Here is a 55,956-nt window from a genome sequence, read left to right as displayed (position 1 = left end):
TGTGATGCGTGACGAACGGCTTCGCGGCCGCGCCGCCCGGGATCGGGTGCAGCATCGGCGTCTCGACTTCCATGAACTCGGCGTTGTCCATGAACTTGCGGATCGACGCGATCGTCTTGGTGCGGGCGCGGAACGTGTCGCGCGTTTCCGGCGTGACGATCAGGTCGACGTAGCGCTGGCGGTAGCGCATTTCCTGGTCGGACAGGCCGTGGAACTTGTCCGGCAGCGGGCGCAGTGCCTTCGACAGCAGGCGCAGTTCCTTGCACTGGACCGACAGCTCGCCCTTGTTGGTGCGGAACAGTACGCCGCGCGCAGCGACGATGTCGCCGAGATCCCACTTCTTGAATGCGTCGTAGGTTTCCGCGCCGACGTCGTTCGGCGTCACGAAGAACTGGATCTGGCCCGAACCGTCCTGCACCGTCGCGAAGCTTGCCTTGCCCATCACGCGCTTGAGCATCATGCGGCCGGCCACCGACACCTCGACCGGGTTCGCTTCGAGCGCGGCCTTGTCCGAGTCGGCGAATTTCGCCTGCAGGTCGGCTGCGTGGTGCTCGGGCCGGAAATCGTTCGGGTAGGCGACGCCTTGCTCGCGCAGGGCGCGCAGCTTCTCGCGGCGCTCGGCGATGATCTGGTTTTCGTCCGCCGTGACGGCGGGCTGCGTTTGGGTCGGTTCGGTCATGATGGTCGGAATTCGGAGTGGGTGCGGCAACGCAAACGGGAAGGGCAAGGGTGGCGCGACCTGGCCAGGCCGCGCCGCGGCGCTTACACGCCCTGTTTGAGGCTCGCGCTGATGAAGTCGTCGAGGTCGCCGTCGAGGACAGCCCTCGTGTTGCTCATTTCGACGTTCGTGCGCAGGTCCTTCACGCGGCTCTGGTCGAGCACGTACGAACGGATCTGGTGGCCCCAGCCCACATCGGTCTTGCTCGATTCGAGCTTGTCCTGTTCGGCCTGGCGCTTGCGCATCTCGACTTCGTACAGGCGCGACTTCAGCATTGCCATCGCTTCGGCGCGGTTGCGGTGCTGCGAGCGGTCGTTCTGGCACTGCACGACGATACCGGTCGGCATGTGCGTGATCCGCACCGCGGAGTCGGTCTTGTTGATGTGCTGACCGCCCGCGCCCGATGCGCGGTACGTGTCGATGCGCAGGTCGGCCGGGTTGATCTCGACTTCGATCGAGTCGTCGATTTCCGGATAGACGAACACCGACGAGAACGACGTGTGGCGGCCGCCCGACGAGTCGAACGGCGACTTGCGCACGAGGCGGTGGATGCCCGTTTCGGTGCGCAGGAAGCCGTATGCGTATTCGCCCGAGACCTTGACCGTCGCGTTCTTGATGCCGGCGACGTCGCCGTCGGACTCTTCGAGCACCTCGGCCTTGAAGCCCTTGCGTTCGCAGTAGCGCAGGTACTGGCGCAGCAGCATCGATGCCCAGTCGCACGCTTCGGTGCCGCCGGCGCCGGCCTGGATGTCGATGAAGCAGTTGTTCGGGTCGGCCGGGTTCGAGAACATCCGGCGGAACTCGATGTCGCCGACGCGCGCTTCGAGCTTCGCGGCGTCTTTCTCCGACGCGACGAGGGTGTCCTCGTCGCCTTCCTCGCGGGCCAGCTCGAACAGGTCGAGCGCGTCGCGCAGGTCGCCATCAAGCGCGGTGAGGGTCGTGACGACGCCCTCGAGCAGCTTCTTCTCGCGACCGAGCGCCTGGGCGTTCTTCGAATCGTTCCAGACGTTCGGGTCTTCGAGTTCCTTGTTGACTTCGGTCAGACGCGCAGCTTTGGCGTCGTAGTCAAAGATACCCCCGAAGCTCGCCCGCGCGGTTGCGCAGGTCAAGCAGGGAGCTTTCGATCGCGTTGAGACGTTCCGCTTCCATGATCGTTCGCTATTCTTGCTTCGTAAAAAAGCGGAATTATAGCCGATCGGCGGGGTTGCCCGGTGACGCAAACGGTGCTGGCATGTGCGCCGCGGCCCCATCCGGCGCGGCGTGCATGCGGGGGCGGGCGCGGTAGCGGGCCGGGTGGCCCGCGTTCAGCCGGCTGCGTGCTCGACGATCAGTTGGACGCGCGTGACGCCGTTCCACGTGTCGGCGACGAGGCGGTACGCGACCAGCGCGCTTGCCGGCAGCGGCTCCGTGTGGTTGAACCAGATCGCATTGAAGCGCTGGCGGCCGCGCGCAAGCTGTAGCTTCAGGTGCTTTTCCTTCACGAGCGACTGCGACACGACGTCGAATTCACCCGAGAAAAGCGGGGCCGGAAAACCTTGCCCCCACACGGCCTCGTCGAGCAGCCCGACGAACTGCGGCGTGAAGTAGGCGTCCTCGAGTTCGCCGTCGGTCTCGATCACGCGGGCGAGCGCGTCGTCGGACAGCCATTCGCGTGCGACGGCCTCGAATGCGGCGGCGAAGCGCGGCACGTTCTCGGTGTCGAGCGTGAGGCCAGCTGCCATCGCGTGGCCGCCGAATGCGACGATCAGGTCCGGTTCGCGTTTCGACACGAGGTCGAGCGCGTCGCGCAGGTGGAAGCCGGGAATCGAGCGTCCCGACCCCTTGACCCGCTTGCCTTCGTCGTCCGCGTGCGCGAACGTGAACGACGGGCGGTGGAATTTTTCCTTGAGCCGGCCGGCAACGATGCCGATCACGCCCTGATGCCACTCGGGATTGAAGAGGGTGATCGTGCACGCGTCGGCCGGATCGACGTCGGCGAGATCGGCCAGCGCCTGCTGCTGCATGCCGGCTTCGATCTCGCGGCGTTCGCGGTTCATCACGTCGAGCTGCTGCGCGAGGTCCCATGCGCGGCCGATGTCGTCGGTGATCAGGCACTCGATGCCGAGCGACATGTCGGAGAGCCGCCCGGCGGCGTTCAGGCGCGGGCCGAGGCCGAAGCCGAGGTCGAAGCCCGATGCCGTGCGCGCCTCGCGCGCGGCGGCGCGGAACAGCGCGGCGATGCCTGGCTGCATGCGGCCGTTGCGGATGCGCTGCAGCCCCTGCGCGACGAGCACGCGGTTGTTGCCGTCGAGCCGCACGACGTCGGCGACGGTGCCGAGCGCGACGAGGTCGAGCAGGCCGTCGAGGCGCGGCTCGGCTTCCTTGCTCGCAAAGGCGCCGCGGCGGCGCAGCTCGGCGCGCAACGCGAGCAGCACATAGAACATCACGCCGACGCCGGCGAGGTGCTTGCTCGGGAACGCGCAGCCGGGCTGGTTCGGGTTGACGATCGCACGGGCGGCGGGCAGCGCGTCGCCGGGCAGGTGGTGGTCGGTCACGAGCACGTCGATGCCGCGCGTGTTCGCGGCTTCGACGCCCGCGACGCTGGCGATCCCGTTGTCGACGGTGATCAGCAGGTCGGGCTTGCGCGCGGCGGCGAGTTCGACGATCTCGGGCGTGAGGCCGTAGCCGTATTCGAAGCGGTTCGGCACCAGGTAGTCGATCTGCGCGCCGAACATCCGCAGGCCGCGCACCGCGACCGCGCACGCGGTCGCGCCGTCGCAGTCGTAGTCTGCGACGACGAGCAGGCGCCGCTTGTCGGCGATCGCGTCGGCAAGCAGCGACGCCGCGCCGGCGCAGCCTTTCAGCTCGGTGGGCGGGACGAGACGCGCAAGCGCAGTCTCGATATCGACGGGGGACTGCACGCCGCGCGACGCATACAGGCGCGCGAGGACGGGGTGCAGGCCGTGGCGCGCGAGCACTTCTGCGTCGGCGGGCGCGACGGGGCGGGTAACGATCCGGGTCATTCGGGGTCTGCTGGTTATTCGAACAGGGAGGCAAGCGCACGGCGGCGCCAGAACTTGCGCAGGTCGCCGCGCGTCGCGTGCAGCGTCACGGAGCTCGTATCGCCGCACAGCGTGAAATCGACGCTCGCGAGCTCGCCGGACTGCAGCGCGGCGAGGGTCGGCGCGAACCAGTCGCGCTCGAGCACGGCGAGTCCGTCGTGCCAGCGCGCCCAGTCCTGCTCGATGAACGGGGTGGTCAGTGCCGGCAGTTCGACGAGCGTCGCACCGTCGGCGGCTGGCAGTGCGCCGAATGCAGAGGGCGGGGCTGCGGCGTCGATCTGTGCGGCGCGCGCAAGGCCGAGCGCTGCCGGCGACGCGGACAGCACGCGCGCGAACGGCTTGCCGACCGGCTTCAGCGTGCCCTGCGCATGAAACCAGATCGAATTGACGGCCGGCAGGCCGCGCGCCTCGCGAGCCTCGTTGACCGGATGCTGGAACCATGCCATCTGCACTTCGTTCTGCAGCTTCATCCACATCCGCGAGCGTTCGCCCGTATGCGCCTCGTGCGGCAGCCAGATTTCGATGTTGCGGCCGCTCGCGCGCAGCGGCGCGGCGCCCGCGAGCCGGGAGAGCTGATCGCTCGACAGGTACCAGCGGGCGGGATTCGGCGCGTCGAGCCGCACGCCGAGTTCTTCGATCAGCGGCCGTGCCACCGCGAGCAGCGCCGCCGCGTCGCCGTCGTCGAGCGCGAGCGCGGCTGGATCGACCAGCACCAGGTGATCGTGCGCGATTTCGACGTGGACGGGCTCGACGCAGGCCCACGCGTGCGCGCCGGGGTCGCCGCCGTCCGCCAGCAGCATGTAGGGCGCGAGCGGCGCCTCGTCCGCGGCGTTGCCCTGGGTTGCGCCGAACTGGCGGGCCAGCCAGCGCTCGTGCGGCAGCGTGCGCTGGAAGTCCTCGCCGGCCACGCGCTCGACGAGGCTCGCGCGGGCGAGCAACTTTTCGAGCGCGGGGCTGTCCAGCGTGTGCAGGGACGAGGCCGCATCGGCCGCCGACGGCAGCGCGAACGGAACGAGAAAATGGAGGCGTCGGTCGTGCATGATGGTGCGCATTGTATGGCAAACTGCGCGCGTGATCGGGCCGGCTGACGGCCCGTTCGCGTCCGGCGGCCGTTTTTCGACCGTGCCCGGGCCGGTGGCCGCCACCGGGCGGCGGTCCGGCCGCGGGGCGCCTCCCCGCCGTAACCAGCAGAAAGGATTCGCTTGAAACTTCCGTATGAATGGCAGATCGGCTGGCGCTACACGCGCGCCGGCAAACGCACGACCGGCAACGGCTTCATTTCCTTCATCGCGCTCGTGTCGATGCTCGGGATCGCGCTCGGCGTCGCGGCGCTGATCGTCGTGCTGTCGGTGATGAACGGCTTCCAGAAGGAAGTGCGCGATCGCATGCTGTCGGTGCTCGCGCACGTCGAAGTGTTCTCGCCGACGGGCTCGATGCCCGACTGGCAACTGACCGCGCAGGAAGCGCGCCGCAATCCGTCGGTGATCGGCGCCGCGCCGTATGTCGACGCGCAGGCGCTGCTTACCCGTCAGGACGCGGTGAGCGGTGTGATGCTGCGCGGCGTCGAGCCGACGCTCGAGCCGCAGGTGTCCGACATCGGCAAGGACATGAAGGCGGGCCAGCTCGCCGCGCTCGTGCCGGGCCAGTTCGGCATCGTGCTCGGCGATGCGCTCGCCGGCAACCTCGGCGTGACGGTCGGCGACAAGGTCACGCTGGTCGCGCCGGAAGGTTCGATCACGCCGGCCGGCATGATGCCGCGGCTGAAGCAGTTCACGGTCGTCGGCGTGTTCGAATCGGGCCACTACGAATACGACAGCACGCTCGCAATGATCAACATCCGCGATGCCGAGGCGCTGTTCCGGATGAGCGCGCCGACCGGCGTGCGGCTGCGGCTGAAGGACATGCAGAAGGCGCCGGACGTGGCGGTCGAGCTGTCGCATACGCTGTCGGGCAGCCTGTACATCCGCGACTGGACCCAGCAGAACAAGACGTGGTTCTCGGCCGTGCAGATCGAGAAGCGGATGATGTTCATCATCCTCACGCTGATCATCGCGGTGGCCGCGTTCAACCTCGTGTCGTCGCTCGTGATGACGGTGACCAACAAGCAGGCCGACATCGCGATCCTGCGCACGCTCGGCGCGCAGCCGGGGTCGATCATGAAGATCTTCGTCGTGCAGGGCGTGACGATCGGCTTCGTCGGCACGGCGTCGGGCGTCGCGCTCGGCTGCCTGATCGCGTGGAGCATCCCGTGGCTGATCCCGATGATCGAGCACCTGTTCGGCGTGCAGTTCCTGCCGCCGTCCGTGTACTTCATCAGCGAGCTGCCGTCAGAACTCGTCGCGAGCGACGTGATCCGGATCGGCCTGATCGCGTTCGCGCTGTCGGCTGTCGCGACGCTCTATCCGAGCTGGCGCGGGGCGAAGGTGAAGCCGGCGGAGGCGCTCCGCTATGAATGATCGCGCGACCGCATTCGCGGATTCACGACAACACAACAGACAGGATTCGGCAGGTATGCAGGAATACGTGCTTCAGGCGCGCGGGATCACGAAGGCGTTCGTGCAGGGCGGCTTCAACGTTCAGGTGCTCAACAACACCGAGCTGACGGTGCGGCGCGGCGAGAAGCTTGCGGTCGTCGGCGCGTCGGGATCGGGCAAGAGCACGCTGCTGCACGTGCTGGGCGGGCTCGACGAGCCGAGCGCGGGCGAGGTGTCGCTGCTCGGCAAGCCGTTCACGCAACTCGCCGAGCGCGAGCGCAACGAATTGCGCAACCGTGCGCTCGGCTTCGTCTACCAGTTCCATCACCTGCTGCCCGAGTTCACCGCGCTCGACAACGTCGCGATGCCGCTGCGCATCCGCCGGATGACGACCGAGGCCGCGCGTGCCGAGGCGCAGACGATGCTCGAGCGCGTCGGTCTCGGCCCGCGGGCGAAACACCGGCCGGGCGAGCTGTCGGGGGGCGAGCGGCAGCGCGTCGCGATCGCGCGCGCGCTGGTCACGAAGCCCGCGTGCGTGCTCGCCGACGAGCCAACCGGCAACCTCGACGGCACGACGGCCGATACGGTGTTCAACCTGATGCTCGAACTGTCCGCGACGCTCGAAACGAGCTTCGTGATCGTCACGCACGATCCCGATCTCGCCGCGCGCTGCGACCGCATCATGCGGCTGCGCGACGGCGTGCTGCACGAGGAGCCGGCGCTGCCGGTGTGAACGAACGCCTTTCGCGGCGTGCCGGAATCAGCCTGACCGGCGCGGCGCAAGGGCGCAGGAATGCAGCCATGTGGATCGATACGCACTGCCATCTCGATGCCGCCGAGTTCGACGCCGACCGCGACGCGGTCGTTCAGGCGGCGCGCGCGGCCGGCGTGTCGCGCATCGTGATCCCGAGCGTCGGGCGCGACAACTTCACGACGGTGCGCGAGCTTGCGCAACGCACGCCGGGCGCGGCCTATGCGCTCGGCATCCATCCGATGTACACGCCGCGCGCACGCGACGAGGATCTCGACCTGCTGCGGATGGAAATCGAGGCGAGCCTCGACGATCCGCGCTTTGTCGCGATTGGCGAGATCGGCCTCGATTATTTCGTGCCGGGGCTCGATGAAGCGCGGCAGCAGTTCTTCTACCAGGGGCAGCTCAAGCTGGCGCGCGAATTCGACCTGCCCGTGCTGTGCCACGTGCGCAAATCGCAGGACCGCGTACTGGCCGGGCTGCGCCGATTCGACGTGCGGCGCGGCATCGCGCATGCGTTCAACGGCAGTTTCCAGCAGGCCGAAGCGTATCTCGCGCATGGGCTGCATCTCGGCTTCGGCGGCAACGTGACGTTCACGCGCGCGCTGCAGATCCGCCGGCTAGCGGCACAGTTGCCGCTCGATGCGATCGTCGTCGAAACGGACGCGCCCGACATCGCGCCCGAATGGGCATACAAATCCCGCAACACGCCCGACCAGGTGCCGCGCATCGGCGAAGTGCTCGCCGAACTGCGCGGGATCGACGCCGGCGCGCTCTCCCTATGCACTTCGGCTAACGCGCTCGCCGCGCTGCCGCGACTCGCTCTTTCGTCCGCATAATCGTTGCCGGAAGGCGCCGCATTCGCAATGGCGGCGCCGGGTCGACGAGGAGGGGCGATGCGCGTGTGGTGGATCGCGTTCGCGCTCGGCGTGGTCGTACTGCAGCGGCAGGCGGCGCTGCCGGATGCGTTCGCATGGATGATCGGTGCGGCCGTGTTCGCGGGCTGCGTGGTGCCGGGCGCGTGGTGCATGCGCCGCCGGCGTACGCGCATGACCGTCGCGTTCGGATGGATGCTTTGCGCGCTCGCGGCCGGCGTCGCCGGATTCGGCTATGCGGCCGCGCGGGCCGAATGGCGGCTGGGCGACAGCCTGCCCGTCGAGTGGGAAGGGCGCGACATCGTCGTCACCGGCGTGATTCGGGGGCTGCCCGTGGTCGACGAGACAGGCGCGCGGCTGCTGTTCGCGGTCGAGTCGAACGATGCGGGGCTGGCCCGCTTTCCACCGTTGATCCGGTTGTCGTGGCGGGTGTATGGCGCAGCCGCGACACGCGACGCGCTGCCCGATCTGCACGCCGCACAGCGCTGGCGTTTCGTCGTGCGCCTGAAGCGCCCGCATGCCGAGGCCAATCCCGGCGTGCGCGACAGCGAGGCGGCGTGGCTTGCCGCAGGCATTCGCGCCATCGGTTATGTCAGCGCGCCCCGGCGGGCGGTATTGCTCGATGCGCGTGCATCGGGATGGCGTGCATCGATCGATCGGCTGCGCGACACGCTGCGCTCGCGTATCGGCGAGACGCTTGGCGGCGACGCCGGCCATCGCGGCATCGTCGCCGCGCTTGCGATCGGCGACCAGTCGGGCATTGGCGACGACGACTGGCGCGTGCTGCGCAGCACGGGCACGAGCCACCTGGTCGCGATCTCCGGTCTGCATGTCGGGCTCGTCGGCGCGATCGCGGGCGGCCTCGTGTCGATGGTCTGGCGCCGCCTGCGCTGGCGCGCCCGGGCCATGACGCTCGTGTTGCCGGCGCCGTACGCGGCTGCGCTCGCCGCGCTGGCGGCCGCGGCCGGCTATGCGGCACTCGCCGGCTTCAACGTGCCGGCGCAGCGCGCGTGGTGGATGATCGCGGCTGGCGGCGTTGCGTATCTGGCCGGGCGCAGCGTGCCGACTTCCGCGGTGCTGTGCTTGGCGCTCGGCGGTGTGCTGCTTGCCGATCCGTGGGCCGTGCTGTCGGCCGGGTTCTGGCTGTCGTTCGGGGCGGTCGCCGTGATCCTGCTGGCCGTTGCCGGCTGGCGTGCCGTGCGCGAGGCCGATGCGCAAGGTGAGGAGGGCAACGGCACGACCGGCTTGTCGAACCGGATGCGTGCGTGGGGGGCACGCGCCGGGCGCCGTATCGCCGAGGCCACGCGCGTGCAGTACGCGGTGACGATCGGTCTCGCGCCGCTGACGGCCGCATGGTTCGCGCAGATATCCCTGTCGGGCCCGTTCGGCAATGCGTTCGCGATTCCCTGGGTCAGCTCCGTCGTGACGCCGGTCGTGCTGGCCGGCATCGCGCTGCCCGCGCCGTTCGATGCTTATGCGTTCCGGCTTGCGCACGCGGCGCTCGAACCGATGATGATGTTGCTCGGACACCTCGCCGACTGGCCGGCCGGCGTGTTCTGGCTGCGCATGCCCGACTGGCCGGTCCTGGTGCTGGCCTGCGTGGGCGTCGCATGGGTGTTGATGCCGCGCGGCTGGCCGCTGCGCTGGGCGGCGCCGCTCACGTGGCTGCCGCTGGTCGTACCGGCAGCCGATGCGCCGCCGCCGGGCGGTTTCCGGCTGACCGTGCTCGACGTCGGGCAGGGCGCGTCGGTGCTGGTGGAGACCGCGCGCCGGACCTTGCTGTTCGACGCGGGGCCGGGAGCGGAGTCGACGCATGCCGGGGCGCGGATCGTCGCGCCGGCATTGCGGGCTCGCGGCATCGCGGTGATCGATTCGCTCGTGCTCAGTCACGCGCATGCCGATCACGCGGGCGGCGCATCGGCCGTCTATGCGGCAGTCGACGTGCGCCAGCTGCTGGCGGGCATTCCGCCGAAGAGCGGGCTATGGCGCGATGCGACGGCCGCTGGCGTCGCCGACCGGCTGCCGTGTACGGCAGGGCAGCGCTGGACCTGGGATGGGGTCGTGTTCACGATGCTCTGGCCATCGGGCGGCCCGGGCACGGGTTCGTCGAACGGGCAATCGTGCGTGCTGCGCATCGACGCGGGCGGCACGTCCGCGTTGCTGACGGGCGATATCGAAGCGCCCGCCGAGCGCCAGCTCGTGGGCACCGCGCGCGACGCGCTGGCCGCGCAGATCCTGGTCGTTCCGCACCATGGCAGTCGTACGTCGTCGGTCGAGCCTTTCCTCGATTCGGTCGGGCCGCGCGTCGCGGTATTTCCTGTAGGCTATCGCAATCGTTTCGGGCATCCGCACCGGGCGGTTCTCGCGCGTTACGAGGCGCGCGGAATTCCGCTGCCACGCACCGATCGCGACGGCGCCGTGCGGTTCGACGTCGCGCCGGCCGACGGCGGGTTTGCCTTCGAGCGTCATCGCGATGTTCAGCGACGGTACTGGATGGACCGGTGATCGCGGCGAGGGCTGGCGTAGCAAGAAAGAAGGCCCGGAACCCGCGCACAATGCGCAAGCATGGGCGCGGAGCAAGTGCAGCAGCACTCGCTCCGGTCGACCGCGAAGCATGAGACCGGACTAGCCGCTAATGCGCCAACTCCGGGTCGACCGCGAAGCATGGGACCGGACTAAGCGCTAAAGCGCCAAGTCCGGTCGACAAAGGAGACATCGGCATTTGAAGGACATCCTCCATTTCTCGCATGCGAACGGCTTTCCGGCATCGACGTATCGCACGATCTTCGCCGAACTGGCCGACGACTACGAGCTGCGCTACATCGAACGAATCGGTCACGACCGTCGCTACCCGGTGACGCGCGACTGGCCGCACCTCGTCGAGCAGTTGCTCGACGACATCGGCAGCCGCTACGAGCGTCCCGTCTGGCTCGTCGGCCATTCGCTCGGCGGCTACCTGTCGCTGATGGCTGCACTGAAGAAGCCTCAATGGGTGCGCGGCGTCGTGATGATCGATTCGCCGATCATCGCGGGCTGGCGCGCCGGCGCATTGCGAGCGAGCCAGTGGGCGGGGCTCGACGAGCGGCTGTCGCCGGCCGCCGCGACGCGCAACCGGCGCACGCGCTGGGTGAGCCGCGACGACGTCTGGCGGCACTTCCGTGAGAAACCGGCGTTCGCCCGCTGGGACGAACGGATGCTGGCCGATTACATCGACTACGGGATCCCGCAGGCCGGTGCCGACGGCGAGCGAGCGCTTGCGTTCGACCGGCAGGTCGAATACCTGATCTACCGGACATTGCCGCACACGCTCGGCCCCAGGCTCGCGCACGGCGCGCCGGTGCCGCTTGGTTTTCTCGCCGGCACGCGTTCGCGCGAAGTGCGCCAGGTCGGGCTCGATGCGACGCGCCGCGCGGCGCGCGGCCGTGTCGAATGGCTGGAAGGCAGTCACCTGTTCCCGATGGAGCGGCCGCTCGAGACTGCCCGCGCATTGCAGCGGATGCTGAATTCGCTGAAAGCGGCCGAGGGCGATGCGTCGCAGGGCGGTGCCCCGCTCGCGAAGCGCGCCTGACGCCTGGTTGGGTGGCCGGGACGCACCGCCGGCACGCCCGGCTGGCCGACCGGCGGGTGGCGCAGCCCCGGCGCACACGACTGGTGCGGGGCGGCGCGAAAGGGCACGATCATCGCGTCAGTTGCTGAGAAAAGGGCGGCCTTTACGGTATAATCCGTTTTTCCCGCGAGCATCCAGCGATGACCAAATATGTTTTCGTCACCGGCGGCGTAGTTTCTTCCCTTGGCAAGGGTATTGCCGCCGCTTCCCTCGCCGCGATCCTCGAATCGCGCGGTCTGAAAGTCACCCTCCTCAAACTCGATCCCTACATCAACGTCGACCCCGGCACGATGAGCCCGTTCCAGCACGGCGAAGTGTTCGTGACGGAAGATGGAGCGGAGACGGACCTCGACCTCGGCCACTATGAGCGCTTCATCAGCACGAAGATGCGCAAGGCCAACAACTTCACGACCGGCCAGATCTACGAATCGGTGATCCGCAAGGAACGCCGCGGCGACTATCTCGGCAAGACCGTGCAGGTCATTCCGCACATCACGAACGAAATCCAGGCGTTCATCGAGCGCGGGGCCGCGTCGGCCACCTGCGGCGAACCGGATGTCGCGATCGTCGAGATCGGCGGCACGGTGGGCGACATCGAATCGCTGCCGTTCCTCGAAGCCGCGCGCCAGATGAGCCTGCGCCTCGGCCGCAACAGTGCGTGCTTCGTGCACCTGACGCTGGTGCCGTACGTCGCGACGGCCGGTGAGCTGAAGACGAAGCCGACCCAGCATAGCGTGCAGAAGCTGCGCGAGATCGGCATCCTGCCGCACGTGCTGCTGTGCCGTGCGGACCGCCGCATCCCGGACGACGAATCGAAGAAGATCTCGATGTTCTCGAACGTGCCGGAAGATGCCGTGATCTCGGTGTGGGATGCCGACAGCATCTACAAGATTCCGCAGATGCTGCACGACCAGGGCCTCGACCGCATCATCTGCGAGGAACTGAAGCTGTCGCCGAAGGACGCCGACCTGAGCATGTGGTCGGCGCTCGTCGAGAAGCTCGAGAACCCGAAGCACGAAGTGACGATCGGCATGGTCGGCAAGTACGTCGACCTGACCGAGTCGTACAAGTCGCTGATCGAGGCGCTGCGCCACGCATCGCTGCACACGTCGACCAAGGTCAACATCGAGTACATCGACTCGGAAGAGATCGAGGCGAACGGTGTCGACAGCCTGAAGCATCTCGACGCCGTGCTGGTGCCGGGTGGTTTCGGCCGTCGCGGCACGGAAGGCAAGATCGCGGCGATCCGCTATGCGCGCGAAGCCAAGGTGCCGTATCTCGGCATCTGCCTCGGCATGCAGCTCGCGGTGATCGAATTCGCGCGCGACGTCGTCGGCCTGAAGCAGGCGAACAGCACGGAATTCGAGCCGGACACGCCGGAACGCGTGGTCGCGCTGATCACCGAGTGGTATGACCGCGACGGCAAGGTCGAGACGCGCACCGAGGAATCCGACCTCGGCGGCACGATGCGCCTCGGCTCGCAACGCTGCCCGATCAAGCCCGGCACGATGGCGGAAGAAATCTATGGCAAGGACGTGAACGAACGCCATCGCCACCGTTATGAAGTCAATAACCGCTTCGTGCCCCAGCTCGAAGCCGGCGGCCTTATCATCAGCGCCCGTACCCCGAGCGAAGATCTGCCGGAAATGATGGAACTGCCGCGTTCGATGCACCCATGGTTCGTCGGCGTCCAGTTCCACCCGGAATTCACGTCCACGCCGCGTGACGGTCATCCCCTCTTCAAGTCGTTCGTCGAAGCCGCGCTCGCCAACAAGCAAGCGCGCGGAGTGTAAAGCATGAAGCTGTGCGATTTCGAGGTCGGTCTCGACAAGCCTTTCTTCCTGATCGCGGGTACCTGCGTCGTCGAATCGGAGCAAATGACGATCGACACGGCGGGCCGCCTGAAGGAGATCTGCGAGAAGCTGAACGTTCCGTTCATCTACAAGTCGTCCTACGACAAGGCGAACCGCAGCTCGGGCAAGTCGTTCCGTGGCCTCGGAATGGACGAAGGCCTGCGGATCCTGTCCGAGGTGAAGCGCCAGCTCGGCCTGCCGGTGCTGACCGACGTGCATTCGATCGACGAGATCGAGCAGGTCGCGTCGGTCGTCGACGTGCTGCAGACGCCGGCGTTCCTGTGCCGCCAGACCGATTTCATCCATGCGTGCGCGCGCTCGGGCAAGCCCGTCAATATCAAGAAGGGCCAGTTCCTCGCGCCGCACGACATGAAGAACGTGATCGACAAGGCGCGCGACGCGGCACGTGAAGCGGGGTTGTCGGAAGACCGCTTCATGGCGTGCGAGCGCGGCGTCTCGTTCGGCTACAACAATCTCGTGTCGGACATGCGTTCGCTCGCGATCATGCGCGAGACGAACGCGCCGGTCGTGTTCGACGCGACCCACTCGGTGCAGTTGCCGGGCGGGCAGGGCACGAGCTCGGGCGGCCAGCGCGAATTCGTGCCGGTGCTCGCGCGTGCGGCGGTCGCGACGGGTGTTGCCGGCCTCTTCATGGAAACGCACCCGAATCCGGCGGAAGCGAAGTCGGATGGCCCGAACGCGGTGCCGCTGAACCGGATGGGTGCGCTGCTGGAGACGCTGGTCACGCTCGACCAGGCGGTGAAGCGCAATCCGTTCCTGGAAAACGATTTCAATTAAAGATCGAATGAACCTTGCGATGGCTTCGCGCGTCAGTAGCGAAAGCAGTTCAGGCGCGCGCGCCATCGCAGTTTGAAGAATCCATCGTCATTCTCAGAGGAAACCCATGAGTGCCATCGTAGATATCATCGGCCGCGAGATTCTGGATTCGCGCGGCAACCCCACCGTCGAATGCGACGTGCTGCTCGAATCGGGCACGATGGGCCGCGCGGCGGTGCCGTCGGGCGCGTCCACCGGCTCGCGTGAAGCGATCGAACTGCGCGACGGCGAAGCCGGCCGCTACAACGGCAAGGGCGTGCTGAAGGCAGTCGAGCACATCAACACCGAAATCTCCGAAGCCATCATGGGCCTCGACGCGTCGGAACAGGCGTTCCTCGACAAGACGCTGCTCGAGCTGGACGGCACCGACAACAAGTCGCGCCTCGGCGCGAACGCGATGCTGGCCGTGTCGATGGCCGTCGCGAAGGCTGCCGCCGAAGAGGCCGGCCTGCCGCTGTACCGCTACTTCGGCGGCTCGGGCGCGATGCAACTGCCGGTGCCGATGATGAACATCGTCAACGGCGGCGCGCACGCGAACAACAGCCTCGACATCCAGGAATTCATGATCGTCCCGGTGAGCCAGCCGACGTTCCGTGAAGCCCTGCGTTGCGGCGCGGAAGTGTTCCACGCACTGAAGAAGATCCTGAGCGACCGCGGCATGAGCACGGCAGTCGGCGACGAAGGCGGCTTCGCGCCGAACTTCGGCAGCAACGACGAGTGCCTGTCGACGATCCTGCAGGCGATCGAGAAGGCCGGCTACCGTGCGGGCGAAGACGTGCTGCTCGCGCTCGACTGCGCGGCATCCGAGTTCTATCACGACGGCAAGTACCAGCTCGCGGGTGAAGGCCTGCAACTGTCGTCGGCCGAATTCACCGACTACCTCGCGACGCTCGCCGACAAGTTCCCGATCGTGTCGATCGAGGACGGCATGCACGAAAGCGACTGGGAAGGCTGGAAGCTGCTGACCGAGCGCCTTGGCAAGAAGGTGCAGCTGGTCGGCGACGACCTGTTCGTCACGAACACGCGCATCCTGAAGGAAGGCATCGAGAAGGGCATCGCGAACTCGATCCTCATCAAGATCAACCAGATCGGTACGCTGACCGAAACGTTCGCGGCAATCGAAATGGCGAAGCGTGCAGGCTACACGGCCGTGATCTCGCACCGCTCGGGCGAAACGGAAGATTCGACGATCGCGGATATCGCGGTTGGCCTGAATGCCGGTCAGATCAAGACGGGTTCACTGTCGCGCAGCGACCGTATCTCGAAGTACAACCAGCTGCTGCGTATCGAGGAAGATCTCGGCGACATCGCGAGCTACCCGGGTAAATCGGCTTTCTATAACCTGCGCTAACGCGCTACTATCGGGTTCGTCATATCGACGCCGCTCTGTGCATGTGCGCGGAGCGGCGCTTCTTATATCTGCGGTTCTTACATGCGGCTTGTCACTGTCGTCCTGATTGCCTTGCTGGCGCTCATTCAGTACCCCCTATGGTGGGGACACGGCGGCTGGCTGCGGGTGCATGAATTGCGTCAGCAGCTCGACGACCAGCTCCAGAAGAACGCGGACGAGAAGCTGCGCAACGAGCGCACCGCAGGCGAAGTGCAGGATCTGCAGGGCGGCACCGCGGCCATCGAGGAGCGCGCGCGCTACGAGATGGGCATGGTGAAGGACGGCGAGGTATTCGTGCAGTTCGTGTCGCCGAATGCGCCGGCCGTGCCGCTGAACAACACGCCGTCGAATACGTCGACGCGCGGCGCCGTGTCCGCGGCGCCGGTGCGCGTCGTGCCGAATCCGCAGTCGATCGCGAAACCATCGCGGCATCATGGCGGTGACAAGGGCAAGGTCGCGCATCACTGACCACGGCCGCTCGAATCCATTGAAAAAGCGCGGGAAATACCGCGCTTTTTTATTTCATGCCAGTCGTCAATCGATCGATTGACCGCTCACCACCACCATCCCGGGTAGCCGTAGCTGACACCCGTTCCCCAGCGATTTCCCCATCCGCCGTAGTACCCGCCGTAGACGGTCACGGGCGGTGGCGAGTAGTACGCCCACGCGCGTGCGGCTGCCTCGGCTGCGATGGCGCTGTTCTGTTCGCGCAGGACCTGCTGGTCGATCTCGTCGTAGCGCTTGCGTTCGGCGCTCGACAGCGCGGGCGGCTGGCCGCCCGATGCGCCCGGCTCGGGCAGGCGGCTCAGGATCGTGGACGTCGGCGGCGGCATTGCGCAGCCGGCGAGCGCGAGCGTGCCGGCGGCGACGCTCGTCAGGATGAGGGTGCGAAACGGGCGGAGGCGATTCATGTGTTTCTCCTGCAGCGCGCCGACGGCGGGAAGTGGCGTGCACCGAAGGCCGAGCCTCCGGTGCCTGAGCCGTGCGTGCGACGCTCGTGCGTCATTATGCGCCCGTGCCCGGATGGCGGGCACGAGCACGCCGCTCAGTGACGCTGGTCGGTCGCGGGCGCGATACCGGTCTCGACACCGGGTGCCGCGAACAGCTGCGCAACGTCGACGGGATCGAACTCGTAGCGCTGGTTGCAGAACTCGCAGTGGATTTCGACGTGGCCACGCTCGACGATCACGCTGTCGACTTCGTCGTGACCCAGCATGCGCAGCATCGCGCCGACCTTCTCGCGCGAGCACGAGCACTGGAAGCGCGTGCCGGCCGGTTCGAAGTGCTGCACGTTTTCCTGCCAGAACAGCCGGCGGAACACGACTTCCGGTTCGACCTCGAGCAGTTCCTTGGCCGACAGCGTGCCGCCGAGCGTGCAGACGCGCTCCCACGTATCGATATCGGTTTCGGCGTTGCGCGGCACGATGCCGCCGTCGCCCGGCAGCTTCTGCAGCAGCATGCCGACCGCACGGTCGCGATCGGCCGCGAGCCACAGCCGCGTATCGAGCTGCTCCGAGTGATGCATGTAGTGCTCGAGTACCTGCGATACGGACTCGAGCGGACCGTCGACGCCGTTCAGCGGCACGATGCCCTGGTACGGCTGCTGGCCCGGCAGCTTGTCGGTCGGGTCTAGCGTGATAACACAACGGCCGTGGCCGCTCGCATTGACGAGCGACGCGAAGCTCGTGTCGTCGCCGATCGTCTGGGCGGCGTCGCCGGCGAACTTCGCGGTGGCCCGCATCGACAGATCCGAACTGCACTGGACGACCAGCATCTGGACCGGCCCGTCGCCGAAGATCTGCATGATCAGGGTGCCGTTGAATTTCAGGTTCGCGGACAGCAGCGCGCACGCGGCCATCATCTCGCCGAGCACCGTGCGCACGGGGGCAGGGTAGTCGCGGCGGGCGAGCACTTCCTGCCACGTATTGCGCAGCGAAACGATCTCGCCGCGCACGGGCGCCGCATTGAACATGAATTTCTGTAACTGGTCGCTCACTCTTCTTCCTTGAAATCCGTGCGAATCACCCGATCCGCACGAGTTGCTCCTTGAAATGCGCACGCCGCTCGACGTACGTCTTCGCGTTTGCGCGCAGCCGCGCGATGTCTTCAGCCGACAGCTCGCGCACGACTTTCGCCGGTGCGCCGAGAATCAGCGAATTGTCCGGGAACGTCTTGCCTTCCGTCACGACCGCGCCGGCACCGACCAGACAGTTGCGGCCGATCACCGCTCCATTCAAGACCACCGCCTGAATACCGACCAGCGAACCTTCGCCGATCGTGCAGCCGTGGAGCATGGCCTGGTGCCCGATCGTCACGTTTTCGGCAATCGTCAGCGGAAAGCCGGGGTCCGTATGCAATACCGCACCCTCCTGGACGTTGCTGCCAGCGCCGACGGTAATCGGCTCGTTGTCGCCGCGAATCGTCGCGCCGAACCAGACGCTCGCGTTCTCCTCGAGCACGACCTTGCCGATGATGGCCGCCGTGTCGGCGACGAATACGCTTTCGTGGATCGTCGGGGCCGTATCGCCCAGCTTGTAGATCGTCACGGAGTCTCCTTGTCTCTTCGATGATGGGCGCCGGTAGAATGGCGCGTCTGGTTTGCCCGGTGCATTCGCGTTGCGCCGCGGAACAATCGCATATTGTAAACCGTCGCGTGCGTGCGCTCCCGCGATGCGCACGCAGGGTGCCCCCGTTTATGAACATGGAGTCTTCTTCTTTCGGCAATGCGCCTGCGTGCGCGCGCCGCGCCGCGCTTGCCGCGCTGCGTGATGCCGAACCCGCGGCCAAGGCCGCCCAGGTGCGCTCGCTCTACGATGCGCTGCGGGCCGGGCAGGCGGCGATCACCCCGTTGCTCGAATTGCCCGAGCCGGCCGATCTGCCCGGGCGCCCGGCGCGCCCGCCGCTCGTCGAGCCGCGCCAGCTCGAGCGACGCAGCATGCGTTCGCCCGAAGGGCGCGCCGTGCTGCTGCACGCGCTTGCGCATATCGAGTTCAATGCGATCAACCTGGCGCTCGACGCGGTCTGGCGCTTCGCGGGCCTGCCGGACGCGTTCTACTCGGACTGGCTGAAGGTGGCGGCCGAGGAGGCCTATCACTTCACGCTGCTGTCCGACCGCCTGGCGGCATTCGGGCATGCGTACGGCGATTTTCCCGCGCACAACGGCCTGTGGGAGATGTGCGAGCGCACCAAGGGCGACGTGCTTGCACGCATGGCGCTCGTGCCGCGCACGCTCGAGGCCCGCGGGCTCGACGCATCGCCGCCGATCCGCGCGCGGCTCGTACAGGCGGGCGACGATGCGTCGGCCGCGATCCTCGACGTGATCCTGCGCGACGAAATCGGCCATGTCGCGATCGGCAACCGCTGGTTCCGGTACCTGTGCGACGAAGCCGGCCGCGATCCCGTGCCGACCTACCGGCAGCTCGCCGAGCAATACCATGCGCCGCGGCTGCGTGGCCCGTTCAATTTCGATGCACGCCGCGATGCCGGATTCGAACAGGCCGAACTCGACGAACTGGCCGCGCAGGATGGGGCGGACGGCAACGCGCCACGCTAGCCGGCTCGCGTTCGGCTGCGTTTCGACGGCGGCCCGCCGTCCCCGGCACCCGGCAGATGGCGCTTCCCGGCGGGCCCTTGCGCACGGGTGCTGCTAGAGCGTCGCCTCGACTGCCGGACACCGGAAAGAAGGCGTCGCCGCTATAATCGAACGACCATTCTTTTTTGGCGGCTGCAATGAGTGCCTCGAGTTCTGATTCCGATTTCGTCACGGTGCGCGGCGTCCAGCTGCATGTCCGGCGCTGGGGCCGGCCCGATGCGCCGACGCTGTTCATGCTGCACGGCTGGATGGATGTCGCGGCGTCATTCCAGTTCGTCGTCGATGCACTCGCGGGCGACTGGCAGGTGATCGCGCCCGATGCGCGCGGTTTCGGGCTGTCCGACTGGCCGGTCGCGCGGCAGGGCGGCGGCCACTACTGGTTCCACGAATACCTGGGCGACCTCGATGCGCTCGTCGACCACTATGCGCCGACCGGCGAAGTCAACCTGGTCGGGCACAGCATGGGCGCGAACGTCGTGTGCCTGTATGCCGGCGCCCGGCCGGAGCGCGTGCGGCGCGTGGTCGATCTCGAGGGTTTCGGGCTCGCGCCCGCGCGCTCCGAGCAGGCACCGCGCCGGCTGCGCGGCTGGCTGGACGAGTTGCGCGAACCGCCCGCGCTGCGCCCTTATGCGTCGCTCGACGACGTGGCGGCGCGCCTGACCAGGACCAATCCGCGGCTGGATCCGCGCCGTGCCGCGTTCCTCGCCGCGCACTGGTCGAAGCGTGGCGACGACGGCCTCTACCACCTGCTGGCCGACCCCGCGCACAAGATGCCTGGCCCGCTGCTGTACCGGCTCGACGAAGTGATGGCCACCTGGGCGCAGGTGCGCGCGAAGGTGCTGCACGTCGAAGCCGTCAATTCGCCGACGCTGGCACACATCGCCGGCGACATCCCGCTGCCGGAATTCAAGGCGCGTTTCAACGCGTTCCCTGACTGGCGCGAGAAGCTCGTCGAGGATGCCGGCCACATGGTGCATCACGACCAGCCCGAGCAGATCGCGGCGCTGATCGAGGCGTTCTGCGCGTAAGCCGCGCGGCGGCAGCAGCGGCAGCGGCGGGGCAGGCGGGCGGCGCATTGCCGCGTTGCAGTAGAATGAAGCCTTACCTGCCATGCCGACAATGAACGCCGATCTCCACTGCCATTCGAATGTTTCCGACGGGTTGCTGTCGCCTGCCGACGTCGCGCGCCGCGCCCATGCCGGCGGCGTGACCCTGTGGGCCTTGACCGACCACGACGAGATCGGCGGCCAGGCGGCGGCGCGCGGCGAGGCGGAAGCGCTCGGCATGCGCTACCTGAGCGGCGTCGAGATTTCGGTCACGTGGGCGTCGCGCACCGTGCACATCGTCGGCCTGAATGTCGATCCCGCGAATCCGGCGCTCGTCGACGGCCTGTACCGCACGCGCCACGGCCGCGCGGCGCGCGCAGTGGCGATCGGCGAGCAGCTCGCCACGCTCGGCATTCCGGATGCGTACGAAGGCGCGCTGAAGTATGTATCGAATCCCGACCTGATCTCGCGTACGCATTTCGCCCGGTTTCTCGTCGAGAACGGCCACGCCGCCTCGACGTCCGACGTGTTCGATCGCATGCTCGGCGACGGCAAGCCCGGGTTCGTCCCGCACCGCTGGGCGACGCTGCCCGACGCCGTCGCGTGGATTCGGGCGGCCGGCGGCGAAGCCGTGGTCGCACATCCGGGCCGTTACCGCTATACGCCCGTCGAATTCGACGCGTTCTTCGGCGAGTTCATCGATCTCGGCGGCCGCGCGATCGAGGTCGTGACGGGCAGCCACACGCCCGATCAGTACCGCGAATACGCGGACGTCGCGCGACGCTTCGGCTTCGAAGCGTCGCGCGGTTCGGATTTCCATGCGCCAGGCGAGGGCCGTGTCGAGCTCGGCAGCCTGCCGCCGTTGCCGCCCGACCTGACACCGGTCTGGGAGCGCTGGCTCTGACACCTGGCGGCGGCCAGCCGCCCGCGTTGCCGCCGGCGCGCACATCCGACTTCTCCCCTTTACGTATCCCCACGTACCCCCATGTCCCAGTTCTTCAGGATTCATCCGGATAATCCGCAGCCGCGCCTGATCAAGCAGGCCGTGGAGATCGTCAGCAAGGGCGGCGTGATCGCGATGCCGACCGATTCGAGCTATGCGCTCGCGTGCCATCTCGACGACAAGGACGCGGTCGAGCGGGTGCGCCGGATTCGCGGCCTCGACGAGAAGCAGCACCTGTCGCTGCTCGTGCGCGACCTGTCGGAGCTCGCCAACTTCGCGATGGTCGACAACCGCCAGTACCGCCAGATCAAGTCGGTGACGCCCGGCCCGTACGTCTTCATCCTGCAGGCGACGAAGGAAGTGCCGCGCCGGCTGTCGCACCCGTCGCGCAAGACGATCGGGTTGCGCGTGCCCGATCACGCGATCACGCTCGCGTTGCTGGAATCGCTCGGCCAGCCGCTGCTCGGCACGACGCTGATCCTTCCGCCGGACGACGAGCCGCTCAACGATCCCGAAGACATTCGTGAGCGGCTCGAGAAACAGGTCGACCTCGTGATCGACGGTGGCGCGTGCCCCCGCGAGCCGTCGACGGTGATCGACCTGACCGGCGACGAGCCCGAGCTCGTGCGCGCGGGGCGCGGCGCGCTCGAGCCGTTCGGACTCTCGGCGGCGTAAGCGCGCCGTTCCATTTTTTGCGCGAGTGCGCTTGTTACAATAACGCCATATGGATGCTTCCCTGATACAGACCATCGCCGTCTACGCGCTGCCCGTGATCTTCGCGATCACGTTGCACGAGGCCGCGCACGGCTACGCCGCCCGCCTGCTCGGCGACAACACCGCCTACATGATGGGGCGCGTGTCGTTCAACCCGATGCGTCACATCGATCCGCTCGGCACGATCGCGATTCCGCTCGCGATGTATTTCCTGACGGGCGGCGCGTTCCTGTTCGGCTATGCGAAGCCGGTGCCGGTATCGTTCGGCAACCTGCGCAATCCGCGCTGGGGCAGCCTGTGGGTATCGCTCGCGGGGCCGGCCTGCAACTTCGTGCAGGCGCTGATCTGGGGCGTGCTGACCCTCGTGCTGCCTGCCGTCGGCATCGACGAGCCGTTCTTCACGCGGATGGCGTTTGCCGGCGTCAGCGCGAACCTCGTGCTCGGCGTGCTGAACCTGTTTCCGCTGCCGCCGCTTGACGGCGGCCGCATCCTGGCGGCGCTGCTGCCGACGAAGCAATCGATCGCGCTGTCGCGCATCGAGCCGTACGGTTTCATCATCGTCCTCGTGCTGGTCTCGACGGGCGTGCTGACGAACTTCTGGTTGCGCCCGCTCGTCAACGTCGGCTACGCCGTCCTGAGCGCCATCCTGTCCCCATTCGCCTCGCTTTTCTAACGACAATCATGTTCCCTGAACGTATTTTCTCCGGCATGCGACCCACCGGGTCGCTGCACCTCGGTCATTACCACGGCGTGCTGAAAAACTGGGTGAAGCTGCAGTCCGAGTACCCGTGCTTCTTCTGTGTCGTCGACTGGCATGCGCTGACGACGCACTACGAGACTCCCGAGGTCATCGAGAAGAACGTGTGGGACGTGCTGATCGACTGGCTTGCGTCCGGCATCGATCCGGCGCAGGCGACGCTGTTCATCCAGAGCAAGGTGCCCGAGCATGCCGAACTCGCGCTGCTGCTCGGCATGAGCACGCCGCTCGGCTGGCTCGAACGCGTGCCGACCTACAAGGAGCAGATGGAGAAGCTGAAGGACAAGGATCTGTCGACCTACGGCTTCCTCGGTTACCCGGTGCTGATGGCGGCCGACATCCTGCTGTATCGCGGCTCGCTCGTGCCGGTCGGCGAAGACCAGGTGCCGCACGTCGAGATGACGCGCGAGATTGCGCGCCGCTTCAACTACCTGTACGGCCGCGAGCCGGGCTTCGAGGAGAAGGCGCTCGATGCCGCGAAGAAACTCGGCGGCAAGCGCGCGAAGCTCTATCACGAGCTGCGCAATGCATACCAGCAGGAGGGCGACGACGAGGCGCTCGAACAGGCGCGCGCGATGCTGCAGGAATCGCAGAGCCTGTCGATGAGCGACCGCGAGCGCCTGTTCGGCTATCTCGAAGGCGCGCGCAAGATCATCCTCGTCGAGCCGCAGGCGCTTCTCACCGAAGCATCGCGGATGCCGGGTCTCGACGGGCAGAAGATGTCCAAGTCGTACGGCAACACGATCGGCCTGCGTGAAGACGCCGAGACGATCACGAAGAAGGTCCGCACGATGCCGACCGATCCCGCGCGCGTGCGCCGCACCGATCCGGGCGATCCGGACAAGTGCCCGGTGTGGCAGCTGCACCAGGTCTATACGGACGAAGCGACGCACGACTGGGTGCAGAAGGGCTGTCGTTCGGCAGGCATCGGCTGCCTCGATTGCAAGCAGCCGGTCGTCGAAGGCATCCTGCGCGAACAGCAGCCGATGCTCGAGCGCGCGCAGAAGTACATGGACGATCCGTCGCTGCTGCGTGCGATCGTCGCGGACGGTTGCGACAAGGCGCGCAAGTACGCGACGGAAACGATGCGCGACGTGCGCGACGCGATGGGCCTGTCGTACAACTGATCGACCGCATGAGCACATCCGTCATCGCCGCCGCGGGCGGCCACGTCGCCCAGGCCGAGCCGTCGCGCTGGGTCGCGCAATGGTCGCGGCTCGTGCCGGCAGGCAGCGCGGTGCTGGATGTCGCCGCGGGCGGCGGCCGTCATGCGCGCTGGTTCGCGTTGCACGGGCATCCGGTCGTCGCACTCGACCGCGACCCGGTCGCGCTGGCCGCGTTGCGTGCGATTCCGGGCGTCGACGCCCGTGACGCCGATCTTGAAGGTGCACCGTGGCCATTGCCGGCCGGCGAGCAGTTTTCGGCGGTGATCGTCACCCATTATCTGCATCGTCCGCTCTGGCCCCATCTGCTCGATGCGGTGGCGCCGGGCGGCTTGCTCATCTACGAAACCTTCGCGCAAGGAAACGAAACGGTCGGTAAACCGTCCAACCCCGCGTTCCTGCTCGCCCCGGGCGAGCTGCTGGACGCCGTACACGGCCGCCTGCGGGTGGTCGCATACGAGGACGGGTTCATCGCCGCGCCGCGCGAGGCATTCGTCCAGCGTCTCTGCGCAGTGCGCGAGGGCGCGACCCCGAAGGCGGGGGCGGGAATTCCACGTTACGAACTGCCCGGCTAATCCGCTACAATCTCAACGTTTACCGGTACATAATCTCAATCGCGTTTCATGGCTAACGGCACCCAAGACGGCATTCAAATCCGCGGCAGCATCCCCGCGATCGTCACCCCGATGCTCGAAGACGGCAGTCTCGACCTGCCGGCGTTTCGCAAACTGATCGACTGGCACATCGCGGAAGGCACCGATGCGCTCGTCGTGGTCGGTACGAGCGGCGAGTCGGCAACGCTCAACGTCGAAGAGCACATCCTGATGATCCGCACGGCGGTCGAGCATGCGGCGAAACGCATCCCGATCATCGCGGGCGCGGGCGGCAACTCGACCGCCGAGGCGATCGAGCTGACGAAACACGCGAAGGCTGTCGGTGCGGACGCGACGCTGCAGGTCGTGCCGTACTACAACAAGCCGACGCAGGAAGGCATGTACCGTCACTTCAAGACGATCGCCGAAGCGGTCGACCTGCCGGTGATCCTGTACAACGTGCCGGGCCGCACGGTCGCGGACATGGCGAACGAAACGACGCTGCGCCTCGCGGAAGTGCCGGGCATCATCGGCGTGAAGGAAGCGACCGGCAACATCGATCGCGCTGCGCACCTGATCAAGGCCGCACCGAAGCATTTTGCGATCTACAGCGGCGACGATCCGACCGCGATTGCGCTGATGCTGCTCGGCGGCCACGGCAACATCTCGGTGACGGCGAACGTCGCACCTCGCGCGATGAGCGAACTGTGCCGCGCGGCGCTGGCCGGCGACGTACAGACTGCTCGCGAGCTGCACATGAAGCTGCTGTCGCTGCACAAGAACCTGTTCATCGAAGCGAACCCGATTCCGGTGAAGTGGGCGCTGCAGGCGATGGGCAAGATGCAGGGCGGCATCCGGCTGCCGCTCACGGCGCTCGACGAGCGCTGCCACGATGCCGTGCGTTCGGCCCTCGTCGAGGCCGGCGTTCTCGCCTGATGCCGAGGCGGCCGCGTCCTGCGGCCGCCGGCTCGAACCCTGATTAACCCGCACCGGCCGGCTCCGTCCGGCGCCGCTCCTGACGAGCGTTCTAGCAAGACGAAGGATTTCATGAAACGTTTCGCCATTTCCTCTCGCGCCATCCAGCTGTCGGTGGTGGCGCTGGCGCTGGGCGCGCTCGCTGGCTGCGATACGCTGAACGACTACCTGGCCCCCGACCGGGTCAACTACAAGAACACCGGTTCGGCGCCGCCGCTCGCGGTGCCGAGCGACCTGAAGCCCGTGCCGACGACGCAGCAGTTCGTCGCACCGCCGACCAACGCCGGGCTCGGCACGCTGCCGCCGCGGGTCACGACGCAGGCTGGCAACGCGACCGACGGCATCCCGAGCGCGCAGGATCCGCTCGGCATGCACATCGAGCGCGACGGCGACCGCCGCTGGCTCGTCGTCGATGGCCGGACGCCCGAGCAGCTGTGGCCGATCCTGAAGGAGTTCTGGCAGGAGAACGGTTTCTCGCTGAAGACCGATGCGCCGTCGACGGGCATCATGGCCACCGACTGGGCCGAAAACCGCGCGAACATTCCCGACGACTGGTTCCGCCGCACGATCGGCAAGGTCATCGATTTCGCGTACTCGTCCGGCACACGCGATCGCTTCCGTACGCTCGTGAACCGCACGTCGGACGGCAACACCGACATCTCGATCACGCACAGCGCGATGGAAGAAATGATGGTCGGCCCGCAGGGCGGCACGTCGTCGCGCTGGGAGGAGCGTCCGCGCAACCCGGTGCTCGAAGCAGTATTCCTGTCGAAGCTGATGCAGAAGTTCGGTCTGACCGATGCGCAGGCGAAGCAGCTGCTGACCGATGCGCACCCCGCGACGGCGCCGGCGCAGGTCAGCGACACGAGCAGCGGCGCGGCAACGCTGCAGCTGGCCGAGTCGTTCGACCGCGCGTGGCTGCGAGTGGGCCTGGCGCTCGACCGGACCAACTTCACGGTCGACAATCGCGACCGCGAGAAGGGCGTGTACACCGTGCGCTATGCGAATTCGATGGAAGAGCTGAAGCGTGACGGCCTGTTCGGCAAGCTGTTCTACGGCGGCCCGGTGGCCGCGAAGCCGGGCAGGGAATTCCTGGTCAACGTGCGCGCGCAAGGCAGCGGCGGCACGCAAGTCGCGGTAATCGGCGCAAACGGCCAGGTCGACAACTCGTCGGACGCGCAGCGGATCATTTCGCTGCTCCACGCGCAGCTGAACTGAGCGCGTGCGATTCGCCAGCCTCGGAAGCGGCAGCGAAGGCAACGCGCTGGTCGTCGAGGCCTCGAGCGGCACGACGACCACCCGCGTGCTGCTCGACTGCGGCTTTTCCGCCAAGGAGGTCGAGCGTCGTCTCGGCCGTCTGAATCTCTGCATCGGCGATCTCGATGCGATCCTCATTACCCACGAACACAGCGACCACGTCGGCAGTGCGCTGACGCTCGCCCGCCGGGCATCGCTGCCGCTCTACATGAGCTGGGGCACCGCACGTGCGGTCGGCGCGGATGAGGCCGATGTCGATCTCCACGTGCTGTGGGGCGACGAGACGGCCGCGATACGCGATCTGGCCGTGATGCCCTATACGGTCCCTCACGACGCGCGCGAACCGCTCCAGTTCGTCTTTATGAACGGCTGTAGCCGGCTCGGCGTACTGACGGACGTCGGAATGGCCACGCCGCACATCACGGCCGTCCTGAGTGGCTGCGACGCGCTGGTGCTCGAATCCAACCACGACACCGCGATGCTGGCCGGGAGCCGCTATCCGCAGTCGCTGAAGGCGCGCATCGGCGGCAACCATGGCCACCTGAGCAACGACGCGGCGGCGGCCATCCTCGCGTCGCTTGAACGCAGCCGCCTCAAGCACCTGGTCGGGGCGCACCTGAGCCAGCAGAACAACCTGCCGGAACTGGTCCGCCAGGCGTTTGGCGGCGTACTGGGGACGAACGGGGAAGACGTGATCGTCGCCACGCAGGACGCGGGCTTCGACTGGCTGGCGCTCGGATGAGCGGGGCAAGGCCGCGGTGGCGGCCCGGTGCGACTGCCGGGCGACAGGCGCAGAAACGGCAGACGTAAAAAAACCGGCCCTCGGGCCGGTTTTTTTTCAGCTGACGCTGAGGCTTACTGGCTTGCGCCCGAAGCCGGAGCAGCCGTCGCTGCCGAAGCAGCCGACGCCACTGCAGCAGCAGCGTCGCTCGCAGCAGCCGTTGCCGACGAAGCAGCAGCCGAAGCGTCGCTCGCTGCACCAGCAACTGCCGAAGCAGCCGTCGAAGCAGCAGCAGCCGCGTCGCTTGCAGCCGACGAAGCAGCTTGATCAGCGCTCTTGTTGCAAGCAGCCAGTGCAACAGCAGCCAACAGGGAAGCTACGAGGAGGGATTTCTTCATGATCACGTCCTTTTATGGTTAAAGGTAAGCAACAGCGCGAAACAATACCGGTAATGTGCTCCAACACCGACCTGGGCCGCTGGTGGAGATGCACTTCTAGAGCGTGAATCTTCCCTACGGCTTGGGCGGAAATTATATGCACTTTCCTATCGACCGTCGACAAATGCGGGGTCAATACGTTGTCTTTCCCATACAGAATTTGATCCGTACGGGCATACGGGGCGACTCACACTAATTCCGGCCACCGACCCGTATCCAGCCCGCACGATACCACTCGTGCAACAAAGCTGTCATCGAGGGAGCCCGGGATAGTGTTACAAACCGTTTCGCCTCCATCAGGCGTTGATCGGCCAGTTCGGGCAGCCATTCGCTGGCCTGCTCGAGCGGTCCTTCCTCGCCATTAATGAAGTACGAGCGCGCGTTATACATCAATGCGGCCCTTCTGTCGAGACACACGCCACGACGTGACGCTTGCGTGACGAACGCGGCCTCGGACAGCGGGCGCGCGGGCGGGTCGAAAACGACGTTCGGCTTGGGCTCGCTCAGGTAGCAGCCGAGGAACTCGGCGACGTCGCGCTTGCGCCAGCGAATCGCGTCGACGATCTCGGCAACGCGCTCGACCATCGCCGGAGGCAGTTGCGCGGGCGTATCGACGGCCGGCTGCTTCGGATCGCGGTAGAGGTCGTCGCCGCACCCTTCACGCAGGCCGCCACGCTCCGCGAGATAGTACAGGAACTGGGCGCCCAGCTCGCCTGCGGACGGAGCCCGGAAACCGATCGAGCAGGTCATGCATTCGCCTTCGGCCACGCCGTCGTGCGCGATGTGCGGCGGCAGGTACAGCATGTCGCCGGGTTCCAGCACCCATTCGTCGCTCGGCTCGAAGTTTTCGAGGATCTTCAGCGGCACGTCCGGCTGCAGCGACAGGTCCTTCTGCGCACCGACGCGCCAGCGGCGCCGGCCTTCGACCTGTAGCAGGAATACGTCATATGAGTCGAAATGCGGGCCGACGCCGCCGCCGTCCGTCGCATACGAGATCATCAGGTCGTCCAGGCGCGCGTCGGGGATGAAGCGGAAGCGGTCGAGCAGCGCGCGTGCCGCATCGACATGCAGGTCGAGTCCCTGTACGAGCAGGGTCCAGGCCTTGCGCGTGACGGCAGGCAGCGAGCCGGGCTCGAACGGGCCATGAGCCAGTTGCCACTTGTTACGAAAATGGGTGATCAACCGCGATTCCGCGTCATAGTCCGCGGCGAGCTCGAACAGCGCGTCGCGCGAGACCGGCGACGCGACGCCGGGGATCGCCTGTCGGATCAGGAGCGGCTTCTTCTGCCAGTAGCCGCGCATGAATTGCGCCGGCGTAAGACCGCCGAGCAGCTGTGTGGGAAGATCGGAAGGCGGCGCGCCGAGCGGGGCGGCAGCGGCATCCCGCGGTACGGCTTGAGACCGGTTGCGCATCGTATAATGAGACTTGTATTTGGGAGAATTGGATGAAAATCGCAAAAAACACCGTCGTGTCGGTCACTTACAAGCTGTCGGATGCACAGGGCAATCTGATCGAGGAAAGCGACGAGCCGATGGTCTATCTGCACGGCGGCTATGATGGCACGTTCCCCAAGATCGAGGAACAGCTCGACGGCCACGAGCCGGGCTACCAGGCGCAGGTTCAGCTCGAGCCGCAGGACGCGTTCGGCGACTACGATCCCGAACTCGTGAAGATCGAGCCGCGCGATCGCTTTCCCGAGCCGCTCGAAGTGGGCATGCAGTTCGAAGGCACGCCGGAAGACGGTGACGAGGAAGTCGATTCGCTGATCTATACGGTCACCGACGTTGCCGAAGACAAGGTCGTGCTCGACGGCAACCACCCGCTGGCAGGCATGGCGCTGCGTTTCGCGCTCACCGTGAAGGACGTTCGCGAAGCAACCGAAGACGAAATCGAGCATGAGCATGCGCATGGCGCGGAAGGGCTCGAGATCGTCGACGAGGACGAAGATGAAGACGGCGAAGCGCCGTCAGGGCGCACCTTGCACTGAGCTCGCAGGCAGGCCGGACGCCGGCCCCGATGCAGGGGCCGGCGCCGGCCACGACGCGCCGCCCGGTGCGGCGCCGTCGCCCTGCAGTGGCGGTGCGACCGACGACGAGTCGGGCAGCGCCGGCAATGCAGGGATTTCCGGCATCTGCGGCAACGGCACGTCGTCACGCGGCACGAGCGGCAGCGCGGGCGGCACGGGCAGGTTCTTCGGCACCTCCTGCAGGCTCACGTTGAAGATTGTCTGCCGTGACGGCGACACGCTCACCTTGACCCACTGATTCGCCGGATGGCGCGGTCCGATCGCGACGCGCGTCACGTTACCTACCAGTTCACCGTCGTCTGTACGCAGCGGGCGGTCGATCAGAAAGCCGTTCGCAAGCGGTTCGCCGCTCGCGTGCATCACGAGTATCGGGCCGCGGAACGTCGCCGCTGCCTTCACCAGCGTTCGTTTCAACTCACGGAAGCCGTCGCGCACGCGCGGCCGGTTGAAACGCAGCCACGCGAAGCGTTCCGCGCGTTCATAGCGTTCGAACTGCGGATCGCCTTCGAACATCACCACCATCGCGCGCGCCTCGCGCCGCTTAGCGTATTCGGCCGCGTGGTCGATCCAGAAACCGTTCGCGATGATGCGATCCTCGAATTCGCCGTTGCGGCCGCCGGCCGTCAGGTAGTGGTTGTTCGGCGCCGGCGCGTTGAGCGCGACGTAGACGATGTCGTCGCGCATCCAGCGTGCGTTCTCCCGATACGGCCGGAACCGTGCGACTTCGCTTTCCCGCGTGATTTGCAGCGCGCCGGGGTCGGGCAGTGCGGAATCGGCGAGCAGCGTCTGCCGCAGGAAGTCGAGCCGCTCGACCGGATCGTAGCCGCCGCCGGCCGCGGTGTTGCAGGTTGCCCAGTCGTCGTGACCGGGAATGAACACGAGCGGCACGCGTGCCGCATCCAGGATCGCGCCGCGCTGCGAATACAGTGCATCGCGGCACGCCTCCTTCGAACCCTTGAGATCGCCCGCATAGACGACGAACGCGAGATTGCGCTCGCGCGCGATCGCATCGAGCAGCCGCTGGGCGGCCGGCTCGTCCGCGGGGGCGTTGATCACGCCCGACACGACCGCGAACGAGTAGGGCGCGGTGCTGCGCTTCGGCGGTGCGGCCAGCGCGGCGGCCTGTGCGAGCGCGAGCACGGCCGCGACGAGCGCGGCGGCGGTGCGAGCCGGCAGGCCGCGCGGGATGCGCTTACGCGTGCCCGTCGGCATCGTGCGACCGGACCAGCGTGCGCAGTTCGTACAGCAGGTCGAGCGCTTCACGCGGCTTGAGATCGTCGGGATCGATGTCGCGCAGTTTTTCGAGCGCTGGGTGCGGCGTGTCGGGCAGCGCCGGCGCGTCCGCGCATTCGAGATCGTCGACGGCCACCGGCGGCGCGCTGAACAGGTCGAGTTGCGGGGTGTGCTGCGACGCCGACTGCTGTTCGAGATAAGCAAGGTGCTTGCGCGCGGCGCGGATCACGGGCGCGGGAACACCTGCGAGTTGTGCGACCTGCAGGCCGTAGCTCTGGTTGGCCGGGCCTTCGTTGACCGCGTGCAGGAACACGATGCCGTGGCCGTGCTCGACGGCCGACAGGTGGACGTTGGCCGCCTGCGGAAATTCGGCCGGCAGTTGCGTCAGCTCGAAGTAGTGCGTCGCGAACAGTGTGTAGCACGCGTTGTGCGCCAGCAGGTGGCGCGCGATGGCCCACGCGAGCGCGAGGCCGTCGAACGTCGACGTGCCGCGGCCGATCTCGTCCATCAGCACGAGGCTTTGCGGCGTCGCGTCGTTGAGGATCGCCGCGGCTTCGGTCATCTCGACCATGAAGGTCGAGCGGCCGCCCGCGAGATCGTCCGCCGCGCCGATGCGCGTGAAGATCCGGTCGATCGGGCCGAAGCAGGCCGACTTGGCCGGCACGTAGCTGCCGACATAAGCCATCAGCGCGATCAACGCAGTCTGCCGCATGAACGTCGATTTACCGCCCATGTTCGGGCCGGTGATCAGCAGCAGCTTGCGCTCGGTGCCGAAGCGGCAGTCGTTCGCGATGAACTGTTCGACCTGCGCTTCGACGACCGGGTGGCGGCCCTGCTCGATTTCGATGCCGATTTCGTCGGTGAAGGCCGGCGCGACCCAGTCGAGCGCGCGGGCGCGTTCGGCGAATGCGGCGAGCAGGTCGAGTTCGGCGAGTGCCGATGCGACACGCTGGCACTCGGGGATGAACGGCAGCAGTGCCTGCAGCACCGTGTCGTACAGCGCGCGTTCGCGCGCCAGTGCGCGTTCCTGTGCGGAAAGCGCCTTGTCCTCGAAAGTCTTCAGTTCGGGCGTGATGTAGCGCTCGGCGTTCTTCAACGTCTGGCGCCGGCGGTAGTCGTCGGGCACCTTGTCGGTCTGGCCGCGCGTGACCTCGATGTAGAAGCCGTGCACCTTGTTGTATTCGACGCGCAGGTTCGCGATGCCGGTGCGCGCGCGCTCGCGCGCTTCGAGATCGATCAGGAACTGCCCGCAGTTCTCCGAGATGTCGCGCAGCTCGTCGAGCTCGGCGTCGTAGCCGCGCGCGATCACGCCGCCGTCGCGGACCATCGCGGCCGGCTCGGGTGCAATCGCACTCGTCAGCAGGTCGAGGCATTCGGCGGGCGGCGCGAGTGCTGAGTCGACGCGGGTGAGTGCGTCCGCGTTCGCGACGATCGCGCTGATGCGATCACGCAGTGCCGGAAGGGCGGCGAACGTGTCGCGCAGGCTCGACAGGTCGCGCGGGCGCGCGGACAACAGTGCGAGGCGCCCGGTGATCCGTTCGACGTCGGCGATCTGGCGCAGCGCGCTGCGCAGCGCATCGAGGCTGGCGTCTGCCGGCGCATCGAGCAGCGCGCCGATCGCCTGCTGGCGCGACTGTGCGGCGACCGACGCACGCGGCGGGTGATGCAGCCAGTGGCGCAGCAGGCGGCTGCCCATCGTCGTGCAGCAGGTGTCGAGCAGCGAATACAGCGTCGGCGACTCGGTGCCGCGCAACGTCTCGGTCAGTTCGAGGTTGCGGCGCGTGGCCGGATCCAGGCCGATGTACTCGGTTTCGTTCTCGACCTTCAGGCTGCGCACGTGCCGCAGCTGCTGGCCCTGCGTGGCTGCTGCGTAGAGCAGCAGCGCGCCGGCCGCGCCGCACGCGCTCGTCAGCGAATGCGCGCCGAACCCGTCGAGGCTCGCGACATCGAGCTGGTCGCACAGGCGCTGCGTGCCCGACGCGATGTCGAAGTGCCATGCCGGCACGCGTTTGCTTGCGCCCGCGCCTGCCGGCAGGGCATCGGTTGCGCCGTCCGGCGTCAGGATCTCTGCCGGCCGGATGCGCTCGAGCGCGGCAGCGAGCTGCTCGGGTTCGATTTCGGCGAGCCGCAGCGCGCCGCTTGCGAGGTTCAGCCACGCGAGGCCGATATTGACCGCGACGCCACGCTTGTTGTGGCCCGTGCACATGGCGAGCAGGTAAACGTCGTTCTTGTCGGACAGCAGCGCTGCATCGGTCAGCGTGCCGGGCGTGACGACGCGCACGACCTTGCGCTCGACGGGGCCCTTCGATGTAGCCGGATCGCCGATCTGCTCGCAGATCGCGACCGATTCGCCCATCTTCACGAGCTTGGCCAGATACTGCTCGACCGCGTGATGCGGTACGCCGGCCATCTTGATCGGCGTACCGGCCGATGCGCCGCGTTGCGTGAGGGTCAGGTCGAGCAGGCGTGCGGCCTTTTCCGCGTCTTCGAAGAACAGCTCGTAGAAGTCGCCCATCCGGTAGAAGACAAGCGTGTCGGGATGGTCGGCCTTGATGCGCAGGTACTGCTGCATCATCGGGGTGTGGCCGGCAAAGGCGTCGGGCGACAGCGTGGTCATAGGTCAGGCATGAAGTTGTTGCTTGGGTTGCACGAGTTTACCAGTGGCCCGACCGGGACTGCTCGAAGTTCACCATCCGGCCAGTTGTCGGAGATCGCGACCGACCGCTGGTGGCCTCGATCCGACACTTGACCTGGCTGCTTGGATTGTCGGCAACCCGAAGCAGGGCGAGCGCGTGCTTGACGTTTATTGACGACAGCAATCGGCATGTCCAGCGCGTCGGCTGCAATCGGCGCGGCCTTCATCTGGTCAACAAGTCGCGTCGTAAGCATCTCGGTGAACGAGGGCTCGACGGCATACGGTGTGCAGCAGGCACGGTGCTGCGAGACAATTCGTCAACGGCCTCGTCGCGGTCGAAATAAGATGGGCGCCCGATCGACGATGCGCGTATGATGGTTTCGTTCGAGCACCCGTTTGCTGTTTGACCGCTCGCCCTCCACCTGCCACCGTGTTGCGTCGCGCATTTCCTCGCTCGCAACGTTTTTGCCCCTTTCACCCCGCCCGTCGCGCCATGCATCAGGTGATGCTGGCGGTATACGCTCGTCCTGCGAGTCGCCGCATTCGAACGCCAGGAGTTCATTATGAGCATGCACATCTACTGTGGATTCGAGATCTATCCACTGATTTACCCGCACGTGCCCGCGTTGGATGGCTGCCCGCACAACTACGATGCCGGCTTCGACGCAGCAGTCAAGATTTGTCTTCGCGGCACCGCCGACACGCTGACGCAGAGCCAGACTTTCAGGCTTCTCGACGACAGCCCGTTCGATTCCGCCGGTGACGCACGTCGTGCGTCACTGCGCTATGCCGAGAGCGTCATTGACGATAATCGCGAAAAACAGGGCTTCTTTTCAAACGTCCTCTAACGCGACTCGCGATGGCAACGTGACTTACCAGCAATTGGGAGGACGAAATGATCGTCGACGAGCTTCTTGATCTGATCCGGCGGTGCAGGATCACTCGGAGCGACGCTGTCCTGCCCGCTGGAATGACCGATTCTGCGCTATGCCATCAACAAGAGCTGCAAATGTTCGCAGCCGTGAGAGCACTTTCAATCGGAGCCGGGTATTCGGAGTTCGAATCCGACGAGATAGCGAGCACCGTCATGACACGGCTCGGCTAGTTTTCCCGTCAAACGTTTTCAAACAGGAGTTACATGACAACCGTCACACTGAAGATCAACGAACCAATCGATGTCGCGCTGCGGCGATTCCGGCGCAGTATTGAGAAGACCGGGTTGATTCGGGAGTTGCGCAGTCGCACCAGCTACGAAAAGCCCACGACGGAGCGCAAGCGGAAAAAGGCCAGTGCCGTTGCAAGGCAGCGCTTACGGGCGAAGCGCATGTTGCCTCCCCGCAAAATGTACTAGATGAACATCGCGCACAACGTGCTGGCCGAGGGGCCCCCTGGCGTCGCCATCTAGATCCCCGGCACGAGGTAGGGCGGCCGGACGACGCAGGCAGCATGCTGGCCGCCGCCTCGCAGCGGCAAGAAGGATGATTGGTCCACCCGTCGCGCCGTGCAGCAAGTCAGGATGAAAATCATAATCAGAAGGCGACAAGCATGAGCTGGTACTGCGATGTGGAACGCGAGTTAGCCCAAATCAGACGATCAATCGGGCTGCTTGAGCAAGCGCAACACGCCTTCATCAACAGATCGACTGTGAACGATCCCGCGTATTGGAGAGTCAAGCTCGACAAGCTTCGCACACAATCCAGGCGAGACAAGGTCCTGGGGCTCCAGGTGGACGAGCTTTGGGCCCGCCTCGAACGCATTCAGGATTCGCGCTGCCGAAAGTAGGAACCTGCTCCTTCACCCGCGTCTTTTTCAGGGTGCACGCGCATTGCAGGGACAGTCCAAGGGGGCATTCGAACTTCGCAGCAACATCGTGATTGGCGCTAACCCAAGCAACACGTTTCGACACCTTCCACTCTCGCCCGAGCAAGACGCGGAAATCCGGCGCTATATAAAGAAGAGGGAGCAGAAGGGCGAACAAAGGGACACCCCTGAGTTGGCGATGATGCTCGGAGACATGCTTTCCCCTCCGCCAAGCGACGATGAAAAGCGAGAGGCTTCCGTTGAAGAAGCGAAACTGGCCTGCGAACATGCTTTGGCTTCGATCGACGAAGCCATGGAATCTGTATCCGCAAGTGAAGAACGACTGCCGCGATGGAGGCCGAGGAAATGAAGCACCCCACGCGGTAACGCATCCATGATGCCCGAAGCTCGAGCCACAGTTGCGCCACCTCCCTTTTGCCTTCAGCCAGATTGAGCGGCCAGCCATCCCTGCGCCCATTGCGTCGCGTACGCAATCGCATCATCGCGCGCATCGAAACCAGCCAGATCGCCGCTGGAATGCACCTCTCTGTCGCGTCCGTCCAGCAGCGTCGTGGTAAGTCTCACATGTGCGATGTACTCTCCATCAGCTTTGCGGGGTGTCGGATCGATTCGGAATCCTGCCGTATCGAAGAGCACTTGCTCCTCCCTGTTCGGTTGTCGCGAGCGGGGCTGCCGCGGAGGCCCCGCGAGCAGAAGCGTCCGCCATCGAGAAGTGCCACGCTCCGACCCGCTTCACCATTCCGCCGTGGTCGCGCGCCACTCGAGTCAATAACGTCATCGGCAAGGCGAACTGTTGGACCTCGTAGCGATGACAATGGAAGAAACAGCTCTGCTCATGAAAATTGACCACCGTTCGATACCCTATTACCTGATCCTTCGCGGTGGCTGGTCGACTTATGTACTAAATGCGGACCGTGTCGTTCTTCGTCGAGAAGCAAGTCCGCTGTTGCGTGCCTTTGCGCGAACTCACGGCGAATTTGCAAGTATTGACGGCGTCGTATGGAACACCTTCTCCGATGCAGAAGGCCTTTCGGTGATCGAGCGACGGGAGACACGGTGCTATGCGCTGGTCAAGGGAACTGAAACCGAGCACCAGTTGCGATTGTTGACGACCCTCTGACGTCAATGCGCGGGCGAGTCTTGTACGGTTTGACGAACGGGCAAGCTGAAGTTCAGTGCGCCCAGCGCTGACCACGCCGCTCAATCGCCGCCACGACAACATTGAGTACGTGACGGGCAACACCCTCATCAGCCATGCCGGCATCAAAATACTGGCGAACGTTCATGATTTTTGACTGATGGGAACCGTCATCGTTATCCACGACGAAAATACTGGCCGTTCCAGCATCAGCCATCAAGACAACGTGGACAGTCTTGCCGCACACGATCGCTTGCATGTTTGAGGAAGCCATCGTGGTGTCCGGGAGAGTCATTGGGGTTTCAAGTATGCTCGCCGACAGTCAGGCAAATTCGCCTATATCCACCACGTTTTCAGGCGATTCATGGGCAATTCGTACTCCGTGAGTGTCTTTGACTTATGCGACTGCCATCTCCGAAGCATTGAATTGACCGGATCGCGATTTCGATGAGCCCTGTGCCATTTCGAGAACTTGTGAACGCTTCGACATTGAAGCGAATGTTTGGCGCATGGTATGCGAGGAAGTGGCCTTCGACTCATGGAGCTATCCATGACGACCGTGTTCCGTGCGGGACAGTGTCGTTGCAGCATGCCGTGACGGGATGGAAGGCTGCGTTCGCGTTGCTCCGAGGGCAGTCCGATTCGATCACGTCGCGCTGCTTCAGTCGGAGTACACGCACTGGATTCCCCTCCCGTCCGCGCCGAAGGATTAGCTGCAGCGTCGCAATGCGAGGTTGCCGGCTACCGCGTAGCTTGCAGCATGGTTTTTACTGTAAAGCCCTGTCTGGCTCGGCGCAGGTACTGCTGCATCATCGGGGTGTGACCGGCAAAGGCGTTGGGCGACAGCATGGTCTATAGGTCACGCATGAAGTTGTTGCTTTGGTTGCCCGAGTTTGCCGGTCGCTTCCATGTGCACGCGCGAAGTTCGCCGTTTGGCCAGGTGCGGACGACGCCCCGCATGTCAGAGCGTGTGTTTGGATCTCGGACGGAGCGCTGCGGCTTCGAACTTCGCTGCGCAGTGCCATCGTGCGATTTCGATCATGGCCACCAGGTCCGCGGCTATCATTCGGCCCTTTTTTCGCCAGGGATACAAGCCGCCCACTACCGCAGACGATTTCGTCCGCCTGGACAGCGCCACGAACGGTGAAACGTTTGGCAGGCCGCGTAATCCAGTTACTCGGCCTTTATATTTACCCAGGCTCTCGGGACTTATACCAATCAACCTCGAAAAACTGAAACTTAGGCAAGTTTCAATCGAGGGAGCGTGCTAGTCTGAACCGGCAATATAAATAAAAACGCAATAAGCTACGGGGCACAAACATGAAGCAGGCCATACAGGATGCGGGGGGCGCGTGCGCGCAAAGTACCCTGGTGCCGCACGTTACAGCGGTTGCGGATGAGTCGGAGCGGATCAACCTGATCGAGCTTTTCGCTCGCGTGTCTTCAGTGACCGTGTTGGGCGTATTTGCTTGTCTGATTTATACGCCGTGGCGATTGGACCCGAGCCGGATCACGTTGATCCTGCTGCTGGTTTCCGCGGTACTGACCGTCGGCATGTCGGCTTTTGCGAAATTGCCGAAACGGCGTGACTGGCATCCCGTCGCGGTGTGCTTTTCTCTGGGCGGTTCGTTCTACTGCCTGACCTATCAGCTGACCGCCAGTACACAACTGATTCCGGAGTGGGCAGGGGGCGCCTGGCAAATTTGCGGGATTGCGTGGCAACTGTTCGCGAAACTGTCGCTCGGGCGCTCGTTCGGTTTGCTGCCAGCCAATCGCGGGGTCGTCTCGACCGGTGCGTACCGGTTCATGCGTCACCCGATCTATGCCGGTTATCTGTTGTCCGAAATCGGTTTCCTGCTTGCAAACTTCAGTACGCGAAACTTGCTCATGATCGGTATCTGGATGCTGTTGCAGATCGGGCGAATCAGCATGGAAGAGCGGGTGCTGTCGGAAGACGCCGATTATCGTGCGTACAAAGCGAAGGTTCGGTACCGGCTAATTCCCGGCGTGTGTTGACGGGAATGCCGAAAGCGCGCCATGGCTGAGCGTCGATGAAGCACATTGGGCGGCGGACATGCAAAGGTCGGCGTACTCAGGTCACGGACCTTCGCACGCCGACTTTGTCCGGCTGGTCAGGACGTGCGTCCCGACGTCATGCTGAGTGCGACCGCTTGCGCGACTTCGATACCGTCGATCGCCGCCGAATAGATGCCGCCCGCATACCCGGCGCCTTCGCCGGCCGGATACAGGCCATCCACATTCATGCTCTGGTAGTCGTCCTTGCGTCGAATCCGGATCGGTGACGAAGTGCGCGTCTCGACACCGGTCAGCACCGCATCGTGCATCGCGAAGCCGGCGATCTTCTTGTCGATCTCGGGCAGGGCTTCGCGGATGGCTTCGATCACGTAATCCGGCAGCGCGGTGCTGAGGTCGGTCGGATTCACGCCAGGCTTGTACGACGGCTCGACGGAACCCAGCGACGTCGACGGCCGGCCTGCGATGAAATCGCCGACCAGCTGGCCCGGCGCGCGGTAATCGCCGCCGCCGAGTTCGAACGCGCGCTCTTCCCATTTGCGCTGGAACGCGATGCCCGCCAGCGGGCCGCCGGGATAGTCGTCCGGCGTGATGCCGACGACGATGCCCGCATTCGCGTTGCGCTCGGCGCGCGAGTACTGGCTCATGCCGTTGGTGACGACGCGGCCCGGCTCGGAGGTCGCTGCGACCACCGTGCCGCCCGGGCACATGCAGAAGCTGTAGACGGCCCGGCCGTTATTGGCGTGGTGAACCACCTTGTAGTCGGCCGCACCGAGCTGCTTGTGGCCCGCGAACTTGCCGAAGCGGCTGCGATCGATCAGCCCCTGCGGATGTTCGATGCGAAAACCCAGCGAGAACGGCTTGGCTTCGACATAGACGCCGCGATCGTGCAGCATCTGGAAGGTGTCGCGCGCGCTGTGGCCCACGGCCAGCACCACGTGGTCGCACCGCAGCGTCTCCCCGTTCGAGAGCGTCAGCGAGCGCACCTTGCCCTGATCGATCTCGATGTCGTCGACCCGCGTTTCGAAACGCACTTCACCACCCAGTTCGTGGATGGACGCACGCATTTTTTCCACCATGCTGACGAGGCGGAACGTGCCGATGTGCGGCCGGCTCAGATACAGGATGTCTTCCGGTGCACCGGCCTTGACGAATTCGTCCAGCACCTTGCGGCCATAGTGGTTGGGATCCTTGATCTGGCTGTACAGCTTGCCGTCGGAAAACGTCCCGGCCCCGCCTTCGCCGAACTGCACGTTGGATTCGGGGTTGAGCACGCTCTTGCGCCACAGGCCGAAGGTGTCCTTGGTGCGCTCGCGCACGGCCTTGCCGCGTTCGAGGATGATGGGGCGAAAACCCATTTGCGCGAGGATCAGCCCCGCGAACAGGCCGCACGGCCCCATGCCGATCACGACCGGGCGCAGGAAATCGGTGTGCTCGGGCGCCTTCGTGACGAAGTGGTACGCCATGTCGGGCGTCACGCCGCAATGCGGTTTGCCGGCCATGCGCTCGAGCGCGGCCGCTTCGTCCTTGACCTCGAGATCGACGATATACGTGAGCTTGATGTCCGAACGCTTGCGCGCATCGTGCGCGCGGCGGAACACGGTGTAACGGAGGAGCTCGTCCGCCGCCACGCCAAGCTCGGCGAGGCGCGCGCGAATGGCGGCCTCGAGTGCGCTTTCGGGGTGGTCGAGGGGGAGTTTAATTTCGCTTAGCCGTAACATGGGGACTCGGATGCGATTGCCACGGCGTCGTGGCGATGTTGATACAGGTGGGGCCGGTATGTCGGCGGCGGCGTTGTTCGTCGCGCGGGCCTGCCGGACGCAAACCATTCATTGTCATTGCGGGAAAAGCAGGGCGAGCAGCAGTACGCCGACCCGCCCGGACAACTCAGGCAACTTCAGGATAGGCGCACGAAGCGCCCCTTGTGCACGGAAGATTGTCGCGCCTCCCGGGTAATCGGGAGGCGAACGGCGCGCGATCGTGACGATGCCCGCGAGCGGTTTGCGCAAAAGCCGCGCCATGCGGGCGCGGCTCGGGCTTTTACTCCGCTGCCGGGTGGACTCGGCTGTAACGATTCAGGATCGGGATCATCTGCGCGTAGATCTTCGGGTTCGCAGCGACGATTTCATGGCGATGCAGGAAATCGGCGTCGCCCGTGTAGTTGCCGACGAGGCCGCCGGCCTCGGTGATCAGCAGGCTGCCCGCTGCCATGTCCCACACGTTGATGCCTTGCTCGAAGAACGCGTCGAGGCGGCCGGCCGCGACGTTCGCGAGATCGAGCGCGGCCGCGCCCGGACGGCGCAGGCCCGTGCAGGCCTGCGTCATTTCGGTGAAGAGGCGCGCGTATGCATCGAGGCCGTCCTTTTCGCGGAACGGGAAGCCCGTGCCGACCAGTGCGTCCGACAGGCGGTCGCGGCGGCCGACGCGGATGCGGCGGTCGTTCAGGTACGCACCGCGGCCGCGGGTGGCCGTGAACAGGTCGTTCTTGTTCGGGTCGTAGACGACAGCCTGCGTAACGACGCCCTTGTGCTCGAGCGCAATCGACACGCAGTAGTACGGGAAGCCGTGGATGAAATTGGTCGTGCCGTCGAGCGGATCGATGATCCACTTGAATTCGGATTCGTTCTCCGATTCGCCCGATTCTTCGGCGAGGATCGCGTGGTCGGGGTAGGCGGTCTTCAGCGTCTCGATGATCGCGTCTTCGGCGGCCTTGTCCACTTCGGTGACGAAGTCGTTCTGCTGCTTCTTGCGGATCTCGATCAGGTCGAGATCGAGGGACGCGCGATTGATGATCTGTCCGGCGCGGCGCGCAGCCTTGACAGCAATGTTGAGCATGGGATGCATGAGCCTGGATCCTGTAGCCGGCGGCACGGGCCGCCACGAAGTGGAACAACCGCCCGGCACGGCGCAAGCGTGGCAGGCGAGGTGAGACGCGAATTGACAAAGAACGGGGTACGACCCGCGCCGCACGGTGTGCGACGCGTAAAGGCATGATTTTACCCGATTTTTGGCGGTTTCAGGCGACCGGAGTACGGGGAAACCCCCACTATCCGTCCGGACGAGTGGGTTTGCTGCGGCGATGGCGATACCATACTGCCATTCTGATGAACCGAGTCGTATCGTAGTGGAAACCCCGCAGATCACCGCCGCGCCGTCCGAGCCGGGCGCGGCCTCGTCCCGGCCGCCGTCCGGCGGCTTCACGTCTACCCGTTTCGTGCTCGTCGAGCCGAGCCATCCCGGCAATGTCGGGGCAGCCGCCCGCGCGCTGAAGACGATGGGCTTCTCGCGTCTCGTGCTGGTCGCGCCGCGTGTGCCGCACGTCCAGAGCGATCCCGAGGCGATCGCGATGGCCAGCGGCGCGGACGACGTCCTCGCGTCAGCGCATGTCGTGCCGACGCTCGGCGACGCGTTGTCCGGCGTTCACTGGTCGATCGCGCTGACCGCGCGCACGCGCGAATACGGGCCGCCGCGTCTCGCACCGCGTGCGGCCGCCACGCAGGCGTGCGCACAGGTCGGCACGGGCGACATCGCGCTCGTGTTCGGCAACGAGCGTACAGGCCTCGCGAACGAGGACGTCGAGCAGTGCAGCGCGCTGGCGCACATCCCGGCGAACCCGGCCTACAGTTCGCTGAATCTCGCGCAGGCCGTGCAGGTGCTCGCGTACGAGCTGCGCGTCGCGTTTCTCGAGCAGGCGAGCGAGCCGTTGGTGCAACCGTCGGCCGAAGTCGGCACGCTTGCGCAGAGCGACGAAATCGAGCGGATGTACGTGCACCTCGAGAACGCGCTGATCGCGCTCGATTTCCTCGATCCGCGCAACCCGAAGAAGCTGATGCCGCGGTTGCGGCGCCTGTTCGCGCGCACGGGCCTCGAGCGCGAGGAGGTCAACATCCTGCGTGGCGTCGCGAAGCACATCCTGCTGAAATCGGGCAAGCCGGGCGACGACGCGTAATCGGCCGACGCACGGGCGGCAGGACGACTCGGCGCGCGGGGCCATCTCCCTGCCGGGCAGGTACGACGTCGGCCGTCGGAAGCACCGGGCCAGATCGCCCGGCCTGGTCGGCCATCCCGCAAACCCGGCGCCAGCAAGCGTTCCGCCCGAATACCCGCGCCGGCTGCGGGGTGAACGCGCGGGCTTGTGCGGCCGTGCGCGACTCGCCCTACAATCGCCGGACGTCATAAGCAAATTACCCGGCGCGATAACGGCCGGGCATTGCCGGCGATGCGCGCCGGCCTTTTCCCAGACCACATCATGTTCACGAGACTGCGCGAAGACGTCGCAACGATTCGCGAGCGGGATCCCGCCGCTCGCAGTGCGTGGGAAGTGCTGACCTGTTATCCGGGGCTGCATGCGCTCGTGCTGCATCGTTTCGCGCACGCATGCTGGCGCGTGAAGCGCTACTGGCTCGCGCGTTTCGCGTCACAGGCCGGCCGGTTCCTGACGGGCATCGAAATCCACCCCGGCGCGACGATCGGCCGGCGCGTGTTCATCGACCACGGCATGGGTGTCGTGATCGGCGAGACGGCGATCATCGGCGACGACTGCACGATCTATCAGGGCGTGACGCTGGGCGGCACGTCGCTTACGCGCGGCGCGAAGCGCCACCCGACGCTCGAAGCCGGCGTGATCGTCGGCGCGGGCGCGAAGGTGCTCGGTGGTTTCACGGTCGGGGCGGGGGCGAAGATCGGCTCGAACGCGGTCGTCGTGAAGCCGGTGCCGGCAGGCGGCACGGCGGTCGGCAATCCGGCACGCATCGTGATGCCCGCGCAGCCGAAGCCGCAGCCCGAGCGCGCGGCATTCTGCGCGTACGGGATCACGCCGAACGCCGACGATCCGATGTCGCTCGCGATCCACGGCCTGATCGATCACGCGGCGAAGGAAAGCCGTCGTGTCGACGAGATCGTCGCGGCGCTCGAACAGCTCGGTACGCATCTGGAAACGTTGCAGGGCGCCGATGCGGCGCGCCTCGACCTGCGCAGGCTATCGGCGGTTCTGGAAGGAAAGACGGTCGAACGCCAGATGTAACGAACGCGATGCGTGCCGACGGCGGCCGGTCAGCGCGACGGCGGCGTCAGTCGAGCGGCATCGCGTGGATGCCTTCCGCGTCGACGCGCAGGTAGCCGCCGCGCGGCGCGCCGTGATCGAGATCCCAGTCGGGCAGCACCCAGCGGATGCCGCCCGGTTCCAGGTGGCGCGCGGGGCGATGCGTGTGGCCGTGAATGATCACGCTCGCGCGGCTCTTCCGGAACAGGGCGGCCACGCCTTCACGCGTGACATCGTAGATGGCCGAAGCAGGGCGCATCCGGCCCGCTTCGCTGTTCGAGCGTATGCGCTGCGCGAGCGCGCGGCGCCAACGGAACGGCCACGCGAGAAACAGCCATTGCGCGACGCGGTTGCGCGCGAAGCGGCGGAACACCTGGTAGCCGCGGTCGGCCGTGCATTGCGCGTCGCCGTGCGCGAGCACGATGCGCTGGCCGAACGCCATGATCAGCGACGGGTCGGGCAGCAGCATTGCGCCGGCTGCCTTCATGAAGCGACGGCCGAGCAGGAAATCGCGATTGCCGTGCATCACGTAGAGCGCGATCCCGCGCTCGGAGAACGTGTGCATCAGCGCGGCCATGCGGGCCGCGAACGGATCGTCGTCGAGGATGTCGTCGCCGATCCAGTATTCGAAAAGATCACCGAGGATGAACACCGAGTCGGCGCTGTCGGCGGTGTATTTCACGAAATGCTCGAACGCGGCGACCGTCTTCGGAATCGCTTCGCTCAGATGCAGATCGGAGAGAAACAGGAACGGGCGTGCGGCTTGCGCGTACTCGCGCTCGCCCGGCACGCCCGCGGAGACGCTTCGCGGCGGACTCTCCTGCAACATCGAAGTGTCTCCGTAACCGTGCGTCAGACCACGACGGCCTTTTCGATCACGACGTCGTCGGCCGGCACGTCCTGGTGGAACCCAGCATTGCCCGTCTTGACACCCTTGATCTTGTCGACCACGTCCTGGCCTTCGACGACCTTGCCGAACACCGCGTAGCCCCAGCCTTGCGGCGTCGGCGACGAGTGGTTCAGGAAGTCGTTGTCGTTCACGTTGATGAAGAACTGGGCGGTGGCCGAGTGCGGATCGTTCGTGCGCGCCATCGCGACCGTGTAGTTGTCGTTCTTCAGGCCGTTGTTCGCCTCGTTGTCGATCGGCGCGTCGGTCGGCTTCTGCTTCAGGCCCGGCTCGAAGCCGCCGCCCTGGATCATGAAGCCGTTGATCACGCGATGGAACACGGTGCCGTCGTAGTGGCCCTTCTTCACGTAGTTCAGGAAGTTCTCGACCGACTTCGGTGCCTTTTCGGCGTCGAGCTCGAGCTTGATCACGCCGTGGTTCGTATGCAGTTCAACCATGATGAATTCCTTCGGTGAGGCGGTTTAAATGGCACGCGGCCGGTCGTGCGACGCGGCCGCGTGAGTCGCCGGACGTGCCGGCAGGTTCTTACTTCGAGACGATGCTGGCCGATTCGATCACGATCGGCTGCGCGGGCACGTCCTGCATCGGGCCGCGCGAGGTCGTCGCGACGCCTTCGATCTTCTTCACGACGTCGAGGCCCGACACGACCTTGCCGAACACCGCATAACCGTTGCCGTCCGGGTTCGGGTAGTCGAGGCCGCTGTTGTCGACCGTGTTGATGAAGAACTGCGCGGTGGCCGAGTTCGGGTCGCTCGTACGCGCCATCGCGATCGTGCCCGTCAGGTTCTTCAGACCATTGCGGCTTTCCAGCGGGATCGGCGCGCGGGTCGGCTTCTCCTCGAAGTTGGTCTTGTAGCCGCCGCCCTGGATCATGAAGCCCTTGATCACGCGATGGAAGATCGTGCCGTTGTACTGGCCGGCCTTCACGTAATCGAGGAAGTTGGCCACCGACTTCGGCGCCTTCTCCGGGTAGAGCTCGACGCGGATGTCGCCCTGCGAGGTCTTCAGCTGCACGACGGGGTGCGCGGTAGCCGATTGTGCGAACGCAGGTGCGGTCGCGGTCGCGAGAAGGGCGGCGCCGCCAAGCGCCAGCAACAGACGTTTCATTGCGATCCTCAGGTTGGGAGGGAAAGAAGGCCGCGCCGCTTATTGCGACGGCGCGACGTACGGCGCCGCCAGTGCGCCCGACGGACCGCTGAACTGGAACGTCGGCGACATCGGCAGCGTGGTGGTGCTCACGTTCGAGGCCGCGCGGTTGGTGTAATCGCGCGTGGCCGGTGCGGCCGCGCGGGCGTTCGGCGCGGCCTTCGGCGGCGACACGATCTTCTGGAGATCGGCCAGGCGCTGGGCGGTCGCGCCGCTCGTGCGGCCGAGCGATTGCGCACGCTTGTACGATTCGGCCGCGAGGCGCAGGTAAAGGTCGCCGAGATTCTCGTACGCGAGGGAGTAGCTCGGGTTCGATTGGGTCGCCGTGACGAGCGCGGTGCGCGCTTCGTCGTATCGGCCATGCTTCGCGTAAAGCGCCGCAAGGTTGTTGTACGGCTCGGGCAGCTCGGGGTACGCCTGCGTGATCGCGACGAACTGCTGGATCGCGTCGTCGTCGCGGTTCAGGCGGGCCAGCACGGTGCCGCGCTTGAACTGCGCTTGCACGTCGTGCGGGTTCGACGCGATGCGCGCGTCGAGCTGCGCGAGCGCCTGCTTCCACTGCTTGCCGGCGATCGACGTGTCGATTTCGGGGGTGCCGTCGGCGGTGGCCGGGGCCTTCTGCGCATGCGCCGCGGGGGCCGCGAACAGCGTCAGCGCGACGCCCATGACGGTGGTCGCAACGAGGGTCGCAGCGCTCGGCGCGCGGCCGCGATGAGGTTTCATAGGCGTAAATCGGAATGTTATACTCCGAGCCATTCTAACAAAACGTCTGCGCGTTCCGGCGAGCCGCAGGCAGTCTTTCTTAGCCTCTCGTGGCCGTCACCGCTGTGCTTGCAGCCTGACCGCCCCATGTGATAGCGAGGACGCTCGGCCTGGTGCCGCAGCAGATGGTCCGTCCGTTTCGCATGCTGGGCGAGCTTCGCCAGGGCGGTTTCCTTCGGCTCACGGTTCATCTCTATGGAATCACTGCGCATCTACAACACGCTCGCGCGTGACAAGCAAGTTTTCGTGCCGCGCCAGTCCGGCGAAGTGCGGATGTACGTATGCGGAATCACCGTCTACGACTATTGTCACGTGGGCCACGCGCGCATGCTGGTCGTGTTCGACCTCGTCCAGCGCTGGTTGCGTGCGATCGGTTACCGGGTCACGTATGTGCGCAACATCACCGACATCGACGACAAGATCATCCGCCGCGCAGTCGAGAACGGCGAGACGATCAAGTCGCTGACCGACCGGTTCATCGGCGCGATGCACGACGATGAAAGCGCGCTCGGCATCCAGCGGCCCGACATCGAGCCGCGCGCGACCGCGTTCATTCCGCAGATGCTCGGCATGATCGAGACGCTCGAGACGAACGGCTACGCGTACCAGGCGGCCGACGGCGACGTCAATTACTCGGTGCGCAAGTTCGCGAACTACGGGAAGCTGTCGGGCAAGTCGCTCGACGATCTTCGCGCGGGCGAGCGCGTTGCCGCGAACGACGCGAAGGAAGATCCGCTCGACTTCGTGCTGTGGAAACGGGCGAAGCCGGAAGATCCGGAAGGCGCGTCGTGGGCGTCCAGGTACGGGATGGGCCGCCCGGGCTGGCACATCGAGTGCTCGGCGATGGGCTGCACGCTGCTCGGCGAGCATTTCGACATCCACGGCGGCGGGCAGGATCTGCAATTCCCGCACCACGAGAACGAGATCGCGCAGAGCGAAGGCGCGACCGGCCAGACGTTCGTCAATTACTGGATGCACAACGGTTTCGTGCAGGTCGACAACGAGAAGATGTCGAAATCGCTCGGCAACTTCTTCACGATCCGCGAAGTGCTGGAGCGCTACGACGCGGAAGTCATGCGCTTCTTCATCGTACGCACGCACTACCGTTCGCCGCTCAATTACAGCGACGTGCATCTCGACGATGCGCGCGCGTCGCTCACGCGCCTCTACACCGCGCTGAAGGATGTCGAGGCCGACATGCTCGCGCTCGACTGGAACGAGCCGCATGCACAGCGTTTCGCGGCCGCGATGAACGACGACTTCAATACGCCGGTCGCGGTGGCAACGTTGTTCGAGCTGGCGGGCGAGGTGAATCGCACGCGCGACGCATCGCTCGCGCGGCAACTGAAACAGCTGGCGGGCCTGCTCGGCCTGCTGGGCCGCGAACCGCGCGCGTTCCTGCAGCAGGCGTCGGGCACCGCGCAGGCGGGCGGGCTCGCCCCCGACGAGATCGAAGCGAAGATCGCCGCGCGCGTCGCGGCGAAGCAAGCGAAGGACTATGCCGAAGCGGACCGGATCCGGGCAGAACTGCTCGAGACCGGTATCGCACTTGAAGACAAACCGGGCGGATCGACCGAATGGCGTCGCGTATGAGCGCGGTGCGTTCCACTGACCGATCCGTCAGGTAGGAGGCAAGATGGCAACGGCTAGAAAAGCGCCGGTCAGGCGCGCGACCCCGGTCGCCGCGCGTCCGGCAGCCAAGCGCGTGCCGCCGGCGAAGACGGACGCGACGCGCGCCGTGCCGAACGGCGCGCTCAACGGTCATGCGCAGCCGGCGGCCGTGCAGCCGGCCGCCGACGCGGCCCGCAAGGCACGTGCGTCCGAAGCGGACGGCGAGGAGGTCGTCGTGCGTCCTGCTTACTGGGATAAAGCATGCGCCGACCTCGTCAAGCGCGACCGGATCCTGAAGAAACTGATTCCAAAGTTCGGTCCCGCGCATCTCGTGAAGCGCGGCGACCCGTTCGTCACGCTCGCGCGCTCGGTCGTCGGCCAGCAGATCTCGGTGCCGTCCGCGCAGTCGCTGTGGGCACGCATCGGGGATGCCTGTCCGAAACTCGCGCCGCAGCCGGTCATCCGGCTCGGCGCGGACAAGCTGATCGCGTGCGGGCTGTCGAAGCGCAAGACGGAATACATCCTCGATCTCGCGCAGCATTTCGTGTCGGGCGCGCTGCACGTCGACAAATGGACGTCGATGGACGACGAGGACGTGATCGCGGAACTCACGCAGATCCGCGGCATCAGCCGCTGGACGGCCGAGATGTTCCTGATCTTCAACCTGTCGCGGCCGGATGTCCTGCCGCTCGACGACCCGGGCCTGATCCGCGCGATCAGCGTCAATTACTTCAGCGGGGAACCCGTCACGCGCAGCGAGGCGCGCGAGGTCGCGGCCAACTGGGAGCCGTGGCGCACCGTTGCGACCTGGTACATGTGGCGCAGCCTCGATGCGCCCGACGCCGACGCCTGAGCGGCGGCTATCGGGTTTTAAACATCAATAGTTGAGAGTCGGTTTTGAGCGTCGCCCGCGCGGGTAGAATACGCGCTGCCGCAAGACCCAAGGATTCGAACACATGAAGACCACGTTTCTGGATTTCGAACAGCCGATCGCCGAACTCGAGGCCAAGATCGAAGAGCTGCGATTCGTGCAGGACGACTCGGCTGTCGACATTTCGGAAGAAATCGAGCGGCTGTCGAAGAAAAGCCAGCAACTGACGAAAGACCTCTACGCGAACCTGTCGCCGTGGCAGGTTTCGCAGATCGCGCGGCATCCGCAGCGTCCGTACACGCTCGATTACGTTGCGGAACTGTTTACCGATTTTCACGAGTTGCATGGCGACCGTGCATTCGCGGACGACCTGTCGATCGTCGGCGGTCTCGCGCGCTTCGGCGGCCATCCGTGCATGGTGATCGGTCACCAGAAGGGCCGCGACACGAAGGAACGCGCCGCGCGCAACTTCGGGATGCCGCGTCCGGAAGGCTATCGCAAGGCCGAACGCCTGATGCGTCTCGCCGAAAAATTCGGGCTGCCGATCTTCACGTTCGTCGACACGCCGGGCGCGTACCCGGGCATCGGCGCGGAAGAGCGTGGCCAGTCGGAAGCGATCGGCCGCAACCTGTACGTGATGGCCGAGCTGAAGACGCCGATCATCACGACGGTGATCGGCGAGGGCGGTTCGGGCGGCGCGCTGGCGATCGCCGTGGCCGACACCGTGATGATGCTGCAGTTCTCGACCTACTCGGTGATCTCGCCGGAAGGCTGCGCGTCGATTCTGTGGAAGAGCGCCGCGAAGGCCCCGGAAGCCGCGGAAGCGCTGGGCCTGACCGCGCACCGCCTGAAGGCGCTCGGCCTGATCGACAAGATCATCAACGAGCCGCTCGGCGGCGCGCATCGCGATCCGAAGGGCATGGCTGCGCTGCTGCGCCGTGCGCTCGCCGATTCGCTGCGCCAGTTCCAGGGCATGAGCATCGATGCGCTGCGCGAGCGCCGCTTCGAACGCCTGATGGCCTACGGCAAGTTCAAGGAAACGACGCCGGGCGCATGACCGGCCGCGTGCTCAATACGCGCGCCGCTGCGCGCGCGTTCCTCTCGTGATCCCACCGACCGAATTCTCCGCCGACCGCGTCGTCCTCGACGCGGTCGGCGTTGCGCTTTCCGGCATGCCGCCCGATGCGCGCATTGCGATCGCCTATAGCGGCGGCCTCGACTCGACGGTGCTGCTCGACGCGGCCGTGCGTGTCGCGGGCGCGTCGCGTTGCGTCGCGCTGCACGTGCATCACGGGCTGAGTGCGAACGCCGACGCGTGGGTTGCGCATGCCGAGGCGAGCGCGACCGGGCTCGGCGTCGCATTCGAATCGATGCGCGTCGACGTGCCGCGCGACAGCGGCCTCGGCGTCGAGGCGACGGCGCGCGAGCGGCGCTATGCGGCGCTCGACGAGATGTGCGAACACCACGGCGCGACCGCGCTGTGGCTCGCGCAGCATGCGGACGACCAGGCCGAAACCGTGTTGCTGCAATTGTTGCGCGGCGCGGGGATCGCCGGGCTTGCCGCGATGGCGCCGCGTTACCGTCCTGACGGCGTGAGCGTCGAGCGCGTGCGCCCGCTGCTGCGACTGTTGCGCGCGCAACTCGAGCGCTATGCGGAGCAGCACGACCTGGCATGGATCGATGACGAATCGAACGGCGACACGCGCTATGCGCGCAATGCGCTGCGCATCGATGTGCTGCCGGCGCTGGCCGTGCATTTTCCGGGTTTTCGTGACGCGCTGGGCCGCGCGGCCCAGCATGCTGCCGCCGCCCAGCGGCTGCTCGACGACCTGGCCGAACTCGACTTCGCCGTTGCCGCGCGCGATGACGGGCACGCGCTGTCGCGCGATGCACTGGTCGCGTTCGACGATACGCGCGGCGCGAACCTGCTGCGCTTCTGGATGCGCCGGCTCGGTTTGCCGGGCGCGTCAGCCGCCCGGCTCGCCAACATGATGCGGCAGCTGCGAGCCGCACACGACGCCCATGCGTTGCGCGTCGATCACGCGGGGCAATGCCTGCGGCTTTATCGCGATGTCATCTACTGGGAAGCGGGCGACAGCAGCGAACCGGCCGATGACGGCACCGGGACACCGCATCCGGAATCGGTGCTCGCGTGGGACGGGCAGGAAGTCTGGCACCTGCCGGGATGGCGCGGTACGTTCGTGTTCGTGCCGGCCGACGCGGGAGGCGCCGATGCGGTGCCGGAGGCGCTGCTGCGCGGCGCGCGGCTGGCGGTGCGCGCCCGTGCGGGCGGCGAGCGGATGCGTACGTCGCCGGGCGGGCCGGGCCGCACACTGAAGAACCTGTTCCAGGAGCGCGGCGTGCCGGCTTGGCAGCGCGACGTGCCGCTGCTGTTCGCCGGCGACCGGCTGATCTATGTGCCGCGCCTCGGCGTGAACCGCGATGTCGGCTTGTCCGGGGGCGGGGCGTCAGATGACGGCGCGTGGCGCCGGATCGAGTGGCGTCCGGACCTGCAGATCGCTTGATGGCGACAGGCCGTTGGCGGCGCGACAGCGCGCGCATTTTCACTATTTGGTAAACAGCGCCGGAACGGCCCTGGACGCGGCGAGCGGCTTGTCAAGCGGGCCTCTATCGGGTACGCTCGGTCGTTTGCTCGGCTCGATTTTTGAGCGATTTGTGCAGGTTTTCCGCGTGACGTACCCGGTTTGCGCGGCCTGATCGGCCTTCCGGGCAAAATCCGTCACGCTTGCGCGTTGCGTCCCAGCCGTCCCCCTCGTCGTCCGTCCACAGCCACAAGCCGCGTGACCGAACGGCTACGCGGCCTGTCCAGCGCGCCCGTGCGGTTTCTCCTCCAGTTCAGAACGACAATGGCACTCATCGTACACAAATACGGCGGCACTTCGATGGGCTCGGTCGAGCGCATCAAGAACGTCGCGAAACGCGTCGCAAAATGGCATCAGGCCGGGCACCAGATGGTGGTCGTGCCTTCGGCGATGTCCGGCGAAACCAACCGTCTGCTCGGTCTCGCGAAAGAGATTTCGAGCCAGCCGAGCCCGCGCGAGCTCGACATGATCGCGTCGACCGGCGAGCAGGTCAGCGTCGGCCTGCTGTCGATCGCGTTGCAGGAAATCGGCGTCGAGGCCGTGAGCTACGCGGGCTGGCAAGTGCCGATCAAGACCGACAGCGCGTTCACGAAAGCGCGCATTCACTCGATCGACGACGAGCGCGTGAAGGCCGATCTGAATGCAGGCAAGGTCGTGATCATCACGGGTTTCCAGGGCGTCGATCCGGACGGTCACATCACGACGCTGGGCCGTGGCGGCTCGGATACGTCGGCGGTGGCGGTCGCGGCTGCGCTGGGTGCCGAAGAGTGCCTGATTTACACGGACGTCGACGGCGTTTACACGACCGATCCGCGCGTCGTCGAAGAGGCGCGACGCCTCGATCGCGTGACGTTCGAGGAAATGCTGGAAATGGCCAGCCTCGGCTCGAAGGTCCTGCAGATCCGCTCGGTCGAATTCGCCGGCAAATTCCAGGTGAAGACGCGCGTGCTGTCGAGCCTGACCGATCCGCTGATTGCGCTCGACGAAGAAATGCGCTCGGGCACCCTGATTACTTTTGAAGAAGACGAGACCATGGAAAAGGCAGTCATTTCCGGCATCGCGTTCCAGCGCGACGAAGCACGCATTGCGGTGATGGGCGTGCCCGACAAGCCGGGCATCGCGTATCAGATCCTCGGCCCGGTCGCGGATGCGAACGTCGACGTCGACATGATCATCCAGAACCAGAGCGTCCAGGGCAAGACCGACTTCACGTTCACGGTCGGCCGTGGCGACTACCAGAAGGCGATGGACATCCTCACCAACCAGGTGAAGGGCCATGTGAGTGCCGAGCAGGTGCAGGGCGACCCGAAGGTGTCGAAGGTGTCGGTGGTCGGCGTCGGCATGCGTTCGCACGTGGGCGTCGCGAGCAAGATGTTCCGCACGCTGTCGGAAGAGGGCATCAACATCCAGATGATCTCGACGTCCGAAATCAAGATTTCGGTGCTGATCGACGAGAAATACATGGAGCTGGCCGTCCGCGCGCTGCACAAGGCATTCGAACTCGACCAGGCATCGTGAATTTTTCGTGATGCATTGAAGAAAATGCATCACGGAAATTGACGTGCGGTTCGAAACCCTATATTATTTCGTTCTCGTCGCACTGCCTCCCTGGTGCGAGCGAAAGTTTGGGAGACGTGGCCGAGAGGTCGAAGGCACTCCCCTGCTAAGGGAGCATCTGGGCCAAAACCTGGATCGAGGGTTCGAATCCCTCCGTCTCCGCCAAAAGCGGTGACAAAGCCCCGCAAGTTCTCGGACTTGCGGGGCTTTTTCTTTTTCCGGCCCGTCGAGCGCTGGACGCGTGATGCGGCTGGATCTCATCCGCGGGCGGATTCGGGCGGGGCAGGCACTGATTCAGTGAGTGTTCGGCTCGAGCGGCGATAGTGCGCTATAGGTCGCGTATCGTCCGGCGCGATTCGAGGTGATGCTCTTCACAAGCCTGCGTTCCGTTCCGGCTGTCTTCCCTCATCGACCCGTCGACCGACTTGTCGGCAACCCACACTCGTTACACGCGGCTGCGCGGCTACCGTCATGCGACGGTCGAGGGCATACACGGTTGCTGCGAGCGTCCGCATATCCTGCGCAAGTACCACGCGATCGTCGCGCAGCTCGTCGCGATGGAGCAGGGCGCATTGCTGCTCTTGCTCGAACCGTGCTCCGTAGCGCTCGACCCGCACGCGCTGCAGGATGTCGTGCATGGCCACGGTGCGATTCTCACGATGCAGACGTTGAGGCTGGCACTGACGGCCGTAGCGGCATGATCGACACGCGCCATATCGTCGATGCGATGACGCACGCGTCCTCGCCGGTTGATGCCACGGGTGGCGGCCGCTTTGTCCATGTTCCCGCGCAACCCATCCCCTGTTGCGCGGTGACGATGCGCATATGAGACCGCCTGAGCCACCAGCGATCTCGGTCGGGAGCATGAGGGGCGAGGGCGGCGCGGCCATTCGCTCGATCCGCGTCGAGCAAAGCTCAACGAAATATAAATGAAAGTATTGTTGTAAGGATTTGGGGCGATGTGGGGGCTGTCTTGCAAGGCACCAATAAGCTCGTTCCGACCCTCAGAAACGGCAGACAGACGTCAAAAATGCGGCGCCGCGTCGATTTTCGCGACCTGTCCCATCGGGCAATACAAAAAATTACCAATAAAAATCAGTTGGATAGAGCGATTGATGAAATTGATGCTCTGCTGCGATGCAGAAAATAATCAATCGCCTTATGCTGGTTAACCCGATTGCGTTTGAGCGGCATCAAGCTTTCCCGTGATGCCGCTTTACATTTTGCCAACATTGGCGATTCACGAAATCTATCTGTCGATTTGATTTCGTTCCTTTCGTCTCGCCTGTCCCCGATGCAGTGCGCGACTTCATCAAGGCCTTGTTGACATGCATGATTTCCCCTTCCTGAGCCTGGCCATCTGGGCTCCGATCCTGTTCGGCGCATGCCTGTTGCGCGCCGGTTCCGACCATCATCCACGTCGAACGCGGCTGATCGCGCTCGTCGGTGCGCTGGTGGGGCTTGCGGCGGTCGTTCCGTTGGTCGCCGGTTTCGATGCGCACTCGGCTGCGATGCAGTTCGTCGAAAGCCGCAACTGGCTGGCAGCATTCAATTCCGGGTGGCGGGTCGGCATCGACGGCGCGTCGCTGTGGCTCGTCGTGCTGACCGCGTTCACGACGCTCGTGGTGGTGGTGGCATCGTGGGAGTCGATCACAGTGCGCGTCGCGCAGTATTACGCGTCGTTCCTGATCCTGTCGGGGCTGATGGTCGGTGTGTTCGTCGCACAGGACGGGCTGCTGTTCTTCATCTTCTTCGAGGCGACGCTGATCCCGCTTTACCTGCTGATCGGCACGTGGGGGCGCGAGCGTCGCGTGTACGCGGCGGTGAAGTTCTTCTTCATCTCGTTCGCCGGTTCGCTGTTGCTGCTGATGGCGATGCTGTACCTGTACGCGCAATCGCATACGTTCGACATGGCCGTGTGGCGCACGCTGCAGCTCGGCTTCGCGCCGCAGTTGCTGGTGTTCCTCGGCTTCTTTGCCGCATTCGCGGTCAAGGTGCCGATGTGGCCGGTCCACACGTGGCTGAGCGACGTTTACACCGACGGCCCGACGGGCGCGGCGCTGATGCTCGCGATGCTCAAGCTCGGCGGCTACGGGTTCCTGCGCTTCGCGCTGCCGGTCACGCCCGACGCGAGCCACTTCTTCGCGCCGGCCGTGATCGCGCTGTCGCTGTTCGCGATCGTCTATGCGAGCCTGATCGCGCTCGCCCAGACCGATCTCGGCAAGCTGCTCGCGTATTCGACGGTCGCGCACATGGGGATCGTCACGCTCGGGCTGTTCCTGTTCAACCGGATCGGTGTCGAAGGCGCGATCGTGCAGCTCGTGTCGTACGGCTTCGTCGCGGGCGCGATGCTGTTGTGCGTGAACGTGCTCGTCGATCGCACGAAGCAGCGCGAGATTGCCGCGTACGGCGGCGTCGCGGGCGTGATGCCGCGTTTCGCGACCTTCACGGTGCTGTTCGCGATGGCCAACATCGGCCTGCCGGGCACGTCGGGCTTCGTCGGCGAGTTCATGGTCATCATGGGCGCGATCCGCTTCAACTTCTGGATCGGCGCGATCGCGGCACTGACGCTGATCCTCAGCGCGTCGTACACGCTGTGGATGCTCAAGCGCGTCGTGTTCGGCAAGGTCGCGAGCCAGGGGATCGCGAAGCTCGCCGACCTGAACCGTCGCGAGATCGTGATGTTCGCGTCGCTCGCACTGGTCGTGCTGGCAGTCGGCATCGATCCGAAGCCGTTCACCGACGCGATCGATCCGACCGTCGGAAGGCTGATCGAAGACGCGAGCCATTCGAAGCTGCCGGCAGGGGACGGCCCTGCGCAGCCGC

The 55,956-nt window shown here is 65.8% G+C and carries 54 protein-coding genes, 1 tRNA gene and 1 pseudogene (2 of these 56 running past the window's edge); 36 read left to right on the top strand and 20 right to left on the bottom strand.

The features are described 5' to 3' along the window. The 4 genes from lysS to HAV18_RS23005 all read right to left on the bottom strand — a co-directional run. A protein-coding gene (gene lysS / locus HAV18_RS23020) for a lysine--tRNA ligase (protein WP_166960275.1) crosses the window boundary here: on the bottom strand, window positions 1–679 show its beginning. The gene continues 848 nt to the left of window position 1, outside the view; the window shows 679 of its 1,527 coding nt (coding positions 1–679); it begins with the start codon at window positions 677–679; its stop codon lies off the left edge, out of view. 83 nt (window positions 680–762) lie between these two features. Further along, window positions 763–1,867, bottom strand: a protein-coding gene (gene prfB, locus HAV18_RS23015; RefSeq protein ID WP_166960274.1) for a peptide chain release factor 2 whose coding sequence is annotated in 2 segments (ribosomal slippage) — window positions 763–1,785 and window positions 1,787–1,867 — 1,104 coding nt in all. Because the reading frame shifts where the segments join, the coding sequence is not laid out codon by codon here. 155 nt (window positions 1,868–2,022) lie between these two features. Continuing rightward, entirely contained in the window at window positions 2,023–3,720 is a 1,698-nt protein-coding gene (gene recJ / locus HAV18_RS23010) for a single-stranded-DNA-specific exonuclease RecJ (RefSeq protein ID WP_166960272.1), read from the bottom strand. 14 nt (window positions 3,721–3,734) lie between these two features. After that, window positions 3,735–4,811: a regulator gene (locus HAV18_RS23005; protein WP_166960269.1), complete on the bottom strand. Its 1,077-nt coding sequence runs from the start codon at window positions 4,809–4,811 to the stop codon at window positions 3,735–3,737. 150 nt (window positions 4,812–4,961) lie between these two features. Here HAV18_RS23005 and HAV18_RS23000 point away from each other — a divergent pair, with 150 nt between their 5' ends. The 9 genes from HAV18_RS23000 (at window position 4,962) to ftsB (ending at window position 16,014) form a co-directional block, all read left to right on the top strand. Further along, complete coding sequence (locus HAV18_RS23000) at window positions 4,962–6,215, top strand: lipoprotein-releasing ABC transporter permease subunit (protein ID WP_166960266.1); 1,254 nt, start codon at window positions 4,962–4,964, stop codon at window positions 6,213–6,215. Further along, entirely contained in the window at window positions 6,208–6,966 is a 759-nt protein-coding gene (gene lolD, locus HAV18_RS22995) for a lipoprotein-releasing ABC transporter ATP-binding protein LolD (protein WP_407062438.1), read from the top strand. The genes HAV18_RS23000 and lolD overlap by 8 nt, the downstream gene beginning before the upstream one ends. 68 nt (window positions 6,967–7,034) lie before the next feature. Next, window positions 7,035–7,823, top strand: a complete 789-nt coding sequence (locus HAV18_RS22990; protein WP_166960260.1) for a TatD family hydrolase — start codon at window positions 7,035–7,037, stop codon at window positions 7,821–7,823. 57 nt (window positions 7,824–7,880) lie between these two features. Further along, window positions 7,881–10,364: a DNA internalization-related competence protein ComEC/Rec2 gene (locus tag HAV18_RS22985; protein ID WP_166960257.1), complete on the top strand. Its 2,484-nt coding sequence runs from the start codon at window positions 7,881–7,883 to the stop codon at window positions 10,362–10,364. 217 nt (window positions 10,365–10,581) lie between these two features. Then, window positions 10,582–11,427, top strand: coding sequence for an alpha/beta fold hydrolase (locus HAV18_RS22980; RefSeq protein WP_166960254.1), 846 nt, complete (start codon window positions 10,582–10,584; stop codon window positions 11,425–11,427). Window positions 11,428–11,606: 179 nt separating this feature from the next. Then, window positions 11,607–13,259: a CTP synthase gene (locus HAV18_RS22975; protein WP_059233729.1), complete on the top strand. Its 1,653-nt coding sequence runs from the start codon at window positions 11,607–11,609 to the stop codon at window positions 13,257–13,259. 3 nt (window positions 13,260–13,262) lie between these two features. After that, on the top strand, window positions 13,263–14,117 hold the full coding sequence (kdsA, locus tag HAV18_RS22970; protein WP_047898480.1) for a 3-deoxy-8-phosphooctulonate synthase: 855 nt from the start codon (window positions 13,263–13,265) through the stop codon (window positions 14,115–14,117). A 106-nt stretch (window positions 14,118–14,223) separates the two neighbouring features. After that, the gene (gene eno / locus HAV18_RS22965) at window positions 14,224–15,507 is read left to right on the top strand and encodes a phosphopyruvate hydratase (protein WP_006751590.1); all 1,284 of its coding nucleotides are present in this window, start codon (window positions 14,224–14,226) and stop codon (window positions 15,505–15,507) included. Window positions 15,508–15,588: 81 nt separating this feature from the next. Next, complete coding sequence (gene ftsB, locus HAV18_RS22960) at window positions 15,589–16,014, top strand: cell division protein FtsB (protein ID WP_166960251.1); 426 nt, start codon at window positions 15,589–15,591, stop codon at window positions 16,012–16,014. Between the two features lie 86 nt (window positions 16,015–16,100). On the opposite strand, the gene HAV18_RS22955 is transcribed toward ftsB, so the two are convergent. From HAV18_RS22955 to HAV18_RS22945, 3 genes are all read right to left on the bottom strand, one after another. Beyond that, entirely contained in the window at window positions 16,101–16,457 is a 357-nt protein-coding gene (locus HAV18_RS22955; RefSeq protein WP_166960248.1) for a hypothetical protein, read from the bottom strand. Between the two features lie 134 nt (window positions 16,458–16,591). Next, complete coding sequence (gene hslO / locus HAV18_RS22950) at window positions 16,592–17,542, bottom strand: Hsp33 family molecular chaperone HslO (RefSeq protein ID WP_166960245.1); 951 nt, start codon at window positions 17,540–17,542, stop codon at window positions 16,592–16,594. A gap of 25 nt (window positions 17,543–17,567) precedes the next feature. Continuing rightward, entirely contained in the window at window positions 17,568–18,092 is a 525-nt protein-coding gene (locus tag HAV18_RS22945) for a gamma carbonic anhydrase family protein (protein WP_166960241.1), read from the bottom strand. A gap of 149 nt (window positions 18,093–18,241) precedes the next feature. On the opposite strand from HAV18_RS22945, the gene HAV18_RS22940 reads away from it, so the two are divergent. The 10 genes from HAV18_RS22940 (at window position 18,242) to HAV18_RS22895 (ending at window position 27,328) form a co-directional block, all read left to right on the top strand. Next, window positions 18,242–19,099 (top strand): ferritin-like domain-containing protein, encoded by an 858-nt coding sequence (locus HAV18_RS22940; RefSeq protein ID WP_166960238.1) that lies wholly within the window; start codon window positions 18,242–18,244, stop codon window positions 19,097–19,099. 176 nt (window positions 19,100–19,275) lie between these two features. After that, complete coding sequence (locus HAV18_RS22935) at window positions 19,276–20,166, top strand: alpha/beta fold hydrolase (protein ID WP_166960236.1); 891 nt, start codon at window positions 19,276–19,278, stop codon at window positions 20,164–20,166. A 91-nt stretch (window positions 20,167–20,257) separates the two neighbouring features. Further along, window positions 20,258–21,088, top strand: a complete 831-nt coding sequence (locus tag HAV18_RS22930; protein ID WP_166960233.1) for a 3',5'-nucleoside bisphosphate phosphatase — start codon at window positions 20,258–20,260, stop codon at window positions 21,086–21,088. 81 nt (window positions 21,089–21,169) lie between these two features. Then, window positions 21,170–21,802 (top strand): L-threonylcarbamoyladenylate synthase, encoded by a 633-nt coding sequence (locus tag HAV18_RS22925; protein WP_166960230.1) that lies wholly within the window; start codon window positions 21,170–21,172, stop codon window positions 21,800–21,802. Between the two features lie 49 nt (window positions 21,803–21,851). Beyond that, entirely contained in the window at window positions 21,852–22,514 is a 663-nt protein-coding gene (locus HAV18_RS22920; protein ID WP_166960227.1) for a site-2 protease family protein, read from the top strand. 8 nt (window positions 22,515–22,522) lie between these two features. Further along, a complete protein-coding gene (locus HAV18_RS22915) occupies window positions 22,523–23,725 on the top strand; it encodes a tryptophan--tRNA ligase (protein WP_011352534.1) in 1,203 nt (400 codons plus the stop codon). Window positions 23,726–23,733: 8 nt separating this feature from the next. Continuing rightward, a complete protein-coding gene (locus HAV18_RS22910) occupies window positions 23,734–24,336 on the top strand; it encodes a bifunctional 2-polyprenyl-6-hydroxyphenol methylase/3-demethylubiquinol 3-O-methyltransferase UbiG (protein WP_166960224.1) in 603 nt (200 codons plus the stop codon). A 48-nt stretch (window positions 24,337–24,384) separates the two neighbouring features. Continuing rightward, window positions 24,385–25,290 (top strand): 4-hydroxy-tetrahydrodipicolinate synthase, encoded by a 906-nt coding sequence (gene dapA / locus HAV18_RS22905; RefSeq protein ID WP_166960221.1) that lies wholly within the window; start codon window positions 24,385–24,387, stop codon window positions 25,288–25,290. A 111-nt stretch (window positions 25,291–25,401) separates the two neighbouring features. Further along, window positions 25,402–26,547, top strand: coding sequence for an outer membrane protein assembly factor BamC (bamC, locus tag HAV18_RS22900; protein ID WP_166960218.1), 1,146 nt, complete (start codon window positions 25,402–25,404; stop codon window positions 26,545–26,547). Window positions 26,548–26,551: 4 nt separating this feature from the next. Next, window positions 26,552–27,328 (top strand): MBL fold metallo-hydrolase, encoded by a 777-nt coding sequence (locus HAV18_RS22895; protein WP_166960215.1) that lies wholly within the window; start codon window positions 26,552–26,554, stop codon window positions 27,326–27,328. Window positions 27,329–27,634: 306 nt separating this feature from the next. On the opposite strand, the gene HAV18_RS40310 is transcribed toward HAV18_RS22895, so the two are convergent. Then, window positions 27,635–27,880: a hypothetical protein gene (locus tag HAV18_RS40310; protein ID WP_075122947.1), complete on the bottom strand. Its 246-nt coding sequence runs from the start codon at window positions 27,878–27,880 to the stop codon at window positions 27,635–27,637. 56 nt (window positions 27,881–27,936) lie between these two features. Further along, window positions 27,937–29,157, bottom strand: coding sequence for a cupin domain-containing protein (locus tag HAV18_RS22890; protein WP_166960212.1), 1,221 nt, complete (start codon window positions 29,155–29,157; stop codon window positions 27,937–27,939). A 32-nt stretch (window positions 29,158–29,189) separates the two neighbouring features. Here HAV18_RS22890 and HAV18_RS22885 point away from each other — a divergent pair, with 32 nt between their 5' ends. Then, complete coding sequence (locus tag HAV18_RS22885; RefSeq protein WP_166960209.1) at window positions 29,190–29,732, top strand: peptidylprolyl isomerase; 543 nt, start codon at window positions 29,190–29,192, stop codon at window positions 29,730–29,732. Here HAV18_RS22885 and HAV18_RS22880 read toward each other — a convergent pair. Further along, window positions 29,712–30,983 (bottom strand): hypothetical protein, encoded by a 1,272-nt coding sequence (locus HAV18_RS22880; RefSeq protein WP_208102095.1) that lies wholly within the window; start codon window positions 30,981–30,983, stop codon window positions 29,712–29,714. The genes HAV18_RS22885 and HAV18_RS22880 overlap by 21 nt on opposite strands. Continuing rightward, window positions 30,964–33,621, bottom strand: coding sequence for a DNA mismatch repair protein MutS (mutS, locus tag HAV18_RS22875; RefSeq protein WP_166960206.1), 2,658 nt, complete (start codon window positions 33,619–33,621; stop codon window positions 30,964–30,966). The genes HAV18_RS22880 and mutS overlap by 20 nt, the downstream gene beginning before the upstream one ends. A gap of 581 nt (window positions 33,622–34,202) precedes the next feature. Between mutS and HAV18_RS22870 the strand changes: the two genes are divergently transcribed. The 4 genes and pseudogenes from HAV18_RS22870 (at window position 34,203) to HAV18_RS40050 (ending at window position 35,826) form a co-directional block, all read left to right on the top strand. Beyond that, complete coding sequence (locus HAV18_RS22870) at window positions 34,203–34,487, top strand: hypothetical protein (RefSeq protein WP_166960203.1); 285 nt, start codon at window positions 34,203–34,205, stop codon at window positions 34,485–34,487. 47 nt (window positions 34,488–34,534) lie between these two features. Further along, entirely contained in the window at window positions 34,535–34,744 is a 210-nt protein-coding gene (locus HAV18_RS40305) for a hypothetical protein (protein WP_166960200.1), read from the top strand. Between the two features lie 33 nt (window positions 34,745–34,777). After that, window positions 34,778–34,990: a 30S ribosomal protein S21 gene (gene rpsU, locus HAV18_RS22860; protein WP_166960198.1), complete on the top strand. Its 213-nt coding sequence runs from the start codon at window positions 34,778–34,780 to the stop codon at window positions 34,988–34,990. A gap of 519 nt (window positions 34,991–35,509) precedes the next feature. Further along, window positions 35,510–35,826, top strand: a pseudogene (locus HAV18_RS40050) (hypothetical protein). A 54-nt stretch (window positions 35,827–35,880) separates the two neighbouring features. Here the strand turns inward: HAV18_RS40050 and HAV18_RS22855 are convergent. Beyond that, window positions 35,881–36,096, bottom strand: coding sequence for a hypothetical protein (locus HAV18_RS22855; RefSeq protein ID WP_166960195.1), 216 nt, complete (start codon window positions 36,094–36,096; stop codon window positions 35,881–35,883). A gap of 199 nt (window positions 36,097–36,295) precedes the next feature. Here HAV18_RS22855 and HAV18_RS22850 point away from each other — a divergent pair, with 199 nt between their 5' ends. After that, the gene (locus tag HAV18_RS22850; RefSeq protein WP_166960565.1) at window positions 36,296–36,580 is read left to right on the top strand and encodes a hypothetical protein; all 285 of its coding nucleotides are present in this window, start codon (window positions 36,296–36,298) and stop codon (window positions 36,578–36,580) included. 52 nt (window positions 36,581–36,632) lie between these two features. Here HAV18_RS22850 and HAV18_RS22845 read toward each other — a convergent pair whose 3' ends face one another. Next, window positions 36,633–36,872 carry a hypothetical protein gene (locus HAV18_RS22845; RefSeq protein WP_166960192.1) on the bottom strand — a complete coding sequence of 80 codons (240 nt, stop codon included), beginning with the start codon at window positions 36,870–36,872 and terminating at the stop codon, window positions 36,633–36,635. A gap of 1,046 nt (window positions 36,873–37,918) precedes the next feature. Between HAV18_RS22845 and HAV18_RS22840 the strand changes: the two genes are divergently transcribed. Beyond that, window positions 37,919–38,614: an isoprenylcysteine carboxylmethyltransferase family protein gene (locus tag HAV18_RS22840; RefSeq protein ID WP_166960189.1), complete on the top strand. Its 696-nt coding sequence runs from the start codon at window positions 37,919–37,921 to the stop codon at window positions 38,612–38,614. Between the two features lie 116 nt (window positions 38,615–38,730). Here the strand turns inward: HAV18_RS22840 and HAV18_RS22835 are convergent, their stop codons facing one another. The 3 genes from HAV18_RS22835 to HAV18_RS22825 form a co-directional block, all read right to left on the bottom strand. Then, a complete protein-coding gene (locus HAV18_RS22835) occupies window positions 38,731–40,353 on the bottom strand; it encodes an NAD(P)/FAD-dependent oxidoreductase (RefSeq protein WP_166960186.1) in 1,623 nt (540 codons plus the stop codon). 114 nt (window positions 40,354–40,467) lie between these two features. After that, complete coding sequence (locus tag HAV18_RS22830; RefSeq protein WP_166960183.1) at window positions 40,468–40,653, bottom strand: hypothetical protein; 186 nt, start codon at window positions 40,651–40,653, stop codon at window positions 40,468–40,470. 19 nt (window positions 40,654–40,672) lie between these two features. Continuing rightward, a complete protein-coding gene (locus HAV18_RS22825) occupies window positions 40,673–41,476 on the bottom strand; it encodes an inositol monophosphatase family protein (RefSeq protein ID WP_059608913.1) in 804 nt (267 codons plus the stop codon). A gap of 280 nt (window positions 41,477–41,756) precedes the next feature. Here HAV18_RS22825 and HAV18_RS22820 point away from each other — a divergent pair, with 280 nt between their 5' ends. Together HAV18_RS22820 and cysE are read left to right on the top strand one after the other, a co-directional pair. Further along, the gene (locus HAV18_RS22820) at window positions 41,757–42,581 is read left to right on the top strand and encodes an RNA methyltransferase (protein ID WP_166960180.1); all 825 of its coding nucleotides are present in this window, start codon (window positions 41,757–41,759) and stop codon (window positions 42,579–42,581) included. A gap of 300 nt (window positions 42,582–42,881) precedes the next feature. Then, complete coding sequence (gene cysE / locus HAV18_RS22815) at window positions 42,882–43,655, top strand: serine O-acetyltransferase (RefSeq protein ID WP_166960176.1); 774 nt, start codon at window positions 42,882–42,884, stop codon at window positions 43,653–43,655. 46 nt (window positions 43,656–43,701) lie between these two features. Here the strand turns inward: cysE and HAV18_RS22810 are convergent, their stop codons facing one another. The 4 genes from HAV18_RS22810 to HAV18_RS22795 all read right to left on the bottom strand — a co-directional run bounded on the left by HAV18_RS22810 (window position 43,702) and on the right by HAV18_RS22795 (window position 46,449). Next, window positions 43,702–44,502: a UDP-2,3-diacylglucosamine diphosphatase gene (locus HAV18_RS22810; RefSeq protein WP_166960173.1), complete on the bottom strand. Its 801-nt coding sequence runs from the start codon at window positions 44,500–44,502 to the stop codon at window positions 43,702–43,704. A 23-nt stretch (window positions 44,503–44,525) separates the two neighbouring features. After that, window positions 44,526–45,017: a peptidylprolyl isomerase gene (locus HAV18_RS22805; RefSeq protein ID WP_128845247.1), complete on the bottom strand. Its 492-nt coding sequence runs from the start codon at window positions 45,015–45,017 to the stop codon at window positions 44,526–44,528. An 88-nt stretch (window positions 45,018–45,105) separates the two neighbouring features. Continuing rightward, window positions 45,106–45,687 carry a peptidylprolyl isomerase gene (locus HAV18_RS22800; protein ID WP_011352517.1) on the bottom strand — a complete coding sequence of 194 codons (582 nt, stop codon included), beginning with the start codon at window positions 45,685–45,687 and terminating at the stop codon, window positions 45,106–45,108. Between the two features lie 39 nt (window positions 45,688–45,726). Then, window positions 45,727–46,449: a tetratricopeptide repeat protein gene (locus HAV18_RS22795; RefSeq protein WP_166960170.1), complete on the bottom strand. Its 723-nt coding sequence runs from the start codon at window positions 46,447–46,449 to the stop codon at window positions 45,727–45,729. 234 nt (window positions 46,450–46,683) lie between these two features. Here HAV18_RS22795 and cysS point away from each other — a divergent pair, with 234 nt between their 5' ends. The 8 genes from cysS to HAV18_RS22755 form a co-directional block, all read left to right on the top strand. Beyond that, window positions 46,684–48,081: a cysteine--tRNA ligase gene (gene cysS / locus HAV18_RS22790; protein ID WP_166960167.1), complete on the top strand. Its 1,398-nt coding sequence runs from the start codon at window positions 46,684–46,686 to the stop codon at window positions 48,079–48,081. Between the two features lie 43 nt (window positions 48,082–48,124). Continuing rightward, the gene (locus HAV18_RS22785) at window positions 48,125–48,952 is read left to right on the top strand and encodes a DNA-3-methyladenine glycosylase (protein ID WP_166960164.1); all 828 of its coding nucleotides are present in this window, start codon (window positions 48,125–48,127) and stop codon (window positions 48,950–48,952) included. A gap of 103 nt (window positions 48,953–49,055) precedes the next feature. Continuing rightward, entirely contained in the window at window positions 49,056–50,027 is a 972-nt protein-coding gene (locus HAV18_RS22780; RefSeq protein WP_006478433.1) for an acetyl-CoA carboxylase carboxyltransferase subunit alpha, read from the top strand. Window positions 50,028–50,073: 46 nt separating this feature from the next. Next, entirely contained in the window at window positions 50,074–51,495 is a 1,422-nt protein-coding gene (gene tilS / locus HAV18_RS22775) for a tRNA lysidine(34) synthetase TilS (protein WP_166960161.1), read from the top strand. A gap of 342 nt (window positions 51,496–51,837) precedes the next feature. After that, entirely contained in the window at window positions 51,838–53,091 is a 1,254-nt protein-coding gene (locus HAV18_RS22770) for an aspartate kinase (RefSeq protein WP_166960143.1), read from the top strand. A 110-nt stretch (window positions 53,092–53,201) separates the two neighbouring features. Then, a tRNA-Ser gene (locus HAV18_RS22765) sits at window positions 53,202–53,295 on the top strand. Between the two features lie 260 nt (window positions 53,296–53,555). Next, complete coding sequence (locus HAV18_RS22760) at window positions 53,556–53,831, top strand: hypothetical protein (protein ID WP_166960140.1); 276 nt, start codon at window positions 53,556–53,558, stop codon at window positions 53,829–53,831. Window positions 53,832–54,458: 627 nt separating this feature from the next. After that, a protein-coding gene (locus HAV18_RS22755) for a NuoM family protein (protein ID WP_166960137.1) crosses the window boundary here: on the top strand, window positions 54,459–55,956 show its 5' portion. The gene runs 32 nt beyond the window's last position; 1,498 of the gene's 1,530 nt are visible here — the first part of the coding sequence; it begins with the start codon at window positions 54,459–54,461; the stop codon falls past the right edge of the window.

Source organism: Burkholderia sp. D-99 (assembly GCF_011605345.1).
Lineage (GTDB): Bacteria > Pseudomonadota > Gammaproteobacteria > Burkholderiales > Burkholderiaceae > Burkholderia.
The sequence above is the reverse complement of the archived record's forward strand: the minus strand, read 5'-3'. Positions and strand labels throughout refer to the sequence as shown.

What these genes read in the sequence shown, in the direction of transcription:
- HAV18_RS22955 (WP_166960248.1), bottom strand. Translation starts at nt 16,457, where the DNA reads ATGAATCGCCTCCGCCCGTTTCGCACCCTCATCCTGACGAGCGTCGCC.
- HAV18_RS22850 (WP_166960565.1), top strand. Translation starts at nt 36,296, where the DNA reads ATGAAAATTGACCACCGTTCGATACCCTATTACCTGATCCTTCGCGGT.
- HAV18_RS22915 (WP_011352534.1), top strand. Translation starts at nt 22,523, where the DNA reads ATGTTCCCTGAACGTATTTTCTCCGGCATGCGACCCACCGGGTCGCTG.
- HAV18_RS22925 (WP_166960230.1), top strand. Translation starts at nt 21,170, where the DNA reads ATGTCCCAGTTCTTCAGGATTCATCCGGATAATCCGCAGCCGCGCCTG.
- HAV18_RS22845 (WP_166960192.1), bottom strand. Translation starts at nt 36,872, where the DNA reads ATGGCTTCCTCAAACATGCAAGCGATCGTGTGCGGCAAGACTGTCCAC.
- rpsU (WP_166960198.1), top strand. Translation starts at nt 34,778, where the DNA reads ATGACAACCGTCACACTGAAGATCAACGAACCAATCGATGTCGCGCTG.
- HAV18_RS22910 (WP_166960224.1), top strand. Translation starts at nt 23,734, where the DNA reads ATGAGCACATCCGTCATCGCCGCCGCGGGCGGCCACGTCGCCCAGGCC.
- HAV18_RS22870 (WP_166960203.1), top strand. Translation starts at nt 34,203, where the DNA reads ATGAGCATGCACATCTACTGTGGATTCGAGATCTATCCACTGATTTAC.
- HAV18_RS22805 (WP_128845247.1), bottom strand. Translation starts at nt 45,017, where the DNA reads ATGGTTGAACTGCATACGAACCACGGCGTGATCAAGCTCGAGCTCGAC.
- HAV18_RS40305 (WP_166960200.1), top strand. Translation starts at nt 34,535, where the DNA reads ATGATCGTCGACGAGCTTCTTGATCTGATCCGGCGGTGCAGGATCACT.
- HAV18_RS22830 (WP_166960183.1), bottom strand. Translation starts at nt 40,653, where the DNA reads ATGGCGCGGCTTTTGCGCAAACCGCTCGCGGGCATCGTCACGATCGCG.
- HAV18_RS22840 (WP_166960189.1), top strand. Translation starts at nt 37,919, where the DNA reads ATGAAGCAGGCCATACAGGATGCGGGGGGCGCGTGCGCGCAAAGTACC.
- HAV18_RS22880 (WP_208102095.1), bottom strand. Translation starts at nt 30,983, where the DNA reads ATGCCGACGGGCACGCGTAAGCGCATCCCGCGCGGCCTGCCGGCTCGC.
- HAV18_RS22990 (WP_166960260.1), top strand. Translation starts at nt 7,035, where the DNA reads ATGTGGATCGATACGCACTGCCATCTCGATGCCGCCGAGTTCGACGCC.
- HAV18_RS22825 (WP_059608913.1), bottom strand. Translation starts at nt 41,476, where the DNA reads ATGCATCCCATGCTCAACATTGCTGTCAAGGCTGCGCGCCGCGCCGGA.
- HAV18_RS22985 (WP_166960257.1), top strand. Translation starts at nt 7,881, where the DNA reads ATGCGCGTGTGGTGGATCGCGTTCGCGCTCGGCGTGGTCGTACTGCAG.
- dapA (WP_166960221.1), top strand. Translation starts at nt 24,385, where the DNA reads ATGGCTAACGGCACCCAAGACGGCATTCAAATCCGCGGCAGCATCCCC.
- eno (WP_006751590.1), top strand. Translation starts at nt 14,224, where the DNA reads ATGAGTGCCATCGTAGATATCATCGGCCGCGAGATTCTGGATTCGCGC.
- HAV18_RS22935 (WP_166960236.1), top strand. Translation starts at nt 19,276, where the DNA reads ATGAGTGCCTCGAGTTCTGATTCCGATTTCGTCACGGTGCGCGGCGTC.
- recJ (WP_166960272.1), bottom strand. Translation starts at nt 3,720, where the DNA reads ATGACCCGGATCGTTACCCGCCCCGTCGCGCCCGCCGACGCAGAAGTG.
- kdsA (WP_047898480.1), top strand. Translation starts at nt 13,263, where the DNA reads ATGAAGCTGTGCGATTTCGAGGTCGGTCTCGACAAGCCTTTCTTCCTG.
- HAV18_RS22780 (WP_006478433.1), top strand. Translation starts at nt 49,056, where the DNA reads ATGAAGACCACGTTTCTGGATTTCGAACAGCCGATCGCCGAACTCGAG.
- HAV18_RS22800 (WP_011352517.1), bottom strand. Translation starts at nt 45,687, where the DNA reads ATGAAACGTCTGTTGCTGGCGCTTGGCGGCGCCGCCCTTCTCGCGACC.
- cysS (WP_166960167.1), top strand. Translation starts at nt 46,684, where the DNA reads ATGGAATCACTGCGCATCTACAACACGCTCGCGCGTGACAAGCAAGTT.
- HAV18_RS22785 (WP_166960164.1), top strand. Translation starts at nt 48,125, where the DNA reads ATGGCAACGGCTAGAAAAGCGCCGGTCAGGCGCGCGACCCCGGTCGCC.
- HAV18_RS22810 (WP_166960173.1), bottom strand. Translation starts at nt 44,502, where the DNA reads ATGTTGCAGGAGAGTCCGCCGCGAAGCGTCTCCGCGGGCGTGCCGGGC.
- HAV18_RS22835 (WP_166960186.1), bottom strand. Translation starts at nt 40,353, where the DNA reads ATGTTACGGCTAAGCGAAATTAAACTCCCCCTCGACCACCCCGAAAGC.
- HAV18_RS23005 (WP_166960269.1), bottom strand. Translation starts at nt 4,811, where the DNA reads ATGCGCACCATCATGCACGACCGACGCCTCCATTTTCTCGTTCCGTTC.
- HAV18_RS22975 (WP_059233729.1), top strand. Translation starts at nt 11,607, where the DNA reads ATGACCAAATATGTTTTCGTCACCGGCGGCGTAGTTTCTTCCCTTGGC.
- HAV18_RS22770 (WP_166960143.1), top strand. Translation starts at nt 51,838, where the DNA reads ATGGCACTCATCGTACACAAATACGGCGGCACTTCGATGGGCTCGGTC.
- ftsB (WP_166960251.1), top strand. Translation starts at nt 15,589, where the DNA reads ATGCGGCTTGTCACTGTCGTCCTGATTGCCTTGCTGGCGCTCATTCAG.
- lolD (WP_407062438.1), top strand. Translation starts at nt 6,208, where the DNA reads ATGAATGATCGCGCGACCGCATTCGCGGATTCACGACAACACAACAGA.
- bamC (WP_166960218.1), top strand. Translation starts at nt 25,402, where the DNA reads ATGAAACGTTTCGCCATTTCCTCTCGCGCCATCCAGCTGTCGGTGGTG.
- HAV18_RS22920 (WP_166960227.1), top strand. Translation starts at nt 21,852, where the DNA reads ATGGATGCTTCCCTGATACAGACCATCGCCGTCTACGCGCTGCCCGTG.
- HAV18_RS22795 (WP_166960170.1), bottom strand. Translation starts at nt 46,449, where the DNA reads ATGAAACCTCATCGCGGCCGCGCGCCGAGCGCTGCGACCCTCGTTGCG.
- mutS (WP_166960206.1), bottom strand. Translation starts at nt 33,621, where the DNA reads ATGACCACGCTGTCGCCCGACGCCTTTGCCGGCCACACCCCGATGATG.
- HAV18_RS22940 (WP_166960238.1), top strand. Translation starts at nt 18,242, where the DNA reads ATGAACATGGAGTCTTCTTCTTTCGGCAATGCGCCTGCGTGCGCGCGC.
- HAV18_RS22890 (WP_166960212.1), bottom strand. Translation starts at nt 29,157, where the DNA reads ATGCGCAACCGGTCTCAAGCCGTACCGCGGGATGCCGCTGCCGCCCCG.
- cysE (WP_166960176.1), top strand. Translation starts at nt 42,882, where the DNA reads ATGTTCACGAGACTGCGCGAAGACGTCGCAACGATTCGCGAGCGGGAT.
- HAV18_RS22930 (WP_166960233.1), top strand. Translation starts at nt 20,258, where the DNA reads ATGAACGCCGATCTCCACTGCCATTCGAATGTTTCCGACGGGTTGCTG.
- HAV18_RS22885 (WP_166960209.1), top strand. Translation starts at nt 29,190, where the DNA reads ATGAAAATCGCAAAAAACACCGTCGTGTCGGTCACTTACAAGCTGTCG.